Here is a 57,671-nt window from a genome sequence, read left to right on the forward strand (position 1 = left end):
TGCAGGAACGCAAGTTCTTCATGCACAAGGCCAAGGGCATGGTGCGCGACGTGTTCCGCACCCGCAACATGCGCGCGCTGCCCGGCAGCGTGGGCCTCGGCCAGGTGCGCTACCCGACCGCGGGCAATGCCTACAGCGAGGAAGAGGCGCAGCCCTTCTACGTCAACGCGCCCTTCGGCATCGTGCTGGTGCACAACGGCAACCTGACCAACGCCCACGCGCTGCGCGCCGAGCTGTTCTCGACCGACCACCGCCACACCAACACAGAGAGCGACTCCGAGGTGCTGCTCAACGTGCTCGCCAACGAGCTCGAGCACGCATCGCACGGCGTGCCGCTGAATCCGGCCGAGGTCTTCGCCGCGGTGCGCAGCATGCACAAGCGCCTGCGCGGCTCGTACGCCGTGGTGTCGCTGATCGCGGGTCACGGCCTGCTGGCCTTCCGCGATCCCTACGGCATCCGCCCGCTGTGCATCGGCCGCAGCGCCGACGGCACCGTGATGGTGGCCAGCGAATCGGTGGCGCTCGAGGGCTCGGGCCACACCTTCGAACGCAACGTGCTGCCGGGTGAGGCGGTGTTCGTCGACATGCAGGGCCAGCTCCATTCGATGCAGTGCGCCGATGCGCCCACGCTCAATCCCTGCATCTTCGAGTTCGTGTATCTGGCGCGTCCCGACTCGGTGCTCGACGGCATCTCGGTCTACCAGGCGCGCCTGAACCTCGGCGAGACGCTGGCCAAGCGCGTGGTCTCGACCGTGCCGCCGAACCAGATCGACGTGATCATCCCGATCCCCGAATCGAGCCGCCCGAGCGCGACGCAGCTCGCACACCTGCTGGGCGTTCCGTACCGCGAAGGCTTCGTCAAGAACCGCTACGTGGGCCGCACCTTCATCATGCCGGGCCAGGGCGTGCGCAAGAAGTCGGTGCGCCAGAAGCTCAACGTGATCGCGAGCGAGTTCAAGGGCCGCAACGTGCTGCTGGTCGACGACTCGATCGTGCGCGGCACCACCAGCCGCGAGATCGTGCAGATGGCGCGCGACGCGGGCGCGCGCAAGGTCTACCTCGCGAGCGCCGCGCCGCCGGTGCGCTATCCCAACGTCTATGGCATCGACATGCCGACCAAGGACGAGCTGGTGGCGCACGACCGCACCGTGGAAGAGATCCGCGAGCTGATCGGCTGCGACGCGCTGATCTATCAGGACGTCGACGCGATGAAGCGCGCCATCGGCTCGCTCAACGGCAAGCTCGACGGCTTCGATGCCTCGTGCTTCGACGGCGTCTACGTCACTGGCGACATCGACACCGAAGCCATCTCGCGCATGAACGGCAACCGCCCGCGCATCGAGGAGACCGAAGAGGATTCCTCGCGCCTCGCGCTGCCGAACCTGAGCTGATCTCCTTCCGACATTCCTCGTTGGCCTCGCGCCCGAAAGTTTCCGTGACCGATCGACCCCTGCCTCCCGGCCTGCACCGCGACACGCTGGCCCTGCGCACCGCGCTCGAACGCAGCGTGCATGGCGAGCACTCCGAAGCGCTCTACCTCACCAGCGGCTTCGTGCAGCCCGACGCCGAGACCTCGGCCCGCCGCTTCGCCGGCACCGAGGAAGGCTTCACCTACGCGCGCACCTCGAATCCGACCGTCAGCAGCTTCGAGCGCCGGCTCGCGGCGATGGAAGGCACCGAGGCCGCGATCGCCGCGTCCAGCGGCATGGGCGCGATCCTCATGATGTGCATGGGCCTGCTCAAGGCCGGCGACCACGTCGTGTGCTCGCGCTCGATGTTCGGCTCGACCATCAACCTGATCGGGCGCGAGTTCGGCAAGTTCGGCGTCGAGACCACCTTCGTCTCGCAGACCGACGTGGCCGAGTGGCGCGCCGCGGTGCGGCCTACCACCAAGCTGCTGTTCGCCGAGACGCCGACCAATCCGCTGACCGAGGTCTGCGACATCCGCGCGCTGGCCGACGTGGCGTACGAGGCGGGCGCGCTGCTGGCGGTCGACAACTGCTTCTGCTCGCCCGCGCTGCAGCGGCCCGCCGAGCTCGGCGCCGACCTGATCATCCATTCGGGCACCAAGCATCTCGACGGCCAGGGCCGCGTGATGGCCGGCGCGATCTGCGGTCCCTCGAAGCTGATCGTCGACGTGTTCGGCCCGGTGGTGCGCACCGCGGGCATGGTGCTGTCGCCGTTCAATGCCTGGGTCGTGCTCAAGGGGCTCGAGACGCTCAACGTGCGCATGCAGGCGCACTGCGCGAACGCGCTGGCCGTCGCGCAATGGCTCGAGGCCCAGCCGGGCATCGAGCGCGTGTACTACCCGGGGCTCGCCTCGCATCCGCAGCATGAGCTGGCGATGCGCCAGCAGGCGGGGCAGGGCGGGGGCGGTCGTGTCCTTCATCGTGAAGGGCGGCGATCCCGAGACCGCGCGCGCCAACGCCTTCCACGTCATCAACAGCACCGAGGTCGTGAGCATCGCGACCAACCTCGGCGACGTGAAGACCATCATCTCGCACCCGGCCACCACCTCGCACGGACGCCTGTCCGAGGACCAGCGCCAGGCGGCCGGCATCGGCCAGGGCCTGATCCGCCTCGCGGTCGGCCTTGAGCACGTCGACGACATCAAGGCCGACCTGTCGCGCGGCCTTTCCACCCTGAATTTCTGAATCCCGCTTCCATGACCGGCAAAGTCCGCACCCGCATCGCTCCGTCTCCCACCGGCTTCCTGCACCTGGGCACCGCGCGCACCGCGCTCTATTCGTGGGCCTATGCGCGCCACCATGGCGGCGAGTTCGTGCTGCGCATCGAGGACACCGACGTCGCGCGCTCCACGCAGGATTCGACCGACCAGATCCTCGCGTCGATGCACTGGCTCGGCCTCGACTACGACGAGGGCCCGATCTACCAGATGCAGCGCCTCGAGCGCTACCGCGCCGTGATCGCGCAGATGCTCGAAGCCGGCACGGCTTACCACTGCTACGCCACGCCCGCCGAGCTCGACGAGATGCGCGAGGCCCAGAAGGCGCGCGGCGAGAAGACGCTGTACGACCGCCGCTGGCGTCCCGAGCCCGGCAAGGTGCTGCCGCCCGTGCCCGAAGGCGTGCCGCCGGTGGTGCGCTTCTGCAATCCGCCCGAAGGCGACGTGACCTGGAACGACCTCGTCAAGGGCGAGATCACCATCAACAACCGCGAGATCGACGACCTGATCATCCTGCGGCCCGACGGTGTGCCCACCTACAACTTCGCCGTGGTGGTCGACGACTGGGACATGAACATCACGCACGTGTTCCGCGGCGACGAGCACATCAACAACACGCCGTGGCAGATCAACATCTTCCACGCGCTCGGCGCACCGCTGCCGCAGTTCGGCCACGTGCCCGTGATCCTCGGCGACGACGGCCAGAAGCTCTCGAAGCGCCGCGGCGCCGTGAGCGTGACCGCTTACGAGGACAACGGCTACCTGCCCGAGGCGATGCTCAACTACCTCGCGCGCCTCGGCTGGAGCCACGGCGACGACGAGCTGTTCACGCGCGAGCAGATGGTGAGCTGGTTCGACGGTTCGCACCTGTCGAAGAGCCCGGCGCAATGGGACGCGGCCAAGCTCGCATGGGTCAACGCGCAGTACATCAAAGCCAAGCCCGATGACGCGCTCGCGCCGCTGGTGGCCGCGCAGCTCAAGAAGCGCGGCATCGAGGCCGACGATCGGCTCGTCGCCATCTGCGCGCTGTTCAAGGACCGCTGCGAGACCACGGTCGCACTGGCCGACTGGGCAGCAGCTTTCTATGCCGACGTCCACGCGAGCGAAGCGGACCGCGCGCAACACATCACCGATGCGGTGAAGCCTGCGGTGGCCACGCTTGCGGATAAACTCTCCACCCTTCCGACGTGGGACAAGGCGACGATCGCCGCGGCCATCAAGGAAACCTTGGCTGCGCATTCGCTCAAGATGCCTGCTCTGGCGATGCCGGTGCGTGTTCTCGTGATGGGGACGCCACAGACACCATCGCTCGATGCGGTCCTCGCGATTTTTTCTAAAGAAAAAATCATCGAGCGTTTGAAAGTAGCCTAAAAATCGGTCTATAATTTGAGGCTCGACACCGACACAAGGTGATTCTGAAAAGAAGCACTGGAATGTCAAAGAGGGGGTATAGCTCAGCTGGGAGAGCGCTTGCATGGCATGCAAGAGGTCATCGGTTCGATCCCGTTTACCTCCACCATCAAAAGTGTCGAGAAGAGAAGAAGTGCTGATCGCAGCACGGTTCCTAAGGTTTTGACCCTATCGTCTAGAGGCCTAGGACACCACCCTTTCACGGTGGCTACCGGGGTTCGAATCCCCGTAGGGTCGCCAGTTTCATGCAAGTGAAGCAGGCACGAGTCGTCAACACTCGACTCCGCAAGGAGTGAACGTTGTCTACCAGGAGTGGTAGTTCAGTTGGTTAGAATACCGGCCTGTCACGCCGGGGGTCGCGGGTTCGAGTCCCGTCCACTCCGCCACATAAAGCAACGGGCTACGCGAGCGATCGCGTAGCCCGTTTGTCATTTCCGCCCTCGATTTCTTGCTTGCTCGGACTTCGTGCAACGCGGTCATCGCGCAAGACCCCCAAACGAACAAAGCCCGCACGAGGCGGGCTTTGGAAATATGGTCGTGAACTCTTACGCGGTCCACGCTACGGCAAAGATTCCCTTGCGGAAGTCATTGTTGTTTTTCTCGTCGTAGTGACTTCGACGCGCTGGTGTGAGATTCAGCTTGCCTGGCCAGGCAACGCCCGGATGGCCCGAGCGAGACCGGATTGTAGCAGGCGCCCGCATACGACCCCGCGCGAGGGATCACGCACGGCGTGCGAAGCGTCCCGGCGGCAGTCCCACATGCCGACTGAACGCTGTGCTGAAGGTGCTTGCCGAGCTGTAGCCCACGCGTTCGGCGACCTCGGCGATCGCGAGGTCGCGATGCTTGAGCAGGTTCTTCGCGAGCGCCATGCGCCAGGCCAGCAGATATCCCATCGGTGGCAGTCCGACGGCGCGCGTGAAGCGATCGAAGAAGGCCGAGCGCGACAGTGCGGCCTTCTGCGCGAGTTGCGTCACGGTCCATGGCCGCGCGGGATCGGCGTGCAACTGGCGCATCGCGAGCGCGAGTCGCGCATCGGCCAGTCCGCGCAACAGGCCGGGTGGCGCGTCCTCGCCGGAGGATGAACGCAGGGCCTCGACGAGCAGCACTTCCACCAGGCGCGTGAGCACGAGTTCGCGCCCGGAGCGCTCCTCGCTCGACTCCTCGCCGACCAGCCGCACCAGCACCGAGAGCCGGTCGACGCCGCGCACATGCACCAGCGTCGGCAGCAGCGAGACCAGCAAGGCCGCATCGGGCGAATCGAAGACGAAATAGCCGCCGAGCAGGCGCACGTCGGGCGGGCCGTCGCGCATGCCGTGGCGCACCTCGCCTTCGGGGGCGGGCGCGAGCTTGGGATCGATGTGAACGGGAGCGGCCGCCTCGAAGCTCGACAGCGTGAAGCCCGGCGTCGCCGGCATGAGCACGAAGTCGCCCGCTTCGAGGGCGATGGCTTCCTGGCCCTCGACCGCGAGGCGGCAACTGCCATCGATCACCGCGCAGAAGCTGAGCTGGCCGAAATCCGAATAGCGGACCGCCCAGCGGCCGGCGCCGCTGATGCCTTTGGAGAACACGGCGCGCGGATTGAGCAGCGCGATGACCTCCGAGAGTGGATCGCTCATGGCCGGACGTTTGCAAATGAATCGTGGACTTTTCATTGTAGATAGTCCGGTTATCCATGGATATCGTTCGCTTCCATGTCAACCACTCAGCAAACCTCCATGAAAACCGTCCTCGTCACCGGCTGCTCGTCCGGCTACGGCCTCGAGACCGCGCGCCATTTCCTCTCGCAAGGCTGGCGCGTGATCGCCACCATGCGCACGCCGCGCGAAGACCTGTTGCCGCGCGACGAGCGACTGTGCATCGTGGCCCTCGACGTCACCGATCCGCGAAGCGTCACCGCCGCGCTCGAGGCGAGCGGACCCATCGACGTGCTCGTCAACAACGCGGGCATCGGGCTGCTCGGTGCCTTCGAGGCGACGCCCATGGCCACCACGCGCGAAGTCTTCGAGACCAACACCTTCGGCGTGATGGCGATGACGCAGGCGGTGCTGCCGCAGTTCCGCGCGCGCCGTGCCGGCGTGGTGGTGAACGTGACCTCGAGCGCCACGCTGGCGCCGATGCCGCTGGTCGCGGTCTACACGGCCAGCAAGACGGCCATCGAAGGATTCACGGGCTCGCTGGCGCACGAGCTCGCGGCCTTCGACGTGCGCGTGAAGCTGGTCCAGCCCGGCTATGCACCGAGCACGAACTTCACGAGCAACGGCCAGTCGCGCATGGCAGGCCTGATCCCGCCGGCCTACGAGGCCTATGCGCAGCAGGTCTTCGCGTCCTTCGCAGGCATCTCGGAGGTGACCACGGCATCGGACGTGGCCGAGACCGTGTGGCGCGCCGTGCACGACGAGTCGGGACAACTGCGCTTCCCCGCGGGCGCCGACGCGGTCGCGCTGACCCGCGCGAACGTGGCTTCTGCATCGGCTTGAGTTGGCGTAGGCGGGCTTCCACAGCGCGCGATAGGGTGAAGTGCGCGCCGTAGCATGACCACGCCCGCATCGTCGCGGGCGCGGTTTGCGTCATGTTTTCAGCAAAGGAGTTCGCCATGCCCATCTCTTCGCTTCGTACGGTGGCCGTCGCCTGTGCAGTGGCCGCGAGCAGCCTCGCCTTCGTCGGTTGCACGACCACGCGTCCCGACAACCAGGCCAGCAGTGCGTCCTCGCGCGCGTCGATCGACGCGCAGGTCGATGCCTCGCTGTCCAAGCTCTACGACTCGGTGCGCGGCTCGCGCGAACTCGTCGCCAAGTCGAGCGGCGTGCTGGTGTTCCCGGCGGTGGTCGGCGCGAGCATGGGCGTGGGCGCCGAATACGGCCGCGGCGCTTTGCGCGTGAACGGCCGCACGCAGTCCTACTACAGCACCACCTCGGGATCGATCGGCTTCCAGGCGGGCGCGCAGTCGAAGGCGGTGATCTACCTGTTCACCACGCAGGCCGCGCTCGACAAGTTCCGCGGCAGCAAGGGATGGACGGCCGGTGCCGATGCCACCGTGGCTGTCGCAACGATCGGTGCCAACGGCAGCATCGACACCAACACGATCCGCCAGCCCGTGGTGGGCTTCGTGCTGACGAACGTGGGGCTCGAGGCCGGCGTTTCGGTGCAGGGCGCGAAGGTGACCGAGATCGCGCTCTGATGCGGTGCCGGCCGCCGCGTGCTCAGGCGGCGGCCAGCTGCAGCTGCAGCGTGGCGATCTGCTCGCGCAGCGCCTTGTTCTCGGTTTCGAGCGCCGCCACGCGCTGCTTCAGCGCCTGAACCTGCTCGGAATCGGGCGCATCGAAGGGTGGCGATTCATGCTCGGACGAGGCTTCGGCTTCGTCCTCGCGCGGCTTGCGCTTCGCTTCGCGCGCACGCTTGGCCGCGAGCTTGAGTTCGTCCTTGCCCGCGTTCGCCGCGGCCACTTGCTCCTCGGCGGGCAGGCTCGCGACGGCTGCGGCCGCGTTGATCGAGATGGTGCCGGACTTCACCGCGGCCACCACTTCGGGCGCGGCCTGCTTCTGGATCTTCTCGATCATCTGCACCTGGGTGCTGCTGATGCGCGCGGCCTTGGCGATGGCCTCGCGGCTGTTGAGCGGCGCGGGCGGCGGCACGCTTGCATCGTCGCTGCTCGCGGCTGAGCTCGTGGGCGCATCGGCATCCGCGGTGGCGGACGACGCGTTCGCCGTGCGCGCGCGGCGCTCCGTCACGATGTCCTTCTTGCGCAGTGCGAGCACGCCGCGCACGAAATCCGAGATGCTGCGCCGGCCCAGGTGCTGGTCGATCATCCACAGGTGCACGTCCTCGATCGACTGGAAGCGCGTGTTCTGCACGGTCTGGAACGGCAGGCCATGCTTCTGGCAGATCGCATAGCGGTTGTGGCCGTCGACGAGAACGTCGCCCCACAGCACCAGCGCGTCGCGGCAGCCTTCGGTGAGGATGCTGCGCTCGAGGGCTTCATGCTCCTCGGGCGTGAGGGGGTCGATATAGGCTTTGAGTTCTTCGTTGACGACGATGTTCATGGATGCGCGATCGGACTGAGGGGCGGAATTCTAGAGGGCGGATCGCGTGCTGCCGGGAGGTGTCGACAGTACTCTTGGTGCGATGAGAGAACGACGCGAACGAAATAAATCCGCGATGAATGCTCGTCAATACTGACGCATCGTTGTCAAACAATCTGAGCTATCATCGCCCGCCACCGCGCAAGCCAATGCGGGCCTGAGGTTTCCATCGCGAAACATCGTTCCGGTCCCGCTGCAACGTCGAGTTCCCCCAACTGGTTTTGTCCTGTGTCTCGCTTCGATGCGAGCGCAACGAGGTGCCTGAACATGGTTATAAATAGGAATGATTCTTATTCTGTTTTTGGCTTACCAAAGTAGTAACTGACTGCCGACCGGATTTGCATCGTTCCGTCTCGCCCCGCTCTCAAGAGGTGTTGCACATGCCATCGCATTTGTCCGAGCCTTCGCTCGGAGAAGTCTTCATCGCCCATCGAGCGCAGCTGTGGCGCGTCGCCCGGAAGATCGTCAATACCTCCGATCTCGCGGACGACGTGGTGCAGGACGCCTATCTGAAGATCGTCGATGGCGCCTCGGTGCGCCAGGCCGACAAGCCCATCGGCTACTGCTGCCAGGTGGTGCGCAACATGGCGCTCGACTACTGCCGGCGCCATCGCGTCGAGTCGAACTACCGCACCTTCGACGTGGACGTGGAAGTGCTCGAGATTCCCAACGTCGAGACGCCCGATCGCCGCATGCGCGAACGCCAGGTCATCCATGCGATCGATCGTGCGCTGGCCGAGTTGCCGCCGCGCACGCGCATGGTCTTCGAGCTCTATCGCCTCGAAGGCCTCACTCAGCGCGAAATCGCCGCGCGGCTCGATTGCGCGCTGGGCCTCGTCAACGGGCTGATCGCCGACGCGGCGGCCGCCATCAAGGGCTGCGCCCACCTGCTCGACGCCGACTGACCGCGCGTTGACCGCCCATGCCGGCGGGCATCGATACGGTTTGGTATGGTTCGTGCCTGCTGCGATGGCAGCACGGCGCCGCGAGGCGCCGGCAAGAACAACGCGAACCACCCTCTGGCATGACTCAAGACAAGAACGATCCCGTCTGGAATGCCGCATGGACGTGGGTGCAGCGGGAATACGACCGTGACACCTTCGACGCTGCGGCGCGGGACGAGATGACGACATGGCTGGCCGCCGATCCGGCCCACCGGCGCGCCTACGACAAGGCAGCCCGCCTCTGGCTGCTGGCCGGCATCGTGCCGCCGGCCAACGACGTCGGCAGCGACGAAATCCCTGACGACGACTCGGGCGACTCGGGCGCCGCACCCGGCAAGCACTGACGCACCTTCGCGTGGCGGCCGCGCCGCCACCGTGCACGCATCCGGGGCTCTCGGTCCCGTGCGAAATGAACAGATGACTCGCTGAAGCGTCCTGTTGAGCAGGAGCGCCTTCCACGCGACGCCCGCACGGGCCGGTCGCAGGCGCTCCTCATGTTCAACCGCACAAGGATGCCTCGATGTCTACCAGCTGTTTCGACCGCGAAGACGAAACCTTCATCGTCCTGGTCAACCACGAAGACCAATATTCCATCTGGCCGCACTGGAAGGCCGTGCCCGGCGGATGGACCGCCGTCGACGGCGTCAAAGGCGACAAGAAGATAGTGCTGGCCTACGTCGAGCAGACGTGGACCGACATGCGTCCGAAATCGCTGCGCGACTGGATGGCCGCGCAGCAGAAGCACCCCGCGACCGAAACCGCTGCCGGTTGATCGTGACGCCGCGGGAGCCCGTCACGTTGCTGTGCCTGCCATGCGCGGGTGCCAGCGCCACCATGTATCTGCGCTGGCGCCGCGCGATGCCGGCCTGGGTGCGTATCGCACCGGTCGAGCTGCCGGGCCGTGGCGCGCGCATGGGCGAGGCTTTCGTCGAAGACCATGAGGCGCTCGTCGCTCGCCTGTGCCACGAGCACGCCCTGGCGATGCAGGGCGGCACTTTCGCGCTCTTCGGCCACAGCATGGGCGCGCTGCTCGCGCATGGCATGGCGCGCAGGCTGCAGGCAGCGGGAGCAACGCTGCCCGCGGCGCTGCTGGTCTCCGGCTGCGCGGCGCCCGCGCGGCGCGATCCGCAGCGCTTTGCCGGCAGGGAAGACGACGCGTCGCTCACGGCCGATCTGCGCAAGCAGGGCGGCACGCCGGAAGAGGTGTTCGCCAACGCCGAGCTGATGCGCATCACGCTCGACGTGCTGGCCGCCGACTACCGCATCTGCCGCGGCTTCGACCGCGCCGCACCCGCCGGCGCGCCCGCGCTGCCGGTGCCGCTGCATGCCTTCGCGGGCCGCCACGACGACATCGAGCCCGCATCCATCGAGGCCTGGTCGGCCGAGGCCGGCGACGTCTTCACGCGGGACTGGTTCGATGGCGGCCACTTCTTCATCAAGCAGCAAGAGGCGGCATTTCTCGAGGCGCTCGTGCGCCGCCTCGGCCAGGCGGTCGGCTCCGGCAGGCATGCGGTCCGCGCGCTGGCCTGAGCCGGCGCCCGCGTGCCCGATGCCATCGGATCTCGATGCCCGTGGCGCGGCGTCCCGCGCCCTTCGAAAAGGCGTCCGTGCCGGGCGCCGCGCAGCAAAGGAATCGACGACATGAATGAAATGCTTACCAGGCTCGAGCGCAAGGCGCCGGCCGGCTCCGATCTTCCCGTTCTCATCGCACCCGCCGAGCCCGGCGAGAACCTGCTCGCCGCCGTCGAAGGCCTGCGCTCGCGGATCGAGCAGGCGCTGCCCGTGACCGGTGGCGTGCTGCTGCGCGGCTTTGCCGTGCCCACGGTCGAGACCTTCCAGCAGTTCGCCTCTTCGTTCGGCCATCCGCTGCTGAAGTACGAGTTCGCCTCCACGCCGCGCTCCGCGGTGTCGGCGTCCACCGGTGCGGGTGTCTACACCTCGACCGAGTACCCGTCGCACCAGAGCATTCCGCTGCACAACGAGCAGGCCTACACGCGCGAGTGGCCGATGAAGATCTGGTTCCACTGCGTCACCGCCTCGCCCGAAGGCGGCGAGACGCCGATCGCCGACAGCCGCGCGGTCTACCGGCGGATCCCCGCGCGCATCCGCGCGCTGTTCGAGCCGGGCATCCTCTACGTGCGCAACTTCGGCGAGATGGACGTGCCCTGGCAGAAGGTCTTCAACACCGAAAGCCGCGCCGAGGTCGAGGCCTTCTGCACCCGCTCGGACATCGCATGGGAGTGGAAGGACGACGACGGCCTGCGCACGCGCCAGCGGTGCCAGGCGATCGAAACCCATCCGGTCACCGGCGAGCTGGTCTGGTTCAACCAGGCGCACCTGTTCCACATCTCGGCGCGCGATCCCGAGGAACGAGAGGTGCTCGAGGAGCTCTACGGCATCGAGAACGTTCCGCGCAACACCTTCTTCGCCGACGGCTCGGTCATCGGCGACGAGATCTTCGCCGAAGTGCGCGCGGCGCTCGATGCCGAGACCGTGTCCTTCCGCTGGGAAGAGGGCGACGTGCTGATGCTCGACAACATGCTCGTGGCCCATGCGCGATCGCCATTCAAGGGGCCGCGCAAAGTGATCGTGGCCATGGCGGAGCCGCACGGCAACCTCGGACGTTTCTAGGCTGGACATCGGAGCGACAGGATGACGAACAAGGCAACGATGCCCGAACAAGACCGCCAGCGGCCGCGCAACTTCGTGGCGCACCTGCGTGAACTCGCGCAACGGCGACCCGATGCCACCTGGCTGACCGTCGCGGACGAACACGGAGAAAGGGACTTCAGCTACGCGCAGTTCGAGCGTCGCGTACGCGCGCTTGCCGCGCGGCTGCAGCGAGATCTGTCCAGGGGCGACCGCGCGCTGGTCATGCTCGACAACGGCGAGCACTACGCGATCGCCATGCTGGCCTGTTTCTACGCGGGCGTGATCGCGGTGCCGATCTTCCCGCCCGAGTCGGCCCGGCCCCAGCACCTCGCGCGGCTCGCGGGCGTGGCTGACGACTGCGGCGCGCGCTGCGTGCTGACCACTGCAGCGCTCGAAGCGGCCCTCGCCGCAAGCTCGCCGACGCAGTTCGCAGGTGCCGCGATCCTTGCCGTCGATGCGATCGACGCGGTGCTGGCCGAGTCCTGGCAGCCCTTCGATCCCGCCGCCGACGACATCGCCTTCCTGCAGTACACCTCGGGCTCGACCTCGGCACCCAAGGGCGTGATCGTCACGCATGGCAACCTCATGGCCAACGAGCATGCGATCCAGGTCGGCATGGGCATCGGGCCCGACGACAAGTTCGTCTCGTGGGCGCCGCTCTATCACGACATGGGCCTGATCGGCGGCCTGCTGCAGCCGCTCTACAGCAGCATCCCGCTGGTGCTGACCTCGCCACGCCATTTCCTCGAACGGCCGGTGCGCTGGCTCGAGCTGATCTCGCGCCACCGCGCCACGCTCAGCGGCGGCCCCGACTTCTCGTTCCGCCTGTGCATCGAGCGCGTGAAGGACGCGCAGTTCGCCACGCTCGACCTGTCGAGCTGGCGCGTGGCCTACACCGGCGCCGAGCCGGTGCGCGCCGACACCGAGACCGCCTTCATCGAGCGCTTCGCCGCCGCCGGCTTCGATGCCGGCGCGGCCTATCCCTGCTACGGGCTGGCCGAAGCCACGCTCTACGTCACGGGGGGGCGGCGCGGCGACGGCATGGTCGCGCGCAGCTTCTCGCCCGAAGGCCTGGCCGCTGGCCAGGGCACTCCGAGCCTGCCGGGCGAGGACGGCACAGTGCTGGTCGGCTGCGGCGGCGTGGCGGTCGAGCATCGCGTGGAGATCGTCGATCCCGCCACGCAGGCGGTGCTCGATGGCGGCGCCATCGGCGAGATCCGCATCGCCGGCGCGAGCATCGGCGCGGGCTACTGGGGCAACGAACGCGCCTCGAGCGAGACCTTCGTCGAGCGCGATGGCCTGCGCTGGCTGCGCACCGGTGACCTCGGCTTCTTCCATGACGGTCAGCTCTACGTCACGGGTCGCATCAAGGACCTGATCATCGTGCGCGGCCACAACATCTATCCGCAGGACATCGAGCGCGTGATCGAGGCCGAGGTCGAGGCGGTGCGCAAGGGCCGCGTCGCGGTCTTCGCGGCCCACGGCCCCGACGGCGAGGGCATCGGCGCGGCCGCCGAGATCTCGCGCAGCATGCAGAAGCTGGTGCCGCCGCAGGTGCTGGTCGAGGCGCTGAGCGCCGCGGTCAGCGAGGTGTTCGGCGAGCCGCTGTCGGCCGTGGTGCTGCTCAACCCGGGCGGCATGCCCAAGACCACCAGCGGCAAGCTGCAGCGCAGCGCCTGCCGCGCGGGCTGGCTCGATCGCAGCGCCGATGCCTATGCGATCCACGAGCGCGGCCACTTCGTGAAGGGCGGCCCCGCCTCCGACGTGACGGTCGAAGCCGCGCTCGACGACACCGAGCGCGCCCTCGACGCGATCTGGCGCGAGGTGCTGCGCCAGGCCGATGCGCCCGCGTTGCCGCGCGACGCGCACTTCTTCGCGCGCGGCGGCAGTTCGTTGACGGCCACGCAGGTCGCGGCGCGCATCGCTTCGCAATGGGAGATCGACTTCCCCGTACGGGCGCTGTTCGAGCAGCCGCGTCTGCATGAATGCGCGGCCGCCGTGCGCCGGCTGCGGGCCGAGGGCCGGCGCGAGCGTCCCATGCCCGTCGCCGTGATCAGCGCGGCGCAGCGCGCGCAAGGCCTGCCGCTCTCGCATGCGCAGGAGCGCCAATGGTTCCTGTGGCAGCTCGATCCCCGAAGCGCGGCCTATCACATGAGCGGTGCGATGCAGCTGCGCGGCGCCCTCGATGCCGATGCATTGCGCGCCGCGCTCGGCGACCTGGTCGAGCGCCACGAGTCGCTGCGCACCGTGTTCCGCGCGGGCGCTGACGGCGTGCCGATGCAATGGGTCCGGGAGGCCACTGAGGCGAGCGTCGAGATCGTCGACCTGCGCGCGCAGCCCGCCGACACGCGCGAGGCGCGGCTGGCCGAGGAGGCGCGCCGCATCAAGGCCACCCCCTTCGATCTCACGCAGGGCGGCCTGCTGCGCGTTGCGCTGCTGCGCACCGCCGACGAGGCCCAGCTGCTGGTGGTCGCCATGCACCACATCGTCTCCGACGGCGCCTCGATGCAGGTGCTGCTCGAGGAACTGGCCGCGGGCTACGCCGCGCGCCTGCAAGGCCACGCGGCCGGTATCGCCGCGCCCGCGCTGCAATACGCCGACTACGCCGCCTGGCAGCGCGACTGGCTCGCGGCCGGCGAGGCGGAGCGCCAGGCCGCCTGGTGGCGCGCGCAGCTGGGCCATGAGCACCCGGTGCTCGAGCTGCGTACCGACCGCCCGCGCCAGCCACGCGCGAGCTACCGCGCCGCGCGCCACGGCTTCGAGCTGCCCGCGGCGCTGCTCGCGAAGCTGCGCACGCTGGCCCAGGCCGAGGGCGCCACGCTGTTCATCGTGCTGCTGGCGGGGCTGCAGGCACTGCTGCACCGCTACACCGGCCAGCAGGACATCCGTGTCGGCGCCGCCATCGCCAACCGCGGCCGGCCCGAGTTCGAGCGGATCATCGGCCTGTTCGTCAACACGCTGGTGCTGCGCAACCGCATCGACGGCCGCACGCCGCTGGCCGGCGTGCTCGCGCAGGCGCGCGAAGCGGTGCTCGGCGCGCAGGCGCACCAGGACCTGCCGTTCGAGCAGCTCGTGCAACTGCTGGAGCCCGAGCGCAGCATGAGCCACAGCCCGCTGGTGCAGGTGATGTTCAACCACCTGCTCGAGGACCGCGGCGCGCTGCGCCAGCTCGGCGGCCTCGACGCCGAGGACCATGCGCTGCCCGACCTCGAGGCCCAGTTCGAACTCGTGCTCGAAGTGCGCGAACGCGTGGGCGGTCCGCTGCGGCTCGACCTGATCTACGCGGCGGAGCTGTTCGACGCCGACACCATCGAGCGCATGGCCGGCCACTACCTCGCGGTGCTCGAGGCCGTGGCGGGCGATGCACGCGCGCGCGGTCGGCGATGTCGCGCTGCTGGTGGCGAGCGAGCAGGCCGAGATCGCGCGCTGGAGCGTCGATGCCACGCGCGAGCCCGGTGCCGAGCCGGTGCACCACACCATCGCGCGCCATGCGCGGCAGCAGCCCGCGGCCATCGCCTTGCTGTTCGCCGACGAGGCCCTGAGTTTCGCCGAGCTCAACCGCCGCGCCAACCGCCTCGCGCACCGCCTGGTCGCGCTCGGCGTTCGGCCCGATGCGCGCGTGGGCATCGCGATGGAGCGCAGCGTCGAGCTGGTCGTCGGCCTGCTCGCCATCCTCAAGGCCGGCGGCGCCTACCTGCCGCTCGACCCCGAATACCCGGCGCAGCGCCTGGCCTACATGGTGGACGACAGCGGCATCGACCTCCTGCTCACCCACCGCGCCACGCGCGACTGCATCGCCGCGCGCGGCGGGCTCCGGGTGCTCGAGATCGACAGCCTCGACCTCGGCACCGAGCCCGAGTCCGATCCCGAGGTCGCGCTGCACGGCGAGAACCTAGCCTACGTGATCTACACCTCGGGCTCCACCGGCAAGCCCAAGGGCGCGGCCGTGCGGCACGACGCGCTGCACAGCTGCATGGCCTGGATGCAGCGGGTCTACGTGCTCTCGCGCGACGACACCGTGCTGCACAAGGCGCCGTTCGGCTTCGACGTGTCGGTGTGGGAGATGTTCTGGCCGATGACCGCCGGCGCGCGGCTGGTGGTCGCCAACCCCGGCGACCACCGCGATCCCGAACGGCTGGTGCAACTGATCGAGCGCCACCAGGTCACCACGCTGAACTTCGTGCCCTCGATGCTGCAGGCCTTCCTCGCGCATCCGGGCATCGAGACGCGCACGCGGCTGCGCTACATCATCTGCGGCGGCGAGGCGATGCCGGCCGAGACGCAGAAGGAGGCGCTGCAGCGCCTGGCCGGCGCCTCGCTGCAGAACCTCTACGGCCCGACCGAGACCACCATCCACGTCACGCAGTGGACCTGCCGCGACGACGGCGAAAGCCTGGTGCCGATCGGCCGTCCGATCAGCGACACCCAGGCCTGGGTGCTCGACGCCGAACTCAACCGCGTGCCGCGCGGCGTGGCCGGCGAGCTCTACCTCGGCGGCGTGAACCTCGCGCGCGGCTACCTGAACCGCGCCGGCCTCAGCGCCGAGCGCTTCGTGGCCGATCCCTTCGGCGCTGGCGGCCGGCTCTACCGCACGGGCGACCTGGTGCGCTGGAACGTCGAAGGCCAGATCGAGTACCTCGGCCGCATCGACCACCAGGTCAAGATCCGCGGCCTGCGCATCGAGCTCGGCGAGATCGAGGCCCAGCTCGCGGCCCAGCCCGAGGTGCGCGAATCGGTGGTGGTCGCGAAGGAAGGTCCGACCGGCGCGACGCTGGTCGGCTACGTCTCGCCGCGCGGCGACGCGCCCGTCGACACCGCCGTGCTGCGCGAGCGCCTCGGCCAGTCGCTGCCCGACTACATGGTGCCGCGCGCCATCGTCGTGCTCGATGCGCTGCCGCTCAATGCCAACGGCAAGGTCGACCGCAAGGCGCTGCCCGAGCCCGACGACCTGGCCGGCGCGCGCGCCTACGAGGTGCCGCAGGGCGAGGTGGCGCGCACGCTCGCGGCCATCTGGTCCGAGGTGCTGCAGGTGCCGCAGGTCGGCCAGCACGACAACTTCTTCGACCTCGGCGGCCATTCACTGCTGCTGATCCGCGCGCACCGCCTGCTGCAGGACCGGCTGCGCATCGAGCTGCCGCTGGTCCAGCTGTTCAAGCACCCCACGGTCGAGTCGCTGGCGCGCGCCATCGAGCAGGGCGGTGGCCGTGCCGAGGCCGCCGCCGCGTCGGCCGCCATCGACGAGCGCGCGCTGCGCCAGCGCGCCGCCATGCTTCAACGCCGCAAGGCCGCAGAGAGAGTCCACTGATGACCACGCCCGAGTCCTTCGACGCCGTTCCCGGCGAACCCACCGGCCTGGAGATCGCCATCGTCGGCATGGCCGGGCGCTTTCCCGGCGCCGACGATGTCGATGCCTTCTGGCGCAACATCCGCGACGGCGTGGAGTCGATCCAGCGCTTCTCCGACGAGGAACTGCGCGCGCAGGGCGTGCCGCAGTCGGTGCTCGAGGAGCCCGACTACGTCAAGGCCGGCGTGCGCTTCGAGGGCTTCGACCAGTTCGACGCCGCCTTCTTCGGCTACGCGCCGCGCGAGGCCGAGGCCCTCGATCCGCAGCAGCGCGTCTTTCTCGAATGCGCCTGGTCCTCGCTCGAGCACGCGGGCTGCGATCCCGCGCGCTGGCAGGGCAAGGTCGGCGTGTACGCGGGCGAGGGCGCCAACGTCTACCTGATCCGCAACCTGCTGCCCTCGTTCGGCCTCGGCGCGCACAGCGGCATCGCCGACCTGCTGGGCCTGATGAGCGGCAACTCGGGCGGTTCGCTGTGCACGCGCGTGGCCTACAAGCTCGATCTGCGCGGCCCGGCCGTGAGCGTGCAGACCGCCTGCTCGACCTCGCTGACGGCGGTGCACACCGCCTGCCAGGCGCTGCTGGCGCACGACTGCGACATGGCGCTCGCGGGCGGCGTGTGGCTCGACCTGCTGCAGGAAGGCGGCTACCGCTGGCAGGCCGGCGCCATCCTCTCGCCCGACGGCCACTGCCGCGCCTTCGACGCCGATGCCGCCGGCACGGTGATCGGCAGCGGCGCGGGCGTGGTCGTGCTCAAGCGGCTCGACGAGGCGCTGCGAGACGGCGACACCATCCATGCGGTCATCAAGGGCACCGCGGCCAACAACGACGGCTCGGCCAAGGTCGGCTTCACCGCGCCCAGCGTGGACGGCCAGGCCGAGGTGATCCGAGCGGCGCAATTGATCGCGGGCGTGTCGGCCGACACCATCGGCTATGTCGAGACCCACGGCACCGGCACCACGCTCGGCGACCCGATCGAGATCGCCGCGCTGACCCAGGCCTTCCGCGCCGACACCGAGCGGCGCGGCTTCTGCGCCGTGGGGTCGGTCAAGACCAACATCGGTCACCTCGACGCCGCCGCCGGCGTGGCCGGCCTCATCAAGGCCGCGCAGGCGCTGCGCCACCGCGTGCTGCCCGCGAGCCTGCATTTCCGCGCGCCCAATCCGCAGATCGACTTCGCGAACAGCCCGTTCTACGTCAACACGGTGTCGAAGCCCTGGCCCGAAGGCCCGGTGCCGCGCCGCGCGGGCGTGAGCTCGTTCGGCATCGGCGGCACCAACGTGCACGTGGTGCTCGAGGAGGCGCCCGTTGCGCCCACGACGCGGCTCGCTGACGCCGAGCCGTCGTGGCAGGTGCTGCCCGTGTCGGCCAGGGACGAAGCCGCGCTGGCGCAGGCACGCGCGCGGCTCGCCGCCGAGCTGGCCGCGCCGGCGCAGGCATCCGGCGCGCCCGCGCTCGAGGACGTGGCCGCCACGCTGCAGGGCGGACGCCGCGCCTTCGAATGGCGCAGCGCCGTGGTCGCGAACGGATCGGCGCTGGCCGCGCAGATGCTGTCCTCGCCGGCGCTCGCCGCCACCCGCGCGCCAGGTTCGGCGCCGGAGGTGGCCTTCCTCTTTCCGGGCGGCGGCACCCAGCATGCCTGGATGGGCCAGGCCCTCTACCGCGACAGCCAGGTCTTTCGCGAGACCCTCGACCGCTGCGCCGCGCTGCTGCGCGCGGACAGCGGCATCGATCTGCTCGAACTGCTGTTCCCCCAGGCCGGCGACGAGCAGGCGGCCAACGAGCGGCTGGCGCGCATCGAGTTCGCGCAGCCCGCGCTGTTTGCGGCCGAGTACGCGATGGCGCGATGGTGGATGCACGCCGGCGTGGTGCCGTCGATGATGCTGGGCCACAGCCTCGGCGAATACGTGGCGGCCTGCGTGGCCGGCGTGTTCTCGCTCGAGGACGCGCTGCGCATCGTGGCCGCGCGCGGCCGGCTGATGCAGACGCTGGTTCCGGGCGCGATGACCGCGGTGCCGCTGTCGGAAGCCGAGGTCGCGCCCTTCCTGTCGACCGATTGCGATCTGGCCGTGGTCAACGGCGAGCAGCTCTGCGTGCTGGCGGGCCCGGTCGATGCGATCGAGCGTGCCGAGGAGGCGCTGCGTGCCGGGCAGCATCTGCCGCGCCGGCTGCATGTGTCGATCGCCTCGCACTCGCGCCTGGTCGATCCGATCGTCGCCGAGCTCGAGCGGTTGGTCGCGTCGGTGCCGCGCCATGCGCCGCGCATTCCCTTCATGTCCAACCTCAGCGGCCAGCCGATCACCGCACAGGAGGCGACCAGCCCCGGCTACTGGGGCCGGCACCTGCGCGGCACGGTGCGTTTCGTCGACGGCCTGCGCGGCCTGCTCGCCACGCCGGGCCGGGTGCTGCTCGAGGTGGGCCCGGGTGAATCGCTGAGCGCGCTCGCGCGCCAGCATCCGGACGCGAAGTCGGCCCTCGGCATCTGGGCCAGCCAGGCCCATCCGCAGCAGCATGCGCGCAACGCCCAGCAGCGCGCGGTGGCGATCGCCAACCTGTGGACCGCGGGCGTGGACATCGGCTGGGACGCCCTGCGCGAGGGCGCGCCGCGCCGTCGCGTGCCGCTGCCCGGCTATGCCTTCCAGCGCCGGCGCTTCTGGATCGAGGCCGGCGAGAGCGCGCGGCCCATGGAGCCGCAGGCGCCGGGCCTGTTCTACCGCCCGGTCTGGAAGCGCGCGGAGGCCGTGGCCTCCGCCGCGACGCCGGCGCAGGTGTCGCCCCAGGGCTGCACGCTGGTTCTCGGCGATCTCGACAGCTTCACCGACCGCCTCGGCAGCCTGCTGCGCGCGCGCGGCGACCGCGTGGTGCTGGCGCTGCGCGGAACGAAGTTCGCGCGCACCGCCGAGCGCCAGTACACGCTGCGCCCGGCCGAGCGCGCCGACCACGAGGCGCTGCTGCGCGAAGTCGAATCCGAAGCCGGGCCCGTGACCGAGCTGCTGCACCTCTGGAGCCTCGATGGCGGCGCGACGCATGCCGTGTCCGACGGCGCGGTGTTCGAGGCCGGCTACTTCAGCCTGCTCGCGCTGGCCCAGGCGCTCGACGCGGTCGACGGCGCCAGCCGGCCGCCGCTGCGGCTCGCGGTGATCACCGACGGCGTCGAGGACGTGGCGGGCATCGAGGCCCTCGCGCCCGAGAAGGCCACGGTGCTCGGCATCGCCAAGGTGCTCGCGCAGGAGTATCCGGCGATCGCCTGCCGCGTGGTCGACGTGGTGCGGCCCGCGCCCGAGAGCCCGGCCGAGGCCGAGCTCGCGCGTCGCATCGTCGAGGAGAGCGCGGCGGCCGATGGCGAGTTCGTCGTCGCGTACCGCGGACCGCACCGCTGGACCAAGGCCTACGAGCCGCTGCCCGCGCAGTTGCCCGGCACGCAACGCCTGCGCCAGGGCGGCGTGTACCTCATCACCGGCGGGCTCGGCGGCGTCGGTCTCGCGCTGGCCCGCCACCTGAGCAGGCAGTGGCAGGCCAGGCTGGTGCTGCTGGGCCGCAGCCCGGTGCCGCCGCGCGCCGACTGGCGGCGCCTGGCGTCGGATGCCGCCCAGCCCACCGCGCTGCGGCGCCGGCTCGAGCAACTGCTCGCGCTCGAGGCCGAGGGCGCGCAACTGCTCGCGCTGCAGGCCGACGTCACCGATGCCGCGCAGTTGCGCACCGCGCTGGCCGCCGTTCACGCGCAGTTCGGCCCGGTGCACGGCGTGGTGCATGCCGTGGTGCAACCCGACCGCGGCATGATCGCCCAGCGCACGCAGGCCGCGGTGGCGGCGGCGTTCGCGCCCAAGATCGAAGGCACGCGCGTGCTGCTCGAGGCGCTGCGCGCCGAGCCGCTGGACTTCGTGCTGTTCTGCTCCTCGGTGGCCGCGCTGATCGGCGGCCTCGGCCGCAGCGACTATGCGGCCGCCAACGCCTACCTCGACGCCTTCGCGAACGCGCGCCGCCGCGAATCCGCGTTGCCGGTGTTCTCGGTGAACTGGGACGCCTGGCGCGACGTCGGCGTGGCCGTCGACATGGACATGCCCGAAGGCGTGGGTCTCGACGAGCGTGCCGGCGTGCTCGCCTTCGAGCGCATCGCCAATGGCCCCGACCTGCCGCAGACGGTGGTGTCGATCACGCCGCTCGCCCCGCGCCTGCGCCCGATCGAGGGCCTGCTCGATGCACTGGACGACGAGGCACCCGGCGCCGCCGCCGAGGGCCGTGCCAGCCACGCACGGCCCGTGCTGCCCACGGCCTATCTCGCGCCCGAAGGCGACCTCGAGCAGGGACTGGCCGAGCTGTGGAGCGAGGCGCTGGGCATCGCGCCGGTGGGCGCCAACGACAACCTGTTCGAGCTCGGCGGCGATTCGCTGCTCGCCATCCGCCTGCTGGCGCGGGTGCGCAAGGCCTATGGCGTCGAACTCCATCCCGCCGCTTTCTTCAAGGCACCCACGATCGCCGAACTGGCGGTGCTGGTCGAGACCCGCCTGATCGAGGAGATCGAGCGCGAAGCCGACGCGGCCGCCGAAACGACCACCACGAATCTTTCATCATGAGCGAAAGCAAGGATCTCTCCGCCCGCCGCGCGAAGCTGTCGCCGGCGCAACTGGACATGCTGCAGCGCCGCCTGAAGCGCGACGCGAGTGCCGCCGCCGTTGCCGCGCCCTCGCGCGACGCGATCGTGCGCGGCAGCGACGACGGCCCCGCGCCGTCCTCGTTCGCGCAGCAGGGGCAGTGGTTCCTGTGGCAGCTCGACCCGGGCAACACCGCCTACCACGTCGGCGGCGGCCTGGGCTTCGTGGGGCCGCTCGACGTGGATGCGCTGCGGCAGGCGATGCATGCTCTCGCGCTACGCCACGACACCTTGCGCACCGCGTTCCGCACCGGCGCCGACGGCCTGCCCGAGCAGGTCGTCGAGGCCGTGAGCGCGATCGAGATTCCCTTCGTCGACCTGTCGGGGCTTGATCCGGCGGCGCGCGAGGCACGCCATCGCGAGGCGGCGCTGGCCATCAGCCGCACGCCCTTCGACCTGGCGGCCGGGCCACTGCTGCGCGGCACGCTGCTGAAGATGGGGCACGACGACCACCATCTGCTGCTGATGATGCATCACATCGGCTCCGATGCCTGGTCGGTCGAGCTGATCCTCGACGAGCTGGCCCGGCTCTATGCCTTGCGCCGCGGCGGCTCGCAGGCATCGCTCGAGACCGAGCCCGAAATCCGCTACGTCGACTTCGCGCGCTGGCAGCGCGCATGGCTAGAGGGCGGCGAGGGCGAACGGCAGCTGGCCTACTGGCGCCAGCGCCTGGGCGCGAGCCAGCCCGTGCTCGAACTGGCCACCGACCGGCCGCGCGCGGCCAGCGCGAACTACCGGGCGGCGCAGCATGTGCTCGAGGTGCCACCGGCGCTCGCGCAGTCGCTCAAGCGCGTGGCCCGCGAGCACGGTGCCACGCCGTTCATGGTGCTGCTCGCCGCGTTCCACGCGCTGCTGTTCCGACACAGCGGTCAGCAGGAGATCCGCGTCGGCGTGCCGGTGGCCGGCCGCCACCGCCCGGAGACACAGGGCGTGGTCGGTGCCTTCATCAACACGGTGGTGATGGATGCGCGGCTGAGCGAGCGCACGCGCCTGGCCGAACTGCTGGTGCAGGTGCGCGACAGCTCGCTCGAGGCCCAGGCCCACCAGGACCTGCCGTTCGAGCGGCTGGTGCAGGCGCTGAGTCCCGATCGCGGCCAGGCTGGCGCGCAGTTGTTCCAGGTCATGTTCAACCACCTCGGCGAGGGCGACCGGCCGCCGCGCGGCTGGCCCGAGCTGCTGGTGCGGCGCATCGACCTCGGCGAGCGCGCCGCGCCCTTCGAGCTGAACCTCGAGACCTTCGAGCATGCCGACGGCGGCATCCATGCCGTCTTCCGCTACGCGGCCGACCTGTTCGAGCCCGCCACCATGGCACGGCTCGCTGGCCACTACCGGCGCGTGCTCGAGGCCATGGCCACCGATCCGGCGCAGGCACTCGGCGCGCTGCCGCTGCTGGCCGATGCCGAGCTCGCGCAGCTCGCCGCCTGGGGCGTGGATCCGAATGGCCATCCGGGGTACGAGCCGGTGCACGAGGCCTTCGCGCGGCACGCGCGGCGGACGCCGGACGCGACCGCATTGCTGTTCGCTGACGAGGCGCTCGGCTATGGCGAACTCGATGCGCGCGCCAACCGCCTCGCGCACCGGCTGATCGCGCTGGGCGTGGGGGTGGAGAGCCGCGTCGGCATCGCGGTCGAGCGCTCGGTCGAGATGATGGTGGGCATCCTCGCGATCCTGAAGGCCGGCGCGGCCTACGTGCCGCTGGACCCCGAGTATCCGGCGGACCGCCTGGCCTACATCGTGGCGGACAGCGGCATCGCGCTGCTGCTCACGCAGCGCCGGCTGCACCACCTGGTGCCGGTGGCCGACGCGCTGCCCGTGCTCGAACTCGACACGCTCGACACGAGCACCGAATCGGCGGTCGATCCCGGCGTGAAGCTGCACGGCGCCAACCTGGCCTATGTGATCTACACCTCGGGCTCCACCGGCAAGCCCAAGGGCGCGGCGATCCGCCACGACGCGCTGCACAACTGCATGGCATGGATGCAGCAGACCTACGGGCTCACCGACGACGACACGGTGCTGCACAAGGCTCCGTTCGGCTTCGACGTGTCGGTGTGGGAGATGTTCTGGCCGCTGACGCAGGGCGTGCGGCTGGTGGTGGCCAACCCCGGCGATCACCGCGACCCCGAGCGGCTGGTCGAACTGATCCGCCGCCACCAGGTCACGACGCTGAACTTCGTGCCCTCGATGCTGCAGGCCTTCCTGGCGCACGAGGGCATCGAGGCCACGACGCGGCTGCGCTACATCATCTGCGGCGGCGAGGCCATGCCGGCCGCCACGCAGGGCGAGGCGCTGCGGCGCCTGAGCGGCGCCACGCTGCAGAACCTCTACGGGCCGACCGAAACCACCATCCACGTCACCCACTGGACCTGCCGCGACGACGGCCGCAGCCAGGTGCCGATCGGCCGGCCGGTCAGCGCCACGGGCGCCCATGTGCTCGACGCGGGACTGAACCCCGTGCCACAGGGCGTGGCGGGCGAGCTGTACCTGAGCGGTGCGAGCCTCGCGCGCGGCTACCTGAACCGCGCGGGCTTGACCTCGGAGCGTTTCATCGCGGCGGAGGGCGGAGGCCGTCTGTACCGAACGGGAGACCTTGTGCGCTGGAGCGCGCAGGGCGAGCTGGAGTACCTGGGGCGGCTGGACCACCAGGTCAAGGTTCGGGGCTTTCGCATCGAGCTGGGCGAGGTGGAAGCACAGCTGCTGGGCCAGCCCGAGGTGCGCGAGGCGGTGGTGGTGGCGCACGATGGAGCGGCGGGCGCGAGCCTGGCGGGCTACGTGAGCCTGCACGCGGGCGCGTCGCTGGACACGGGCGAGCTGCGCGATCGTCTGGGCGCGGTGCTGCCGGACTACATGGTTCCGGCGGCGCTGATGGTGCTGCAGGGGCTGCCGCTGAACGCCAACGGCAAGGTGGACCGCAAGGCGCTGCCTGCGCCGCAGTACACGAACGCCTCGCGCTACGAGGCGCCGGTGGGCGCGGCGGAGCAGACGCTGGCCGGCATCTGGGCCGAGGTGCTGGGTGTGGAGCGGGTGGGGCGGCAAGACAACTTCTTCGAGCTGGGCGGGCACTCGCTGCTGGCGCTGCGGCTGCTGGAGCGGGTGCGCCGCGAGGACTGGACGATGCAGGTTCGCACCTTGTTCCAGCAGCCGCAGCTCGGCGCGTTCGCGCAGGCATTGCTGCAGGAACAGGGTCGGCGCGAGGTGGTGGTGCCGGCCAACGGCATCCCGGCGGGCAGCGAGGTGCTGGAGCCCGGGATGCTGAGCCTGATCGAGCTGGACGAGGCGCAGATCGCGCGGATCGTGGCGGCGGTGCCGGGCGGGGCGTCGAACATCCAGGACATCTATCCGCTGGCGCCGCTGCAGGAGGGGATGCTGTTCCATCACCTGCTGCAGGCGAGTGGGGACGCATACGTGACGCCGCTGGCGCTGAGCTTCGAGACGCGCGAGCAGCTGGAGCGCTTCGTGGACAGCCTGGACCAGGTGATCCAGCGCCACGACATCCTGCGCACGGCGGTGCTGTGGGAGGGGCTGAAGGAGCCGGTGCAGGTGGTGCAGCGCAGCGCCGCGCTGCGGCTGCAGTGGCCGCGCATCGACGATGCGCAGGCGGACGTCGCGCAGTGGCTGGAGGCTTGCGTGGACCCGTCGAGCTACCGCATCGACGTGCGCGAGGCGCCGATGATCCGTGCGCTGGCCGCGCACGACGCGCGCCACGCGGACGGCGAGCGCTGGCTGCTGCAGCTGCCCAGCCACCACCTGGTGCTGGACCACACGACGCTGGAGCTGCTGGTGCAGGAGATCGCGCTGGTGCAGCAGGGCCTGCATGCGCAGCTGCCCGAGCCGGTGCCGTTCAGGCGCTACGTGGCGCAGTCGAGGCTAGGGGTGAGCCAGGGCGAGCACGAGGCCTTCTTCCGGCGGATGCTGGCGGACGTGGACGAGCCGACGGCGCCGTTCAACGTGCTGGACGTGCAGGGGGACGGGCAGCGGGTGGACGAGGCGCGCGAGCGGCTGGAGCCGGAGCTCGCGCGTGGGGTGCGGCGCGAGGCGCAGCGCCACGGGGTGAGCGCGGCGACGCTGTTCCACCTGGCGTGGGCGCTGGTGCTGGCGCGCACGACGGGCAAGGACGACGTGGTGTTCGGCACGGTGCTGTTCGGGCGCATGCAGGGCGGGGAGGGGGCGCAGCGGGCGCTGGGGATGTTCATCAACACGCTGCCGCTGCGCGTGAGGCTGGGAGCGCGCGACGTGCTGTCGTGCGTGCGGCAGACGCACGAGAGCCTGACGCAGCTGCTGCACCACGAGCATGCGGGGCTGTCGCTGGCGCAGCGGTGCAGTGGGCTGCCTGGGGGCACGCCGTTGTTCTCGGCGCTGCTGAACTACCGCTACAGCCCGGAGGAGAACGAGGGTGAAGAAACCTTCGCGTGGGCCGGGATGCGTGTGCTGGGTGGCCGCGAGCGCAGCAACTACCCGTTCTGCCTGTCGGTGGACGACCTGGGCGAGGGCTTCGCGCTGGTGGCGCAGACGGTGCAGGGGGTGGATGCGCAGCGGGTGTGCGGGTTCATGCGGGCGGCGGTGGAAGGCGTCGTGCGGGCACTGGCCGAGCAGCGGCAGCAGCCGGTGTGCGAGCTGGAGCTGCTGCCCGAGGCCGAGCTCGCGCAGCTGGATGCGTGGGGCGTGAACGCGCGCGACGAGGGCCATGCGCGGCCGGTGCACGAGGTGTTCGAGGCGCATGCGGCGCGGCACCCGGAAGCAGTGGCGCTGGTGTTCGGCGAGCAGGAGATCGGCTATGGCGAGCTGAACGCACGGGCGAACCGGCTGGCGCATCGGTTGATGGCGCTGGGGGTGGGTCCGGAGGCGCGGGTGGGGATCGCGCTGGAGCGCGGAGTGGAGATGGTGGTGGCGATCCTGGGGGTGGTGAAGGCCGGGGGCGCGTACGTGCCGCTGGACCCGGAGTACCCGGTGGATCGGCTGGCATACATGGTGGGGGACAGCGGGATCGGGTTGCTGCTGACGCAGGGTGCGGTGGCGAGGCGCGTGCCGGTGGAGGGCAACGGCGAGCAGGGCAGGGTGCGCGTGCTGGTGCTGGACGAGGAAGGCACAGCGCAGTCGATCGCGAGCGAACCCACGCACGACCCGGGCGTGGTGCTGCACGGCGAGAACATCGCCTACGTCATCTACACCTCGGGATCCACCGGCAAGCCCAAGGGCGCCGCCAACCGCCACGGCTCGCTGTTCAACCGCCTCGCGTGGATGCAGCAGGCCTACCGGCTCGATGCCACCGACACCGTGTTGCAGAAGACGCCGTTCGGCTTCGACGTGTCGGTGTGGGAATTCTTCTGGCCGCTGATGACGGGCGCGCGCCTGGTCGTCGCCGCGCCCGGCGACCATCGCGAGCCGGCACGGCTGGTCGAGCTGATCCGCAGGCACGGCGTCAGCACGCTGCACTTCGTGCCGTCGATGCTGCAGGCCTTCCTGGCCGGCGCGGGCGTCGAGGGTTGCACCAGCCTGCGGCACATCGTCTGCAGCGGCGAAGCCCTGTCGGCCGAGGCGCAGAACCAGGTGTTCGCGCGGCTGCCGCAGGCCCGGCTCCACAATCTCTACGGCCCGACCGAGGCGGCCATCGACGTCACGCACTGGACCTGCCGCGACGACGGCCGCTCCCAGGTGCCGATCGGGCAGCCCATCAGCGGCACGCGCACCCACGTGCTGGACGCCGCGCTCAACCCCGCGCCGGCCGGCGTGGCCGGCGAGCTCTACCTGGGTGGACTGAACCTGGCGCGCGGCTACCTCAACCGGCCCGGCCTGAGCGCCGAGCGCTTCGTCGCGGCCGAGGGCGGCGAGCGGCTCTATCGCACCGGCGACCTGGTGCGCTGGAATGCCGAGGGCGAGCTCGAGTACCTGGGTCGCATCGACCACCAGGTGAAGATCCGCGGCTTGCGCATCGAGCTCGGCGAGATCGAGGCCCAGCTGCTCGCGCAGCCTGAAGTGCGCGAGGCGGTGGTGGTGGCCGACGAAGGCCCCGCGGGCATGCGCCTCGTCGGCTACGTGTCGGCGCACGCCGGCCATGAGATCGACAGCGCGGCGGTGCGCGAGCGGCTCGCGGCCACGCTGCCCGACTACATGGTGCCTGGCGTGCTGATCGTGTTGCAGACCCTGCCGCTCAATGCCAACGGCAAGGTCGACCGCAAGGCGCTGCCTTCGCCGCAGTCGGCGAACGCGCCGCGCTACGAGGCGCCGGTCGGCGAGACCGAGCAGGCGCTCGCCGGCATCTGGGCCGAGGTGCTGGGCCTGCCGCGCGTGGGCCGTCACGACAACTTCTTCGAGCTCGGCGGCCATTCGCTGCTCGCGGTCCAGGTGGCCGCGCGGGTGCAGGGCGCCCTGCACATGGACCTGGCGGTCAAGGACATCTTCCTGCACCCGGTGGTGATGGACATGGCCGCGCTGGTGGCGAGCCAGCGCGACGCCCGGCCTGCGGCACAGGCGCTCTCGGAGATCGATTCACTGCTTGACAGCATGGAGGCTGTTTGATGGACCCCCTCGCAACCCGGCGCATCGCGGAACGCTTCTCGCGCCTGACGGACGAGCAGCGCCGCACGGTCTACCAGAAGATCCGCGCCGAGGGCATGACGCTCGGCCAGTTCCCGATCCTGGCGCGTGACCCGTCGGTACTGGAGCGCAGCCACCTGTCGTACGCGCAGCTGCGGCAATGGTTCCTGTGGCAGCTGGACCCTGGCAGCACGGCGTACCACATCAGCGGGGCGCTGTCGCTGTCGGGCGACCTGGACGTTGGCGCGGTGCGCGCGAGCTTCGCGGCGCTGGTGCAGCGCCACGAGGCGCTGCGCACGGTGTTCCGTGCGAACGCGGATGGCGTGGCCGAGCAACTGATCCGAGACAGCGCGGCGTTCGCGATCGAGGAGATCGACCTGGCTACGGTGCCTGAGGCCGACCGCGATGCAAGCGTGCACGAGCAGGCGCTGCGCCTGAGCGAGACCGCGTTCGACCTGGGCGAGGGCCCGCTGCTGCGCGTGGGGCTGATCCGTCGCGCCGAGCGCGAGCACGTGCTGGTGGTGGTGATGCACCACATCGTGTCGGACGGCTGGTCGCTGCAGATCATCGTGGACGAGTTCGTGGCGCAGTACCGCGCACGCGTGCTGCACACGCCGATCGAGCCGAAGGCGCTGCCGATCCAGTACGCCGACTACGCCGTGTGGCAGAAGCAGTGGCTGGAAGCAGGCGAGAAGGAGCGGCAGCTGGCGTACTGGACGCAGCACCTGGGCCGCGAGCACCCGGTGCTGCAGCTGCCGACCGACCATCCGCGGCGCGCGGACGGCCGCTACCGAGGCGCGCGGCTGGACGTGGAGCTGCCCGCGGAGCTGGCGCGGGCGCTGCAGCGGCGCGCGCAGGGCGAGGGGGCGACCCTGTTCATGGTGCTGCTGGCGGGGCTGCAGGTGCTGCTGTCGCGCTACACCGGGCAGTCGGACATCCGCGTGGGCGTGCCGATCGCCAACCGCCACCGGGTGGAGACGGAGGGCGTGATCGGCTTCTTCGTGAACACGCAGGTGCTGCGCGCGACGGTGGATGCGCGCGCGAGCCTGGGTCAGGTGCTGGGGCAGGTGCGGGAAGCGGCGCTGGGCGCGCAGGCGCACCAGGACCTGCCGTTCGAGCAGTTGGTGGAGGCGCTGCAGCCCGAGCGCAGCCTGGGGGTGAACCCGCTGTTCCAGGTGATGTTCAACCACCAGCGTGGCGACCTGAAGGTGCTGCAGGGCTGGCCGGGGCTGGCGCTGCGGGAGTACGCGCTGGGAGTGCAGGAGGCGCAGTTCGAGCTGACGCTGGACACGGTGGAGGGAGCGGACGGCCGTGTGCAGGCGAGCTTCAGCTACGCGCTGGAGCTGTTCGATGCACAGACGGTGCAGCGGCTGGCGGCGCATTACCTGGCGGTGCTGGGAGCGCTGGCGCAGGAGCCTCGGCAGGCGGTGGGCGAGGTGGAGTTGATGGGTCGGCAGGAGCGCGAGCAGCTGGCGGCGTGGGGCACGAACGCGCGGCGGTATGCGAATGCGCAGCCGGTGCATGCGCTGTTCGAGCGGCATGCGGCGCAGCGCCCCGAAGCGGTGGCGCTGGTGCATGGGGAGCAGGCGCTGGGCTATGGAGAGCTGAATGCGCGGGCGAACCGGCTGGCGCACCGGCTGATCGCGTTGGGGGTGGGGCCGGAGGTGCGGGTGGGGATCGCGCTGGAGCGCGGGGTGGAGATGGTGGTGGGGATCCTGGGGATCCTGAAGGCGGGCGGTGCGTACGTGCCGCTGGACCCGCAGTACCCGGCGCAGCGGCTGGCGCACATGGTGAGCGACAGCGGTGTGGCGCTGGTGCTGACGCAGGAGTCGGTGAGCGAGCGCGTGCCGGTGGGGCAGGGCGTGAAGCTGCTGAGCCTGGAGGCACTGGCGCTGGACGGGGAGCCCGCGCACGACCCGGGCGTGCGGGTGCATCCGGAGAACCTGGCCTACCTGATCTACACCTCGGGGTCCACCGGCAGGCCCAAGGGCGTCGGCATCGCGCACCATGCGCTGTTCCAGCACACGCAGGAGTCGATCCGCTTCTTCGGCCTGACAGCGGCCGACCGCATGCTGCAGTTCTCGACGCTGAATTTCGACGGCTTCGTCGAGCAGACCTTTCCGCCGCTCGCCGCGGGCGCGGCGATGGTGCTGCGAGGACCGCAGCTGTGGGACAGCGAGACCTTCCACCGCGAGCTGATCGAACGGCAGGTCAGCGTGGTCGACCTCACGACCGCCTACTGGCTGCTGCTCGTGCAGGACTTCGCGCGCCACGGCCCGCGTTCCTATGGCGCGCTGCGGCAGGTGCATGCGGGCGGCGAGGCCATGCCGCCCGAAGGGCTCAATGCCTGGCGCAAGGCCGGCCTCGAAGGGGTCGCGCTGCTCAATACCTACGGCCCGACCGAAGCAACGGTCACGGCCACGGTGCTCGACTGCGCACCCTATGTGCGCGGCGAGCGCGAACTGCCGCTGCGCATGCCGATCGGCGTGCCGCTGGCCGGGCGTGCACTGCATGTGCTCGGCGCCGACCTCGAACCCGTGCCCCGGGGCGTAGCGGGCGAACTCTGCATCGGCGGAGCCCTGCTGGCGCGCGGCTACCTCGGCCGGCCCGAACTGAGCGCCGAGCGCTTCATTGCAACGGAAGGCGGAGGCCGTCTGTACCGCACGGGAGACTTGGTGCGCTGGAGCGCGCAGGGCGAGCTGGAGTACCTGGGGCGTCTGGACCACCAGGTCAAGGTTCGGGGCTTTCGCATCGAGCTGGGCGAGGTGGAGGCGCAGCTGCTGGGCCAGCCGGAGGTGCGCGAGGCGGTGGTGGTGGCGCACGATGGAGCGGCGGGCGCGAGCCTGGCGGGCTACGTGAGCCTGCACGCGGGCGGGTCGCTGGACACGGGCGAGCTGCGCGATCGTCTGGGCGCGGTGCTGCCGGACTACATGGTTCCGGCGGCGCTGATGGTGCTGCAGGGGCTGCCGCTGAACGCCAACGGCAAGGTGGACCGCAAGGCGCTGCCGGCGCCGCAGTACACGAACGCCTCGCGCTACGAGGCGCCGGTGGGCGCGGCGGAGCAGACGCTGGCCGGCATCTGGGCCGAGGTGCTGGGCGTGGAGCGGGTGGGGCGGCAAGACAACTTCTTCGAGCTGGGCGGGCACTCGCTGCTGGCGCTGAGGCTGCTGGAGCGGGTGCGCCGCGAGGGCTGGACGATGCAGGTTCGCACCTTGTTCCAGCAGCCGCAGCTCGGCGCGTTCGCGCAGGCATTGATGCAGGAACAGGGCCGACGCGAGGTGGTGGTGCCGGCCAACGGCATCCCGGCGGGCAGCGAGGTGCTGGAGCCCGGGATGCTGAGCCTGATCGAGCTGGACGAGGCGCAGATCGCGCGGATCGTGGCGGCGGTGCCGGGCGGGGCGTCGAACATCCAGGACATCTATCCGCTGGCGCCGCTGCAGGAGGGGATGCTGTTCCATCACCTGCTGCAGGCGAGTGGGGACGCATACGTGACGCCGCTGGCGCTGAGCTTCGAGACGCGCGAGCAGCTGGAGCGCTTCGTGGACAGCCTGGACCAGGTGATCCAGCGCCACGACATCCTGCGCACGGCGGTGCTGTGGGAGGGGCTGAAGGAGCCGGTGCAGGTGGTGCAGCGCAGCGCCGCGCTGCGGCTGCAGTGGCCGCGCATCGACGATGCGCAGGCGGACGTCGCGCAGTGGCTGGAGGCTTGCGTGGACCCGTCGAGCTACCGCATCGACGTGCGCGAGGCGCCGATGATCCGTGCGCTGGCCGCGCACGACGCGCGCCACGCGGACGGCGAGCGCTGGCTGCTGCAGCTGCCCAGCCACCACCTGGTGCTGGACCACACGACGCTGGAGCTGCTGGTGCAGGAGATCGCGCTGGTGCAGCAGGGCCTGCATGCGCAGCTGCCCGAGCCGGTGCCGTTCAGGCGCTACGTGGCGCAGTCGAGGCTGGGGGTGAGCCAGGGCGAGCACGAGGCCTTCTTCCGGCGGATGCTGGCGGACGTGGACGAGCCGACGGCGCCGTTCAACGTGCTGGACGTGCAGGGGGACGGGCAGCGTGTGGACGAGGCGCGCGAGCGGCTGGAGCCGGAGCTCGCGCGCGGGGTGCGGCGCGAGGCGCAGCGCCACGGGGTGAGCGCGGCGACGCTGTTCCACCTGGCGTGGGCGCTGGTGCTGGCGCGCACGACGGGCAAGGACGACGTGGTGTTCGGCACGGTGCTGTTCGGGCGCATGCAGGGCGGGGAGGGGGCGCAGCGGGCGCTGGGGATGTTCATCAACACGCTGCCGCTGCGCGTGAGGCTGGGCGCGCGCGACGTGCTGTCGTGCGTGCGGCAGACGCACGAGAGCCTGACGCAGCTGCTGCACCACGAGCATGCGGGGCTGTCGCTGGCGCAGCGGTGCAGTGGGCTGCCTGGGGGCACGCCGTTGTTCTCGGCGCTGCTGAACTACCGCTACAGCCCGGAGGAGAACGATGGTGAAGAAACCTTCGCGTGGGCCGGGATGCGCGTGCTGGGCGGTCGCGAGCGCAGCAACTACCCGTTCTGCCTGTCGGTGGACGACCTGGGCGAGGGCTTCGCGCTGGTGGCGCAGACGGTGCAGGGGGTGGATGCGCAGCGGGTGTGCGGGTTCATGCGGGCGGCGGTGGAAGGCGTCGTGCGGGCACTGGCCGAGCAGCGGCAGCAGCCGGTGTGCGAGCTGGAGCTGCTGCCCGAGGCCGAGCTCGCGCAGCTGGATGCGTGGGGCGTGAACGCGCGCGACGAGGGCCATGCGCGGCCGGTGCACGAGGTGTTCGAGGCGCATGCGGCGCGGCACCCGGAAGCAGTGGCGCTGGTGTTCGGCGAGCAGGAGATCGGCTATGGCGAGCTGAACGCACGGGCGAACCGGCTGGCGCATCGGTTGATGGCGCTGGGGGTGGGTCCGGAGGCGCGGGTGGGGATCGCGCTGGAGCGCGGAGTGGAGATGGTGGTGGCGATCCTGGGGGTGGTGAAGGCCGGGGGCGCGTACGTGCCGCTGGACCCGGAGTACCCGGTGGATCGGCTGGCATACATGGTGGGGGACAGCGGGATCGGGTTGCTGCTGACGCAGGGTGCGGTGGCGAGGCGCGTGCCGGTGGAGGGCAACGGCGAGCAGGGCAGGGTGCGCGTGCTGGTGCTGGACGAGGCACAGACGGCGCAGGCGATCGCGAACGAGCCGGCCCACGACCCGGGCGTGGTGCTGCACGGCGAGAACATCGCCTACGTCATCTACACCTCGGGATCCACCGGCAAGCCCAAGGGCGTGGCGGTTGCGCATGGCCCCTTCGCCGCACACTGCATCGATTCGGCCGAGGTCTACGAGATGGGGCCGCGGTCGCGCGAACTGCATTTCCTGTCCTTCTCGTTCGACGGTGCCCATGAGCGCCTGTTCACCGCGCTGTGCTGCGGGGCGTCGCTGCTGCTGCGCGACGCGGCGCTGTGGACCGCCGAGCAGACCCTCGATGCGATGCGGCGCCACGGCGTGACCAACGCGGGCTTCCCGCCGGTGTACCTGCGGCAGCTCGCCGACTGGGCGCGCGACACCGGGCAGTGCCCGCCGGTGCAGCTCTATTCCTTCGGCGGCGAGGCGATGTCGCGCGAAGGTTTCGACATGGTGCGCCAGCACCTGAAACCCCGGATCCTCATCAACGGCTACGGACCGACCGAATCGGTGGTGACGCCGATGCTGTGGAAGGTCGATGCCGCGGCGAGTTTCTCCGAAGGCTATGCGCCCATCGGGCAGCCGATGGCGGGGCGCAAGGCCTATGTGCTCGATGCCGGCCTGCAGCGGATGCCGCGCAACGTGGCCGGCGAGCTCTACCTGGGCGGCACCGGCCTGGCGCGCGGCTATCTCGATCGCGGCGGCCTGAGCGCCGAGCGTTTCGTCGCCGATCCCTTCGGCGGCGCGGGCGAGCGCCTCTACCGCACCGGCGACCTCGTGCGCTGGCGCGACGACGGCCAGCTCGAGTACCTGGGCCGCATCGACCACCAGGTGAAGATCCGCGGCTTCCGCATCGAGCTCGGCGAGGTCGAGGCCCAACTGCTCGCGCAGCCGGAGGTGCGCCAGGCGGTGGTGGTGGCCGACACCGGAGCGGCCGGCGCACGGCTCGCGGGCTATGTGTCGCTGCATGCGGACCGCGCGATCGAGCCGGCCGTGCTGCGGCAGCGGCTGGGCGCCGTGCTGCCCGACTACATGGTGCCGAGCGCCGTGATGGTGCTCGACGCCCTTCCGCTCAATGCCAACGGCAAGGTGGACCGCCATGCGCTGCCGCGCGCGGTGCATGCGAGCGAGCAGGCCTACGAAGCGCCGGTGGGCGCGGTGGAGGCGGTGCTCGCGCAGGTGCTGGCCGAGGTGCTGGGCCTGCCGCGCGTGGGACGGCACGACAACTTCTTCGAGCTCGGCGGCGATTCGATCGCCGCGCTCAAGGTGATTGCGCGCGCGCACCGCGACGGCCTGCGGCTCACGCCGCGGCAGATCTTCGAGCACCAGGCCGTGGCGCGTATCGCGCAGGCCGTCGGCACGGACGCCGCGCCGGCCGCCGAGCCGATTCCCGCGCTGCCCGCGGCGCAGCGCGCGGGCAGCCTGCCGCTGTCGTACGCGCAGCTGAGGCAATGGTTCCTGTGGCAGCTGGACCCTGGCAGCACGGCGTACCACATCAGCGGGGCGCTGTCGCTGTCGGGCGACCTGGACGTTGGCGCGGTGCGCGCGAGCTTCGCGGCGCTGGTGCAGCGCCACGAGGCGCTGCGCACGGTGTTCCGTGCGAACGCGGATGGCGTGGCCGAGCAACTGATCCGAGACAGCGCGGCGTTCGCGATCGAGGAGATCGACCTGGCTACGGTGCCTGAGGCCGACCGCGATGCAAGCGTGCACGAGCAGGCGCTGCGCCTGAGCGAGACCGCGTTCGACCTGGGCGAGGGCCCGCTGCTGCGCGTGGGGCTGATCCGTCGCGCCGAGCGCGAGCACGTGCTGGTGGTGGTGATGCACCACATCGTGTCGGACGGCTGGTCGCTGCAGATCATCGTGGACGAGTTCGTGGCGCAGTACCGCGCACGCGTGCTGCACACGCCGATCGAGCCGAAGGCGCTGCCGATCCAGTACGCCGACTACGCCGTGTGGCAGAAGCAGTGGCTGGAAGCAGGCGAGAAGGAGCGGCAGCTGGCGTACTGGACGCAGCACCTGGGCCGCGAGCACCCGGTGCTGCAGCTGCCGACCGACCATCCGCGGCGCGCGGACGGCCGCTACCGAGGCGCGCGGCTGGACGTGGAGCTGCCCGCGGAGCTGGCGCGGGCGCTGCAGCGGCGCGCGCAGGGCGAGGGGGCGACCCTGTTCATGGTGCTGCTGGCGGGGCTGCAGGTGCTGCTGTCGCGCTACACCGGGCAGTCGGACATCCGCGTGGGCGTGCCGATCGCCAACCGCCACCGGGTGGAGACGGAGGGCGTGATCGGCTTCTTCGTGAACACGCAGGTGCTGCGCGCGACGGTGGATGCGCGCGCGAGCCTGGGTCAGGTGCTGGGGCAGGTGCGGGAAGCGGCGCTGGGCGCGCAGGCGCACCAGGACCTGCCGTTCGAGCAGTTGGTGGAGGCGCTGCAGCCCGAGCGCAGCCTGGGGGTGAACCCGCTGTTCCAGGTGATGTTCAACCACCAGCGTGGCGACCTGAAGGTGCTGCAGGGCTGGCCGGGGCTGGCGCTGCGGGAGTACGCGCTGGGAGTGCAGGAGGCGCAGTTCGAGCTGACGCTGGACACGGTGGAGGGAGCGGACGGCCGTGTGCAGGCGAGCTTCAGCTACGCGCTGGAGCTGTTCGATGCACAGACGGTGCAGCGGCTGGCGGCGCATTACCTGGCGGTGCTGGGAGCGCTGGCGCAGGAGCCTCGGCAGGCGGTGGGCGAGGTGGAGTTGATGGGTCGGCAGGAGCGCGAGCAGCTGGCGGCGTGGGGCACGAACGCGCGGCGGTATGCGAATGCGCAGCCGGTGCATGCGCTGTTCGAGCGGCATGCGGCGCAGCGCCCCGAAGCAGTGGCGCTGGTGCATGGGGAGCAGGCGCTGGGCTATGGAGAGCTGAATGCGCGGGCGAACCGGCTGGCGCACCGGCTGATCGCGCTGGGGGTGGGGCCGGAGGTGCGGGTGGGGATCGCGCTGGAGCGCGGGGTGGAGATGGTGGTGGGGATCCTGGGGATCCTGAAGGCGGGTGGTGCGTACGTGCCGCTGGACCCGGAGTACCCGGCGCAGCGGCTGGCGCACATGGTGAGCGACAGCGGTGTGGCGCTGGTGTTGACGCAGGAGTCGGTGAGCGAGCGCGTGCCGGTGGGCGAAGGCGAGGGCAAGGGCGTGAAGCTGCTGAACCTGGAGACGCTGGCGCTGGACGGGGAGCCCGCGCACGACCCGGGCGTGCGGGTGCATCCGGAGAACCTGGCCTACCTGATCTACACCTCGGGGTCCACCGGCAGGCCCCAAGGGGGCACAGCTGTGCCATCGCAACGTCACGCGGCTGCTCGACGCGACCGAGCCGTGGTTCGGCTTCGGGCCGCAGGACACCTGGACGCTGTTCCATTCCTACGCCTTCGATTTCTCGGTGTGGGAGATCTTCGGCGCGCTGTGCACCGGCGGCCGGCTGGTCGTGGTGCCGTTCTGGGTCAGCCGTTCGCCGGAGGACTTCCTGCGGTTGCTGCGCGAGCAGCGCGTGACCGTGCTCAACCAGACGCCGTCCGCCTTCGGGCAGCTGGCGTGCCTGCCGCAGGCGCTCGAGGACGGGCTGGCGCTGCGCGTCGTCATCTTCGGTGGCGAGGCCCTGGAGCCGCAGCGGCTGCGCGGCTGGATCGAGCACCACGGCGACCGCGCGCCGCGGCTCGTCAACATGTACGGCATCACCGAGACCACGGTGCACGTGACCTTCCGCGAGATCACCGCGGCTGACATCGGCCAGCAGCGCAGCCCCGTGGGCGTCGCGATTCCCGACCTTGGCCTGCAGGTGCTCGACGCGCAACTGAATCGGGTGCCGTTCGGCGTGGCGGGCGAACTGCACGTGTCGGGCGCCGGTCTGGCGCGCGGCTACCTGAATCGCGCCGGCCTCAGCGCGGAGCGCTTCATCGCGACCGACGACGGCGGCCGCCTCTACCGCACCGGTGACCTGGTGCGGCTGACCGCGCAGGGCCAGCTCGAGTACCTGGGCCGCATCGACCACCAGGTCAAGGTGCGCGGCTTCCGCATCGAGCTCGGCGAGATCGAGGCGCAGTTGCTGGCGCTGCCCGAGGTGCGCGAGGCGATCGTGCTGGCGATCGAAGGCAGCGCCGGCACGAGGCTGGCGGCCTATGTCTCGCTGCACGTGGGACAGGACGCCGATGCCGCCGTGCTGAGGCAGCGCCTGGGGGCCGCCTTGCCCGACTACATGGTGCCCGCGTCGCTGACGGTGCTGGACGGGCTGCCGCTCAATGCCAACGGCAAGGTCGACCGCAAGGCGCTGCCCGCGCCGTCGTCCGCCACGAGCGAGCAGGCCTTCGAGGCGCCGCAGGGCGAGCTCGAGGCGTCGCTGGCCGGCATCTGGGCCGAGGTGCTTGGCGTGGCGCGCGTGGGCCGGCAGGACAACTTCTTCGAACTCGGCGGCCATTCCCTGCTCGCGGTGCAGGTGACGGCCGGCGTGCGGCGGCGCCTCGGCGTCGAGCTGCCGCTGCGCATGGTGTTCGAGCAGCGGTCCTTCGCCGAATTCGCCGCGAACGTGGCCGCGCAGCTGTCCGACCAGGGCACTGCCGGCGAGGGCCGCAGCGCCGATCGCATCGACGCGCTGCTGGCCGAACTGGAGGTATAGGAGACCATGAGCCTGGAACTGAGCGCGCTGTCGCGCCGCTTCGTCGCGCTGCCCGCCGACAAGCAACGGAGTTTTCTCGAGAAGCTGCGCGCCAGCGGCATCGATTTCGACACGCTGCCGGTGATCCCGCGCGACGTCGCCGCGTCGGTGGTGCCGCTGGGCTATGCGCAGCGCGCGCTGTGGCTGGCCTGGCAGCGCGCGCCGCAGTCGCCGGCCTACAACCTCTCGGGCCGTCTCGGCATCCCGGGCACCGTCACGGCCGACGAGGCGCATGCCTGCGTGGCCGCGCTGGTGCGCCGGCACACCGTGCTGTGCACCACCTATCCGGCCGGCGCCGACGGCCAGGCCGTGCAGCACATCGATCCCGAGCGGCGCTTCGGCTGGACCGTGCGCGAATGGCCGATGCCGCGGTGCGATGGCGAGACGCTGCTGCAGGCGGCCGAGAGCGCGTTCGCGAATGCGCCCTTCGACCTGGCCGACGGACCGGTGTTTCGCGGCGAGCTCCATGTCTTCGCCGATGGCGCGGCCGAGCTGCTGCTCGGCGTGCATCACATCGCGGCCGACGGCCAGTCGGTGGCGCTGCTGAGCACCGAACTGCTGGCGCTGCTCGCGCAGCCCGCGGAGGCACGCAAGGCACAGGCCGCGGCGCTCGAATACGCGGACTATGCGGTCTGGCAGCGGCAATGGCTCGAGGCCGGCGAGCTGCAGCGGCAGATCGACTACTGGCGCGAACGGTTGCGCGACGCGCCGGCCGCCACCGAGCTGCCGCTGGACCGGCCACGGCGCGCGGCGCGCGGCGCGCAGGGCGGGCTGGTGAGCTTCGCGCTCGCGCCCGAGGTCTCGCAGGGCCTGGAGGCGCTGGGGCGCCGGCACGCGGCATCGCCCTACATGGTGGCGATCGCGCTGCTCGCGCTGCTGCTCCATCGCCATGGCGATCAGCAGGACCTCTGCATCGGCTCGGCCACCACCACGCGCGACCGTCCCGAGCTGGCCGGCATGGTGGGCCACTTCACCAACGTGCTGGTGCTGCGGCTGCGGGTCGATCCCGCGGCCGATTTCGCGGCGCTGCTGCTGCAGGTGCGCGACCGCATGCTCGAGGCCAAGAGCCACCAGGACCTGCCGCTGGACATGCTGATCGATGCGCTGGCCGTGAAGCGCACGCCAGGGCTGCACCCGCTGTTCCAGATCAAGGCCACGCAGCAGGCGGCCGGCGAGACGCGCGCGGCGCCGGCGCAGGCCGAGGACGCTCCCGGCGGCGGGGCCGACGAGGTGCACTTCGACCTGAGCTTCGACCTGACCGGCACGGGCCGGCAGCTTCGTTTCGAACTCGCCTATGCGAAGGACATCTTCGACCGTGCGACCGTCGAGGGCCTGGCCTTCGCCCTTGACAGCCTGGCGACCCAGGTGGTCGCCGATCCGGGCCTCGCGCTGGCCGATACCGTGCTGCCCGCCGATTCGAGCCTGCGCGGCGAGCCCGTGACCTGGCCCTTCGAGAGCGTGCCGCGGATGTTCGAGGCGGCCGCGGCACGGCACCCCGACGCGTCCGCGCTGGTCTGCGGCGAGCGCGAGCATTCGCATGGCGAGCTCGATCGCGCGTCGGCCCATTGGGCGGCGCAGCTGGCGCGCCGTGGCATCGGTGCCGAGGACCGGATCGCGATCTGCATGGAGCGTTCGCCCGAATTCGTGCTCGCGCTGCTGGCCGTCATGCGTGCCGGTGCGGCCTTTGTGCCCGTCGACGCCACGCTGCCGCGCCAGCGCATCGAGGAACTGCTGGTGGACTGCGGCGCGAAGCTGGTGCTGGTCGCCGCACCCTTGCCGTGGCCGACGGCCATCGAGCAGGTCGCGGTGGATTTCGAGGCCGCGCAAGGCGGCGATGCCGCATCCACGCAACCCTCGTGCGTGATCCATCCGGACCAGGCTGCCTACGTCATGTACACCTCGGGCTCGACCGGGCGGCCCAAGGGCGTGGTGGTGTCGCATCGCGCGCTCGCCAACTATGCGCAGGGCGTGCTGTCGCGCTTCGAGCTGTCCGCCGGCGAACGTTTCGCCATGGTCTCCACCGTGGCGGCCGACCTGGGCCACACCTCGCTGTTCGGTGCGCTGTGCGCCGGGGGAAGCCTGCACCTGCTGACCGCGGACCAGGCCTTCGATCCCGATGCCTTCGCCGCCAGCATGGCCAGGCACCGTACCGGCATGCTGAAGATCGTGCCCAGCCATCTCAAGGGCCTGCTCAACGCGCAGCGGCCCGAGGACGTGCTGCCGCTGCGCACGCTGGTGCTCGGCGGCGAGGTCACCGATGCGGCCACGCTGCGGACGATCCGCGCGCTGCGGCCAGGGTTGCGCATCTTCAATCACTACGGCCCGACCGAAACCACGGTGGGCATGCTCACGCAACCGGCGCCGGGCGAACTCGAGGCGGCCGGCAACCTGCCGCTCGGCCGTCCGATCCCCGGCATGGATGCGTGGGTGCTCGATGCGCGCCTGCAACCCGTGCCGCCCGGCATGCCCGGCGAGCTGTACGTGGGCGGTGATGGCGTGGCGCGCGGTTACCTGGGCCGTGCCGGCCTGTGCGCCGAGCGCTTCGTCGCCTCGCCGTTCGGCGACGGCGAGCGCCTCTACCGCACCGGCGATCGCGTGCGCCGCCGCAGCGACGGCACGCTCGAGTTCCTCGGCCGCAGCGATGACCAGGTCAAGATCCGCGGCTACCGCGTCGAGCCCGGCGAACTCGCGTCGCAGCTGCGCCAGCTGGCCGGCGTGGCCGATGCCGCCGTGATTGCCGACACCGGCGTGCACGAGGGCGCCGTGCTGCGGGCCTACGTGGTGCCGAAGGCGGGCGCGCCGCTCGATGCCGCCGCCCTGCGCGGCCAACTGCAGGCATTGCTTCCCCAGTGGCTGGTGCCCGAATCGATCACCTTGCTCGATGCATTGCCGCTGACCGCCAACGGCAAGGTCGACCGGCGCGCGCTGCCGCGTGTCGAGTCAGCGGAATCGGCACCGAACGAATCCTTCGAGGCACCGCGCGGCCCGATCGAAGAGGCGCTGGCCGCGATCTGGCGGCAGCTGCTCGGCGTGGAGCGCATCGGCCGTGGCGACAACTTCTTCGCGCTCGGCGGCGATTCGATCCTGAGCCTGAAGCTGGTGGCGCGCGTGCGCAAGAAGGTGCCCGGTGGCGCCAGGCTGAGCCTGCCCGACGTGATGCAGGCCGGCAGCCTGGAAAGCCTGGCCGGACGCCTGCGCCAGGCGTTCGAGCAGTCGCACGATGCGGTCTGCCTGGGCGCCGATGGCGCCGGCGTGCCGCTGTTCTGCCTGCCCGGGTTGATCGTGAACACGCGCGAGTTCCTGCCGCTGGCCGATGCGCTGCGCGGCGACCGGCCGGTCTACGGCTTCGTGAGCCACGTCTACACGCGCGAGCGCTGGCGCGGCTTCTCGGTGGAGGCGCTGGCCAGGGGCTATGCGGACTTCATCGCGGCAGCGGCCACCGGCGGCCGCTGTGCCTTGCTGGGCTGGTCCTCGGGCGGGGACCTGGCCTTCGAGGTCGCGCGGCAGCTGCAGGGGCGCGTCGAGGTGGTCTACACCGCGCTCGTCGACACCTTCCACACCGAAGCGCTGGCGCCCGTGCGCGAACTCGACGCAGAGCAGCGCGCCGAGGCCGACCGCGTGCTCGATGGCTGGCTCGCGCGTTCGGAGATGGCCGATCGCTGGCGCGAGATGCTCGCACGGATGAACGAAGGCGAGCGCGCCTGGGTGGCACAGCAGCTGCTCGACCCGGCCCAGAGCTTCCCGACCGACGGTGCTGGCGACGAGGCCGAGGAGTACCTGCTGTGGGCCGCGATCGACAAGCGGATGCAGGGCTCGCGCCATGTCTGCCAGCCCGCGGCGCTGAAGGTGCACGTGTTCCAGGCCGACAGCTCGCGCGCGCTGCCCGGCGTGCTGCGCAACTGGGCCGACCATGCGAGCGTGGTCTCGACCGAGCTGCTCGCCCAGGCCGATCACCTGGACATCATTCGCCACCCGCAGCTGTGCGCGAAGGTGAAGGCCGCCTTGCGGGAGGCCGACGCGGGTTGAGCCGCACCGCGCCGTACCGCCGCAGCGGTCGCGGGCGCACACGAAAAAAAGGCCGGATACCCGTGGGCATCCGGCCTTTCTCGTTGGGGCCGCTCGCTTACCAGCGGTAGGTGGCGGTGCCGATCACCGAGCGCTGGTCGCCGTAGTAGCAGGTGGCCGAGTCGCAGTTGGCGAAGTAGGTCTTGTTCGTCAGGTTGCGCAGGTTCAGCGCAAGGCTCCAGCGGTCGAAGTCGTAGCCGATCATCGCGTCGTAGATCGCGACCGAGGGCACCTTGACCGGCGTGGTGCCGTAGTCGCCCCAGTTCGAGCCGATGAAGCGCACGCCGGCGCCGACCTTGATGCCGTTGCTGAAGCGGTAGTCCGCCCACACCGACAGCCGGTTGCGCGGCGTGGCGGTGATCGGGAAGCCGATCTCGCTCGGGGTGCTGCTGCGCGTCACTTCGTTCTTGGGCGTGTAGGTGTAGGCGGCCGTGAGGTTCAGGCGCGGCAGCACTTCGGCCGTCGCCTCGAGTTCCAGGCCGCGCACGACCACCTCGCCGGTCTGCTTCGGGATCGAGTCCTCGTCATAGGTGATGTAGTTCTTGCGCCGCAGGTCGAAGATCGCGGCGCTGTAGCTTTCCTTGCGACCCGGCGGCTGGTAGCGCACGCCCACCTCGTACTGGCGCCCAGTCTCGGGCTTGAACATCTGGTTGGTGTCCGGATTGATCGTGGTCGAGGGCACGAACGATTCGGTGTAGCTGAAGTAGGGCGCGATGCCGTTCGGCGCCAGGTACACGAGGCCCGCACGGCCGGTGAACTTGCCGTCGGACGAACGCGTGTTGGTCTCTTCCGCCGGATTGACCACGGTGGCCTTGGCGCGGTCGTAGCGGCCGCTCAGCGTCAGGGCCCAACTGTCCTTCCACTTGATCTGGTCCTGCAGGTACACGCCGGTCTGCACCAGCCTGGACGTGCCGTTGAACCACGGATCGGGAACCTCGGCCAGCGCGGCCTGGACCGGGGCGTAGATGTTGATCGGACCCGCGCGGCCGCCGGTGTAGCTGAACTGTCCGATCGTGCTGCGCTGGTAGTCGACGCCGAACAGCAGCTTGTGCTGCCAGTCGCCGAAGCGCAGGTCGGCCTGGACCTGGTTGTCCATGCTCAGCGAGTTGATGCTCTCGATGCTGCCCGAGGAGGTGCGGCGCAGCAGCGTGAAGTTGGCCGGGTCGTTCGCGTCGTCCTCGTTGAGCGTCACGAAGCCGCGGCGGCCGACCGCGCCGTAGTCGAGCTTCAGGTGGCCGGAGCGCACGTTCTGGCGCACGGTGAAGGTGTCGTTGAAGCGGTGCTCGAACTGGTAGCCGATCATCGACTGATCGTGGTCGTAGTGGTTGAACCCGGGGTCGCCCGCGAACAGCGACGAGGGAATGCGCGTGCCGATGGCGGTGGGCACCAGCGTGCCCTCGGTCGGCAGGGCGCGCGTGTAGACGCCGGCGCGCACGCGGCTGAGCTGGGCCAGCACGGTGAACGAGGTGTCCCTGGAGCGCCAGGTCAGCGACGGCGCGATGTAGGTCACGTCGTCGCGCATCTTGTCGACCGGCAGCTGGCCGTCGCGGATCAGGCCGGTGAAGCGGCCGAGCACGGAGCCGTCTTCATTGAGGGCGCCCGAGAGATCGATTGCCACCTGCTTGCGGTTGTCGTTGCCGAGCTGCATCTGGAGTTCGCGGATCGGCTCGGCCGTGGGCCGCTTGCTGACCACGTTGACCACGCCGCCCGGGCCGCTCTGGCCGAAGGTCGCCGACGAGGGACCGCGCAGCACCTCGATGCGTTCGGCACCGTAGTTCTCGGTGCGCCACACGCCCCAGTTGCCGTTGTTGCGCAGCGGCAGGCCGTCGAGATAGAAGCCCGGGGAATAGGCATCGAAGCCGCGCAGGTTGATCCAGTCGTAGCGCGAGTCGGCGCCGTAGGTGGTGGTCGACACGCCCGGCGTGTAGCCCAGCGCATCCTTGAGGGTGGTGGCGCCGATGGCATTGATGCGGTCGGCGGTGATGACCGAGATCGACTGCGGCGTCTCGATGATCGGCGTGTCGGTCTTGGTGGCGGTGGCGCTGCGCTTGGCGATGTAGCCGGGAACGCGGCTGGTGGCCGATTGTTCCGAGTCCGCGTTCACGGTGACGGCGGGCAGTGCCGCGCTCGGAGCCGCGGGCGCATCGCCCGTGATCTGCGCGGCAGTGGGGAGTCCCCAGAGCGTGACTGCGGTTCCGAAGGCGGCCGCGAGCGAATGGTTCAGCAAGCGTCGACGAGGCTGGAAGAGAAGGCGCATAAAGGACTCGTAGTGATGAAAGCGGCCGGATTTTAATGAGAATGGTTCTTATTGTCGTGTACTTCGTGCAACACTTTCATGCATTCCCAGACGAATGCGGAGGGCACGAACCGTTCCGCAATCGAGTTGCTACTGCAAGGATGCCCCGAGGCATCAGTCGGACGCCGATAACGGCCGACCCGAAATCGGCGCGTTCTCGTCGCGCGGCAGCCAGAGCGCATCGCAGAAGTAGCGCTCGCGCAGCATCGCCACGAGCATCGCGCGCTTGTGCGGCAGGTCGAATTCCTTGACCTTGGCGTAGCCCGACTTGTCGAGATTGCGGATCTGCTGCACGTGGTCGATGCGCGGCTCGCCCATGGCGCGCCGGGTGCGCGGATCGCACAGGAAGATGTAGTGCGAGATCGAGGTCAGCCAGGCCGTCGCGAAGGCGCGGCCGCGGAACGCCGGCTCGCCCACGAGCACGTGCCAGCCGCGGTCGTAGTCGTCGGCGTCGTAGAACGGCGCGATCCGGCTTTCCTTGGCCCAGTACATCTCGAAGTAGGCGAAGGGCTCGCCGTCGAAGCTCGCGATCATCGAGTACATGTGTGGATCGCGGTCGATCGCGTCGAGGTAGGCGCGGTGCTTCGCGAGGTCGCCTTCCTCTTCCCAGATCTTCGCCACGTCGGGGTCGTTCATCCAGCGGTTGAACATCGGCAGGTCGCGCTCGGCATCGAAGCTGCGGAACGAGAAGGTCTTGCCCAGCCACGGAACGAAGCGCTGGTAGAGCGTGCCGCGCGGCTTGGGCGGGCGCACCGGATGGCGCTTGCCGCCGCTGAGCGCGTACTGCAGCGCGATCGGCGCGGGCACCGAGGGCAGCCACAGCCGCGGCTGCTGCCACAGCGTCTCGCGCCAGGCGCGCGTCTGGCCGTCCGCGCGGGTCTGCAGCACGCCGGCCAGCGCCAGTTCGGCGAGGCGCTCGGGGCCCGCCTGGGCCTCCGCCAGCGTCAGCCAGCGGCGGGCCGGATGCTGCGCGAAGGCAGTCTCGAGCGCCGCGAGCAGATGGCTGGTCGCGCCCGGACCCGATACCGCGCCCTCAACCTGGGCCAGCGCGAGGCCCGCCGGCCCGTCCTCAAGCTTCCATTGCGAGAGCGCGCCGCTGGCGGGCGTGTGAACCATCAGGGTGGCGCCCTCCAGGTGCACCTCGTGCGGCACGCCGTCCGCATGCGAGATCAACGGATGGTTCGGTGCCGGTTGGGTCGTAGCGGTCGTCATAGGTCTCCTTGGGTGGATGCGCCGGGCGGGCGCCGGATGTGCGGGGCCAGCAGCACCAGGCCCTGGTGCAGCGCGGGAAAGAGGCTCAGGTTGAAGTTGTTCCAGCGCAGCTCGAGGATCGAATCCGAGGGATCGATGTCGGTGCCCAGCACGTCGAAGATCACCTCGCCAGAGTCGATGCCGTTGTCCACGTAGTGCAGCGAGGCACCGGTCTTGCGCACCAGCGGCGCGGGCGCCGTCTCCATGGTCTTCCAGTCGATCACCTTGCGGCCCTGCACGCCGTGCAGGGCATCGAGGGTCGCGCAGGCGCCGCGGCGCTCGTAGGGCGATTCGATGCGCGTGATGCCCGGATGGATGTTGACGATCCTGCGGTGGAACAGGGCCCCCGGGCGCACCAGTTCGTCGAGGATGACGAGCAGGCCGTCGAGCACGACCACGTCGGCCTGCAGCGTGAGCAGCTTGTCGAGCAGCGCGCGCTCGAAGGCGCTCTTGCCGGCCGGGCGCTCGGCAGCGTCGAGCGGCAGCCGCCGGTAGGCCGAGGGCACCGGATGCAGCATCTCGCGCACCAGCCGTCCCTGGGCCCGCAGGTCCGGCGGAAAGATCCACTTCCTGTCGGGATGCCAGGCGAAGCCGTAGTCGGCGAGTGCCACCTGGTCGCGCGGCGAATGCTCGTCGTCGTCATAGACCACGCCCTCTAGCGAATAGGCGTCCCCGAGCGGGGTGCTGTCGAGCGCCTGCGCCAGGTACTCGAGCGGCGACTTCATGTAGCGCGGCGTTCCCTTGTGGTCGATGTGCTGGCCGGCCTTGTCGGCGGCGGCATTGCGCAGGGACAGGATGTAGACGAGTTTTGCCTTGGACATGGTGAGGAATGGATGGATGAAGGCGGGAGCCCGGCGCGCCGGCGCCGGGACGCCATGAGGGAGACGAAACGCGCGGCCATCTGTTCACGCGCCTTCGATGTCCTCCTCCTGCGCCTCCTCGGAGTCTTCGTCTGCCGCCCCCTGCCGGTGCTGTGGCGACAGCGGGCAGGCACCGCAATAGCCCTCGCCGGGCAGCAGGTGGTATAGGCAGCAGTGCCGGTGCAGCTTCAGCGCGACCGGCCGGCCCTCGTGCAGGCGCTGGACCACGCGCTGGCGGCGCTGCATCGGGTTGGCGACCGTGGCCGCGCCGCCGTCGGCGCCCGGCCAGGCGGGCTCGTGCAGCAGGCGGTCGCGGTCGCGTGCGATCGGGGCCGAGCCGCCCGTCAGCGCGAGGGCCTGGTCGAACACCGGCTCCAGATAGCGCGCCGTGTTGCTCCACAGCAGCCGGGTCGGCACCCGCGTCAGCGCGCGGAGGGTCTCGAACAGCGGCTGCAGGTGCTGCCGCAGCAGCGGGCCATAGCGCTGCGCCGTGCCGGTGCCGTGCCGCGCCTCGCCCAGCGAGAGGATGTGGAAGTCCAGCGGGTTGCCGTCGTCGTCCATGCGCAGCCAGACCTGCGCGGCCGCCATCGGAAAGGCGTGCTGCAGCACGCTGGCGGCCGCCACCACCGGCGGCAGCAGCGTCGACAGGTAGTCGAGCGTCCAGGCGGAGGCCACCGCGCGCAGGTCGCCGGAAGACACGCGTCGCCACCTTGCCTGGCGCGCGATGATGTCGGCCAGCACGGCCTCGGACCGCAGCAGGTCCGACACGCGCAGCGCGCCGACCGGCGGCGTTGCCGCGCACTGGAGCTTCTCGCCGATCTCTGCCAGCTCCCCTTGGAACAGGGGCTTCAGCAGCGGGATCATCGATCGGCCCGCGAGGAGGCGAGGGTGCGGCGCGCGGAGTGCATCCCGAAGAGACGTGCCGGTGCGCCGCTTGTTCATCGCGGGGCCGGCCGATGAACATCCGCGCAGCCCGCGCGTCTGTGCAGAGGACGGCGTCGTGCCGTCCCGAAGTCGCGCCCGCTGCCGGGCGCGGCTCCTGTCGTTTCGGATTGGGACCGCTGGCGCGCCGCGCCGCGCGGCCGCGAACGCCTCCAGGGCGGAAAGAGTCTTTGCATGACATCCAACAGTGGCAATTCCGCAGAGGTGGCACGCCTGCTGAAGCCGTTCTTCCCATGGATTGCCTTGTCCGCGGTCACCGGCATCTGCGCGGGCGCCGCCACGGTGGCCCTGCTGCGCACCATCAACCAGGTGCTCAACCAGGAAGGCGGCATGGCCGGCGGGCTGCTGCTGACCTTCATCGCGCTGTGCTTCATCGCGCTGTTCGGCCGCATGGCATCGGACGTCTCGACCAACTTCGTCGGCCAGCGGCTGGTCGCGCAGGTGCGCCGCAGCCTCGCGCAGAAGATCCTCTCGGCACCCATCGACGCGCTCGAGCGCTACCGCACCCATCGCCTCATGCCGGTGCTGTCGCAGGACGTCGACATGATCAGCGACGCCGCCTTCGTGCTGTCCTCGACGCTGATCGCGGTGGCGGTCACGCTGGGCTGCCTCGGTTACCTGGCCTGGCTGTCGCTGCCGCTGTTCGGCCTGCTGCTGGTGGCGCTGGTGATCGGGGCGGCGGTGCAGACCATGGCGCACAACCGGGCCGAGACCGGCTTCTGGAAGGCGCGCGAGCACGAGGACCAGCTGCACAAGGCCTACCGCGCGATCAGCGAGGGCGCCAAGGAACTGCGCATGCACCGCGAGCGCCGCACGCGCATGTTCGGCGGCCAGATCGAGCAGATCGTCGAGCGCATCCGCGCGGTCAACAGCCGCGCGATCAACACCTTCGTGCTCGCCACCGCGTTCGGCTCCGCGCTGTTCTTCCTGCTCATCGCCCTGATCCTCGGCTGGGCCGCGTTCCGCGCCACCGAGCCCGCGGTGCTCAGCGGCTTCGTGCTGGTGCTGCTGTTCCTCAAGGGGCCGATCGAGCAGATCGCCGGCACGCTGCCCAACGTGGGTCGCGCCAAGGTCGCGTTCCAGCGCATCGCCGATCTCTCGGCGCGCTTCGCCACGCCCGAGCCGCACCTGCACCTCGAACGCCCCGCGAGCATCGCCGCGCTGTCGCAGGGCATCGGCATGCAGGGCGTGCGCTATGCCTTCGATGCACCCGACGGCGGCGCCCCGTTCGTGCTCGGGCCGATCGACCTGCAGCTGCGCCGCGGCGAGATGGTGTTCGTGGTGGGCGACAACGGCTCGGGGAAGACCACGCTCATCAAGCTGCTGCTGGGCCTCTATGCGCCGCAGGAGGGCGAGGTGCTGCGCGACGGCGTGGCCGTGACGCCGGAAGCGCGCGACGACTACCGCCAGCTGTTCACCACCGTGTTCTCCGATTTCTACCTGTTCGAGGACCTGGTCGCCAATGAACGCGGCGAGGCTGGCGCGCAGTCGCTGCCGCAGGCCGCGCTGCCCTACCTGCAGCGCCTGGAGATCGCTCACAAGGTCAGCGTGAAGGACGGCTCGTTCAGCACGGTCGACCTCTCGACCGGCCAGCGCAAGCGCCTGGCTCTCGTGCATGCCTACCTCGAGGGGCGCCCGGTGCTGGTGTTCGACGAATGGGCCGCGGACCAGGACCCGACCTTCCGCCACCTTTTCTACACCGAACTGTTGCCCGAGCTGCGCGCCAAGGGCCATCTGCTGGTAGTCATCTCGCACGACGACCGCTACTTCCACCTGGCCGACCGCGTGATCACGATGAAGGCCGGGCGGATCGCGGAAGACCGCGCGCGTGCGCCGGAAAGCCTCGCGGCCTGAGCCCTTCGTTCACCGACCGCCTCCGGACACCGATCGCAGGCGCCTGACCATTTCACAAGGAGTTGAATCCCCATGCAGCACATCCATGACCTGATCGGCGTCGGATTCGGACCGTCGAACATCGCGCTGGCCATCGCGCTCGAAGAGAAGCGTCATGGGACCAAGCCGCTGGACGCCCTGTTCATCGAGCGCCAGCCCAGCTTCGCCTGGCATCCGCACATGCTGCTCGACCAGGCCAACATGCAGATCTCGTTCCTCAAGGACCTGGCGACCTTGCGCAACCCGACCAGCCGCTTCACCTTCATCAACTACCTGCACGAGAGCGGACGCCTGCCGGAGTTCATCAACCTCAAGAGCTTCTTCCCGAGCCGGCACGAGTTCAACGACTACCTCGGCTGGGCCGCGCAGCAGTTCGACGATGCCTGCGCCTACGGCGAGGAGGTGTTCGAGGTGCTGCCGGAGACGCAGGTCGGCGAAGTCTCGCTGCTGCGCGTGCGTTCGCGCAGCGTCGAGGGCGGCCGCGTGCAGGAAAGGTTGGCGCGCAACCTCGTGGTCGGCATCGGCGGCGTGCCCAACATTCCCGAGAGCTTCCGCGCGCTGCGCGGCGACGGCCGGGTGCTGCATTCGAGCAGCTACTTGCGCGACATCGCGCGCGTGTTGCGCGACGGCCAGCCGAAGCGCGTGGCCGTCATCGGAGCGGGGCAGAGCGCGGCCGAGATCTTCATGGACCTGCAGGGGCGGCCCAACGCGCCGCAGGTCGACTTCATCATGCGGGCGCGGTCGATCCGTCCGTCCGACGACAGTCCGTTCGTCAACGAGGTCTTCAACGTCGACTTCACCGACTACGTCTACAGCCGGCCGAGCCATGAGCGCGCAGCGCTGCTCGAGGAGGTGGCGCAGACCAACTACGCGGTGGCCGACCTCGACCTGATCCAGCAGATCTACAAGGTGTTCTACGACCAGAAGGTGACGCGCGGCAATCGCCTGCGCATGCTGCGCCAGCACGATGTGCGTTCGGTGCGCGCGGCGTCCGATGGCATCCACCTGCAGCTGCTCGACCAGGACACGGGCCGCGAGATCGCGCAGTCCTACGACGCCGTGGTGCTCGCCACCGGCTACGCGCGCGACCAGCACCGCGACCTGCTGCAGCCGATCGCGCCCTACCTCGGCGACTTCTCCGTCGACCGCTACTACCGGCTGCAGGCCACGCCCGACTTCCATCCCGGCATCTTCCTGCAGGGCGCCTGCGAGGACAGCCACGGCATCAGCGACACGCTGCTGTCCGTGACCTCGGTGCGCACCGGCGAGATCGGCAATGCGCTGCTGGCCGCGCTGCCGCGCATGCGCAGCAGCACCACGCGCGGCGAATCGCAGGTCGCGCAGATCTAGCGCCGTCCGGCCGCCACCGCGCGGCCGCGCACCGGCGACGCGCGGGTTTGCCGGCGATGCCGCGCGGACGATTCCCGACGGCATGGCAGTGACCTCACGGGCGGTCATGTCATTTCCGCTTCCACCGATACTCTCGCGCCTTCGAAAAACCGACCGACTGCTTTGCCTTCCTGACATGCGCCGAATCGTTCCTCTCCTGCTGCTCGCCCTGTTGTCGGTTTCCGTGGGAGCCGGCTATCTCTGGAATCGTCAGCCGGCGAGCGCGCTCGAATCGGTCGCGGTGGTCCGCACCCACATCGAGTCGAGCGTCACGGCGCTCGGGACCCTGCAGCCGCGGCGCTATGTCGATGTCGGCGCCCAGGTGTCGGGCCAGATCCTGCGGCTGCACGTGCAGCCGGGCGACGTGGTCGAGAAGGGCCGGCTGCTCGTCGAGATCGACCCCAGCGTGCAGCGCGCGACCGTCGACGCGGGCCGCGCGTCGCTGGCCGGGTTGCGCGCGCAACTGGCCGAGCAGCGCGCCAAGCACCGGCTGGCCGAACAGCAGCAGGCGCGCCAGCGGCGCATGGCGGCCGACGGCGCCACGCGCGAGGAGGACGTGCAGGCCGCCGAGGCCGAGCTCGCCTCCGCCGCCGCGCGCATCGACAACCTGTCGGCGCAGATCGTCCAGACCCAGGCCACGCTGCAGGCCGACGAGGCGCGCCTGGGCTACACGCGCATCTTCGCGCCCATGGAGGGCACCGTGGTGTCGGTCGAGGCGCGCGAAGGCCAGACGCTCAATGCCACCTACCAGACGCCGAACGTGCTGCGCATCGCCGACCTGTCCTCGATGACCGTCTGGTCCGAGGTGTCGGAGGCCGACGTGCGGCGCGTGAAGCCCGGCATGCCGGTCTACTTCACCACGCTGGGCGCCGACCAGCGCCGCTGGCAGGGCAAGGTGCGCCAGCTGCTGCCCGCGCCGCCCACGCCCGCGCCCAAGGCGGGCGGTTCCGAAAGCAGTAGCACGCCGCAGGCCGCGGCCAGCAAGGTCGTGGTTTACACCGCGCTGTTCGACGTCGACAACGCCGATGGCGAGCTGATGCCGCAGATGACGGCGCAGGTCGCCTTCGTCGAGGCTGCCGCCAAGGATGCGCTGTCGGTGCCCGTGACCGCCCTGGTCCCGGCGCAAGTCGGCGGCACCGACCGCTTCGCCGTGCGCGTGCTGCGTCCCGACGGCACGGTCGAAGCCCGCGTGGTCCGCGTCGGCGTGCGCAACCGCGTGTCGGCCCAGGTGCTCGAAGGCCTCGAGGCCGGCGAGCGCATCGTCACCGGTCCGGCGCCGCGCCAGGCCGCGACGCCATGAGCGGCGAGGCCGTGCCGCTGATCGAACTGCGGGACATCACCAAGTCCTATGGCCGCGCGGTGGCGGACGATTCCGGGGCGAACGACACCGCCGACGCGCAGGCCATGCCGCACGCGCTGGTGCTGCGCGGCATCTCGCTGAAGCTGCACGCGGGCGAGTTCGTCGCCATCGTCGGCGCCTCGGGTTCGGGCAAGTCCACGCTGATGCACATCCTCGGCTGCCTCGACCGGCCGAGCGGCGGACACTACCTGTTCGAAGGCCAGGACGTCGCGGACTTCGACGCCGACGCACTGGCCTGGCTGCGCCGCGAGGCCTTCGGCTTCGTGTTCCAGGGCTATCACCTGGTGCCGACCGAGTCGGCGCGCGAGAACGTCGAGATCCCCGCGCTCTATGCGGGCATGCCGGAGGCCGAGCGCCGCGCGCGCGCCGCCGCGCTGCTCGAGCGCCTGGGCATGGGCACGCGCCTCGACCATCGGCCAAGCCAGCTCTCGGGCGGCCAGCAGCAGCGCGTGGCCATCGCGCGCGCGCTGATGAACGGCGGGCGCATCATCCTGGCCGACGAGCCCACCGGCGCGCTCGACAGCCACAGCGGTGCCGAAGTCATGCGGCTCTTGAACGAACTCGCCGACGCGGGCCACACGGTGATCCTGATCACCCACGATCGCGGCGTGGCCGCGCAGGCGCGCCGCGTGATCGAGATCCGCGACGGGCAGATCGTGGCGGACTCCGGCGTGCGGGCGACGCCGCCGGCGCAGAGCCCGCCGCGCCCATCGCTGATCGCGACCCGGGGCAACGCGCGCTACGCCCAGGCATCGCTGGCGGCCGATCTGCAGGAGGCCGCCCGGGCCGCCTGGCGCGTGATGTGGAGCAACCGCTTCCGCACCGCGCTCACGCTGCTGGGCATCGTGATCGGCGTGGCCTCGGTCATCGCGATGCTCGCGGTCGGCGGCGGTTCGCAGCGCCAGGTGATGGCGCAGTTCGAGACCTTCGGCGTGCGCACCATGTTCGTCGCCGCGCGCGAGGGCAGCGTGCGCGCGCCCGGCGCGCCGCTGACGCTCGACGACGTGGAGATCATCCGCCGGCTGCCGAACGTGGAGGCCGTCGCGCCCTACATCGAGGACCGCGTGGTGGTCCGCCGCGGCAATGCCGACCATGCCTCCGAGGGCGGCGGCACCACCGTCGGCTTCGGGCCGGTGCTGGGCTGGAAGGTCAGCCAGGGCCAGATGTTCGACGAGGCCGACGAGCGCGGCGTGGCCAAGGTGGTCGTGATCGGCGAGACCGTGCGCAAGGCGCTGTTCGCCGACGGCAGCAATCCGGTCGGGCAGGACGTGCTGGTGGACAAGGTGCCGTTCCAGGTGGTGGGCGTGCTCGCCGCCAAGGGCACCACCGACGGCGAGGACCAGGACGATCGCGTCATCGTGCCGTTCTCGGCCGCGGCCGCCCGGCTGTTCGGCCACATGAACCCGACCTGGATCGGCGTGCAGGTGCGCGACATGGAACTGGCGCTGCACACGGCCGACACCATCGAGACGCAGCTGGCCGAGCGCCGCCGCGTGCGCGACGTGCGCGTGTGGAACCGGGTCGAGGCGATCCGCGTGCAGTCGGCGACCGCGCGCGCCATGACCGTGATGCTGGGCCTGATCGCCGCGATCTCGCTCGTGGTCGGCGGCATCGGCGTGATGAACGTGATGCTGATGACGGTGCGCGAGCGCACGCGCGAAGTCGGCATCCGCATGGCGACCGGCGCGCGCCAGACCGACATCCTGCGCCAGTTCATGACCGAGGCCGTGCTCGTCACCTCGGTGGGCGGCAGCGTGGGCGTGGCGCTGGGCCTGCTGATCGTGGTGGGCCTGATGCTCGCCAGCGTGCCCGTGGTGTTCTCGCTCGTCGCCACCGTCGGCGCCTTCGGCTGCGCCGTGCTGACCGGCCTGGTCTTCGGCTTCATGCCGGCGCGCAACGCGGCCCGGCTCGACCCCGTCGCGGCCCTTGCATCCCAGTAGGCTGGCCACGACCGTGCGCCGTTCCCGTCCCATGCTTTTCACTGCCATGCCGCCGCTTTCCTCGCTTCCCCGTGCGCCATGGCCGGCGCTCGTGCTCGGTGTCCTGCTGCTGGCGGGCTGCGCCGTGTCTTCGCCCGATGCCGACCGCGCCGTGACGGCGCCCGCCGCCTGGCGCTCGGCGCCGCCGCCGTCCGCCGTCGCGCAGGCCGGCCTGCCCGATGTGCAATGGTGGCGCGGCTTCGGCAGTGCCGAGCTCGACGCCATGATCGAGCGCGCGCAGGCCGGCAGCCACGATCTCGCGATGTCGGCCGCGCGCGTGCAGGCGGCCCGCGCGCAGGCATCGATCGCGGGCGCGGCGCGCCTGCCGGTGTTGAGCGGCGCCGTCGATGCCAGCCGCGATGCGCGCGTGGGCAGCCGTGGCGCGGCCGACAGCGATGCGCAGTTCGTGGGCTTCGCGGCGCGCTACGAACTGGATCTCTGGGGCCGCCTGGCGGCCTCGCAGCGCGAGGCCCTGCAGGGTGTGCGCGCCAGCGAGTTCGACCTCGATGCCGCGCGCCTCGGCCTCAACGCCCAGGTGGCTTCGGCGTGGCTGCAATGGACCGCGCTGCGCGAGCGCGAAGCCATCGCGCGCGACAACCTCGACAACGCGCGGCGCGTGCTGCGGCTGGTGGAGTCGCGCCAGCGCGCCGGCGCCGCGACACCGCTCGAGCTCGCGCAACAGCGGGGCCTGGTGGCCGCGCGGCAGCGCGAACTCGCGGCCCTGACGCAGCAGGCCGGCGACGCCGCCACCGCGCTCGCGCTGCTGTTCGGCCTGCCGTCGTCGACGCAGGGCTGGCCGCTGGCGGGCGATGCGCGCCTGGAGACCGTGCGCGTGCCCGCGGTCGATGCCGGCATGCCGTCCGAACTGCTGGTGCGCCGGCCCGACATCGCGCTCGCGGAGGCGCGGCTGGCGGCCGCCGATGCGAACGTGCAGGCCGCGCGCGCCGCGCTGCTGCCGAGCGTATCGCTGAGCGCCACGCTCGGATGGCGCGGCGGCAGCGCGGCCGGCAACCTGTTCGACAACCCGGCCTATGGCCTCGTGGCCGGCCTCGCGGCGCCGATCTTCGATGGCGGACGGCTGCGTGGCGAGCAGGCGCTGGCCGAGGCGCGCCGCGAGGAACTGCTGCAGGCCTACCGCCGCAGCATCGCCGCCGCCTTCGCCGATGCCGAGACCGCCCTCAACGGGCTGGCCGGCCTCGATGCCCAGGCCGAGATCCAGGCCGAGGAACTGCTGCAGGCCCGCCGCGCCGCCGAACTGTCGGAGTCGCGCTACCGGGCCGGCGCCGAAACGCTGCTCGCGCTGCTCGATGCGCAGCGCACGCTCTACGGCGCGCGCGACCAGCAGGTGCAGCTGCTGCAGTCGCGGCTGCAGGCGCGGGTCGCGCTCTATCGCGCGCTGGGTGGCGGATGGCGCGAAGCGGCCGCAGGCGGCGGGTAGCCACGGCGTCGCGCGCGCATGGCCGATGCCCTCCGGAATTCCGTTGGGTGAGCGCCTGCTTTCTCGAAACTGCCCGAGATGAACATATGCCAGCGTCGTGCGTCAGTAGCAAGACGCAGACAACGCTTCGGCACATTCGCAAGGCAGTCGACGATGAAAAACTCTTCTCTCACGTGCTCCGAAGCTGCCGTTGCGACCGCATGGACGCTCTTCAGCCGCCTGCACGACGAGCCCTCGCGCGCCCATGCCCACCGGCTGGTGGCGTGGCTCGGCGAAGACCCGCTGCACGTGCGCGCGCTCGACGATGCGCTCACCTTGTGGGCACTGGCCGGCGCGGCGCTGTCGCGGCCTTCGGGCGACGACGACAGGAATGGCCCGCGCACCGGGCTGCAGTGAACAACACGGCGCCGCCTTCGTCTTCCGAAGGAGCAACGGCCCTCGGCTACCGATCGGGCTGTGTTGCCGCAACCAGGCGGAGTCGCGTGATCTTTTCTTCCATGAGAGGTGCCCCGGCGGCATCGGGCCGGCAAGCGATGGGCCGCGCCGCGCGTGTGCTGGGCATCGCCGCCGTGCTGGCGCTGATGGCGGGCTCGCTCGCCAACGCACGCGAGGCCGTTCCCGAGCGCACGTCCACCGCGATCGACATCCGCCGCACCGCCGACGGCATTCCGCACGTCCGTGCCGGCTCCTGGCGCGGCCTGGGCATCGGCCAGGGCTATGCGCAGGCACAGGACGCGCTGTGCACGCTGGCCGATGCCTTCGTCACCTACCGGGGCCAGCGTTCGTTCTACTTCGGTCCCGACCGTAAGCCCGCGACCCGCTCGACCTTCGGCACGCCCGCCAACCTCGATCTCGACTTCTTCTTCATGGCCTTCGCCGACGCGCCTGCCATCGCGGCGCTCGAGCGGGAGCAACCCGCCGCGCTCAACGAACTGATCGCCGGCTATGCCGAGGGCTACAACCGCTACCTGTCGACGCTGCGCGAGCCGCGGCGCGGCGCCGCCGCGAGGCCGGCCTGCGCCGACGCGCCCTGGGTCCAGGACATCGGCGCCGACGACATCTACCGCCGCATGATCGCCGCCGCCCTCGCGGGCGGCTACACGCAGTTCCTCACCGAGATCGTCAAGGCCCGGCCCGCGGCCGCGGTGCCGCCGGCATCGCCCGACCAGCTCTCGCTGTCCTCGCGCCTGGCCATGCCGGTGGGCGATGCGCGCGGCATCGGCAGCAACGTGCTGGCCTTCGGCGGTGCGGCCACTGGGGGGCAGGGCGGTGTGCTGTTCGGCAATCCGCACTGGTATTGGGGCGGGCCCGACCGCTTCTATCAATCGCATCTCACGCTGCCGGGCCGCCTCGACGTGGCGGGTGTTTCCTTCCTCGGCATTCCCGTGGTGATGATCGGCTTCAACAACGACGTGGCCTGGAGCCACACGGTGTCGGCCGCGCGACGTTTCGGCCTGTTCGACCTCGTGCTCGATCCGGCCGATCCCACGCGCTACCTGGTCGACGGCGTCTCGCAGCCGATGCGCGCGCGTTCGCTCGCCGTCGAGGTGCGCCGCGCCGACGGCTCGATCGCCACCGAGCGCCGCACGCTCTACAGCACCCGCTTCGGTCCGGTGGTCGATCTCGGCGCGCGCCATCCCGCGCTCGGCTGGAGCGCGAAGAAGGCGGTCGCGTTGCGCGATGTCAATGCCGACAACCACCGCATCTTCCGCAACTTCTTCCGCTGGAACCAGGCCCGCTCGCTCGATGATTTCATTGCGATCCAGCGCGAGGAGACCGCGATGCCTTGGGTCAACACCGCCGCCATCGGCCGTGGCGACCCGCGCGCCTGGTATGCCGACATCGGTGCGGTGCCCGACGTGCCCGACACGCTGCGCGCCGCCTGCGCCACGCCGCTGTCGAAAGCCTTCGCGGCCCTCGATCCGACCACGCCGGTGCTCGACGGCAGCCGCTCGGCCTGCGACTGGCGCAGCGAGAGCGCGGCGGCGCAGCCCGGCGCGATGCCCGCCGCGCGCATGCCGGGGCTGCTGCGCGAGGACTACGTGG

General features: G+C 70.6%; 25 protein-coding genes, 3 tRNA genes and 3 pseudogenes (2 of these 31 only partly in view). 25 read left to right on the forward strand and 6 right to left on the reverse strand.

The features are described from left to right. The 6 genes and pseudogenes from purF to ACHMXE_RS20080 all read left to right on the forward strand — a co-directional run. Positions 1-1,391 carry the 3' portion of an amidophosphoribosyltransferase gene (gene purF / locus ACHMXE_RS20055; protein ID WP_203202201.1) on the forward strand. It extends 109 nt beyond the left edge of the window, so the window shows 1,391 of its 1,500 coding nt (coding positions 110-1,500); the start codon falls outside the window, past its left edge; the stop codon is at positions 1,389-1,391. 44 nt (positions 1,392-1,435) lie between these two features. Further along, positions 1,436-2,654 (forward strand): annotated as a pseudogene (locus ACHMXE_RS20060) (O-succinylhomoserine sulfhydrylase). Positions 2,655-2,665: 11 nt separating this feature from the next. After that, positions 2,666-4,057, forward strand: coding sequence for a glutamate--tRNA ligase (gene gltX, locus ACHMXE_RS20065; protein ID WP_296796881.1), 1,392 nt, complete (start codon positions 2,666-2,668; stop codon positions 4,055-4,057). Between the two features lie 72 nt (positions 4,058-4,129). Beyond that, a tRNA-Ala gene (locus ACHMXE_RS20070) sits at positions 4,130-4,205 on the forward strand. A 55-nt stretch (positions 4,206-4,260) separates the two neighbouring features. Beyond that, positions 4,261-4,336, forward strand: a tRNA-Glu gene (locus ACHMXE_RS20075). Positions 4,337-4,405: 69 nt separating this feature from the next. After that, positions 4,406-4,482: transfer RNA gene (locus ACHMXE_RS20080), tRNA-Asp, on the forward strand. 333 nt (positions 4,483-4,815) lie between these two features. Here the strand turns inward: ACHMXE_RS20080 and ACHMXE_RS20085 are convergent. Beyond that, on the reverse strand, positions 4,816-5,712 hold the full coding sequence (locus ACHMXE_RS20085; protein WP_395350968.1) for an AraC family transcriptional regulator: 897 nt from the start codon (positions 5,710-5,712) through the stop codon (positions 4,816-4,818). Between the two features lie 99 nt (positions 5,713-5,811). On the opposite strand from ACHMXE_RS20085, the gene ACHMXE_RS20090 reads away from it, so the two are divergent. Next, a complete protein-coding gene (locus ACHMXE_RS20090; RefSeq protein ID WP_395350969.1) occupies positions 5,812-6,573 on the forward strand; it encodes an SDR family oxidoreductase in 762 nt (253 codons plus the stop codon). 116 nt (positions 6,574-6,689) lie between these two features. Beyond that, the gene (locus ACHMXE_RS20095) at positions 6,690-7,274 is read left to right on the forward strand and encodes a YSC84-related protein (protein ID WP_203202197.1); all 585 of its coding nucleotides are present in this window, start codon (positions 6,690-6,692) and stop codon (positions 7,272-7,274) included. A 22-nt stretch (positions 7,275-7,296) separates the two neighbouring features. Here ACHMXE_RS20095 and ACHMXE_RS20100 read toward each other — a convergent pair whose 3' ends face one another. Further along, entirely contained in the window at positions 7,297-8,136 is an 840-nt protein-coding gene (locus ACHMXE_RS20100) for a plasmid replication/partition related protein (protein ID WP_395350970.1), read from the reverse strand. A 419-nt stretch (positions 8,137-8,555) separates the two neighbouring features. On the opposite strand from ACHMXE_RS20100, the gene ACHMXE_RS20105 reads away from it, so the two are divergent. The 10 genes and pseudogenes from ACHMXE_RS20105 (at position 8,556) to ACHMXE_RS20150 (ending at position 42,178) form a co-directional block, all read left to right on the forward strand. Beyond that, entirely contained in the window at positions 8,556-9,080 is a 525-nt protein-coding gene (locus ACHMXE_RS20105) for a sigma-70 family RNA polymerase sigma factor (RefSeq protein WP_209546508.1), read from the forward strand. A gap of 119 nt (positions 9,081-9,199) precedes the next feature. Continuing rightward, complete coding sequence (locus ACHMXE_RS20110; RefSeq protein WP_395350971.1) at positions 9,200-9,463, forward strand: FecR/PupR family sigma factor regulator; 264 nt, start codon at positions 9,200-9,202, stop codon at positions 9,461-9,463. Positions 9,464-9,639: 176 nt separating this feature from the next. Next, complete coding sequence (locus ACHMXE_RS20115) at positions 9,640-9,891, forward strand: MbtH family protein (RefSeq protein ID WP_395350972.1); 252 nt, start codon at positions 9,640-9,642, stop codon at positions 9,889-9,891. A 26-nt stretch (positions 9,892-9,917) separates the two neighbouring features. Further along, a complete protein-coding gene (locus ACHMXE_RS20120; protein WP_395350973.1) occupies positions 9,918-10,649 on the forward strand; it encodes a thioesterase II family protein in 732 nt (243 codons plus the stop codon). A 111-nt stretch (positions 10,650-10,760) separates the two neighbouring features. Then, positions 10,761-11,750 (forward strand): TauD/TfdA family dioxygenase, encoded by a 990-nt coding sequence (locus tag ACHMXE_RS20125; protein ID WP_209546501.1) that lies wholly within the window; start codon positions 10,761-10,763, stop codon positions 11,748-11,750. A 21-nt stretch (positions 11,751-11,771) separates the two neighbouring features. Then, positions 11,772-17,076, forward strand: a pseudogene (locus ACHMXE_RS20130) (amino acid adenylation domain-containing protein). Continuing rightward, positions 17,076-21,686 carry an SDR family NAD(P)-dependent oxidoreductase gene (locus tag ACHMXE_RS20135; protein ID WP_395350974.1) on the forward strand — a complete coding sequence of 1,537 codons (4,611 nt, stop codon included), beginning with the start codon at positions 17,076-17,078 and terminating at the stop codon, positions 21,684-21,686. The pseudogene ACHMXE_RS20130 and the gene ACHMXE_RS20135 overlap by 1 nt, the downstream one beginning before the upstream one ends. After that, positions 21,683-28,279, forward strand: coding sequence for an amino acid adenylation domain-containing protein (locus ACHMXE_RS20140; protein WP_395350975.1), 6,597 nt, complete (start codon positions 21,683-21,685; stop codon positions 28,277-28,279). The genes ACHMXE_RS20135 and ACHMXE_RS20140 overlap by 4 nt, the downstream gene beginning before the upstream one ends. Continuing rightward, positions 28,279-38,113 (forward strand): annotated as a pseudogene (locus ACHMXE_RS20145) (amino acid adenylation domain-containing protein). Before ACHMXE_RS20140 ends, ACHMXE_RS20145 begins: the two are co-directional and overlap by 1 nt. A gap of 6 nt (positions 38,114-38,119) precedes the next feature. Then, complete coding sequence (locus ACHMXE_RS20150; protein WP_395350976.1) at positions 38,120-42,178, forward strand: amino acid adenylation domain-containing protein; 4,059 nt, start codon at positions 38,120-38,122, stop codon at positions 42,176-42,178. A 97-nt stretch (positions 42,179-42,275) separates the two neighbouring features. On the opposite strand, the gene ACHMXE_RS20155 is transcribed toward ACHMXE_RS20150, so the two are convergent. The 4 genes from ACHMXE_RS20155 to fhuF all read right to left on the reverse strand — a co-directional run bounded on the left by ACHMXE_RS20155 (position 42,276) and on the right by fhuF (position 47,488). Then, positions 42,276-44,474: a TonB-dependent siderophore receptor gene (locus ACHMXE_RS20155; protein ID WP_395350977.1), complete on the reverse strand. Its 2,199-nt coding sequence runs from the start codon at positions 44,472-44,474 to the stop codon at positions 42,276-42,278. 153 nt (positions 44,475-44,627) lie between these two features. Beyond that, positions 44,628-45,725, reverse strand: coding sequence for a GNAT family N-acetyltransferase (locus ACHMXE_RS20160; RefSeq protein ID WP_395350978.1), 1,098 nt, complete (start codon positions 45,723-45,725; stop codon positions 44,628-44,630). Next, on the reverse strand, positions 45,722-46,585 hold the full coding sequence (locus ACHMXE_RS20165) for a formyltransferase family protein (protein ID WP_209545300.1): 864 nt from the start codon (positions 46,583-46,585) through the stop codon (positions 45,722-45,724). The genes ACHMXE_RS20160 and ACHMXE_RS20165 overlap by 4 nt, the downstream gene beginning before the upstream one ends. An 84-nt stretch (positions 46,586-46,669) precedes the next feature. Then, the gene (gene fhuF, locus ACHMXE_RS20170; RefSeq protein ID WP_395350979.1) at positions 46,670-47,488 is read right to left on the reverse strand and encodes a siderophore-iron reductase FhuF; all 819 of its coding nucleotides are present in this window, start codon (positions 47,486-47,488) and stop codon (positions 46,670-46,672) included. Between the two features lie 252 nt (positions 47,489-47,740). Here fhuF and ACHMXE_RS20175 point away from each other — a divergent pair, with 252 nt between their 5' ends. The 7 genes from ACHMXE_RS20175 to ACHMXE_RS20205 form a co-directional block, all read left to right on the forward strand. Next, positions 47,741-49,420: a cyclic peptide export ABC transporter gene (locus tag ACHMXE_RS20175; RefSeq protein ID WP_209545304.1), complete on the forward strand. Its 1,680-nt coding sequence runs from the start codon at positions 47,741-47,743 to the stop codon at positions 49,418-49,420. A gap of 72 nt (positions 49,421-49,492) precedes the next feature. Further along, a complete protein-coding gene (locus tag ACHMXE_RS20180) occupies positions 49,493-50,809 on the forward strand; it encodes a lysine N(6)-hydroxylase/L-ornithine N(5)-oxygenase family protein (protein WP_395350980.1) in 1,317 nt (438 codons plus the stop codon). A gap of 175 nt (positions 50,810-50,984) precedes the next feature. Next, entirely contained in the window at positions 50,985-52,148 is a 1,164-nt protein-coding gene (locus ACHMXE_RS20185) for an efflux RND transporter periplasmic adaptor subunit (protein WP_395350981.1), read from the forward strand. Next, on the forward strand, positions 52,145-54,148 hold the full coding sequence (locus ACHMXE_RS20190; RefSeq protein WP_395350982.1) for a MacB family efflux pump subunit: 2,004 nt from the start codon (positions 52,145-52,147) through the stop codon (positions 54,146-54,148). Before ACHMXE_RS20185 ends, ACHMXE_RS20190 begins: the two co-directional genes overlap by 4 nt. Positions 54,149-54,194: 46 nt before the next feature. Further along, positions 54,195-55,625: an efflux transporter outer membrane subunit gene (locus ACHMXE_RS20195; RefSeq protein WP_395350983.1), complete on the forward strand. Its 1,431-nt coding sequence runs from the start codon at positions 54,195-54,197 to the stop codon at positions 55,623-55,625. A 153-nt stretch (positions 55,626-55,778) separates the two neighbouring features. Further along, positions 55,779-56,021: a hypothetical protein gene (locus tag ACHMXE_RS20200; RefSeq protein WP_395350984.1), complete on the forward strand. Its 243-nt coding sequence runs from the start codon at positions 55,779-55,781 to the stop codon at positions 56,019-56,021. Between the two features lie 101 nt (positions 56,022-56,122). Then, positions 56,123-57,671, forward strand: the 5' portion of a protein-coding gene (locus ACHMXE_RS20205) for a penicillin acylase family protein (RefSeq protein WP_395350985.1). Its footprint extends 929 nt past the window's final position; only the first 1,549 of its 2,478 coding nucleotides appear in the window; its start codon is at positions 56,123-56,125; its stop codon lies off the right edge, out of view.

The organism is Variovorax sp. UC122_21, assembly GCF_044056785.1.
Classification (GTDB): Bacteria; Pseudomonadota; Gammaproteobacteria; order Burkholderiales; family Burkholderiaceae_C; genus Variovorax.

What these genes read in the sequence shown, in the direction of transcription:
- ACHMXE_RS20150 (WP_395350976.1), top strand. Translation starts at nt 38,120, where the DNA reads ATGAGCCTGGAACTGAGCGCGCTGTCGCGCCGCTTCGTCGCGCTGCCC.
- ACHMXE_RS20175 (WP_209545304.1), top strand. Translation starts at nt 47,741, where the DNA reads ATGACATCCAACAGTGGCAATTCCGCAGAGGTGGCACGCCTGCTGAAG.
- ACHMXE_RS20090 (WP_395350969.1), top strand. Translation starts at nt 5,812, where the DNA reads ATGAAAACCGTCCTCGTCACCGGCTGCTCGTCCGGCTACGGCCTCGAG.
- ACHMXE_RS20200 (WP_395350984.1), top strand. Translation starts at nt 55,779, where the DNA reads ATGAAAAACTCTTCTCTCACGTGCTCCGAAGCTGCCGTTGCGACCGCA.
- ACHMXE_RS20095 (WP_203202197.1), top strand. Translation starts at nt 6,690, where the DNA reads ATGCCCATCTCTTCGCTTCGTACGGTGGCCGTCGCCTGTGCAGTGGCC.
- ACHMXE_RS20100 (WP_395350970.1), bottom strand. Translation starts at nt 8,136, where the DNA reads ATGAACATCGTCGTCAACGAAGAACTCAAAGCCTATATCGACCCCCTC.
- ACHMXE_RS20185 (WP_395350981.1), top strand. Translation starts at nt 50,985, where the DNA reads ATGCGCCGAATCGTTCCTCTCCTGCTGCTCGCCCTGTTGTCGGTTTCC.
- ACHMXE_RS20110 (WP_395350971.1), top strand. Translation starts at nt 9,200, where the DNA reads ATGACTCAAGACAAGAACGATCCCGTCTGGAATGCCGCATGGACGTGG.
- ACHMXE_RS20160 (WP_395350978.1), bottom strand. Translation starts at nt 45,725, where the DNA reads ATGACGACCGCTACGACCCAACCGGCACCGAACCATCCGTTGATCTCG.
- ACHMXE_RS20105 (WP_209546508.1), top strand. Translation starts at nt 8,556, where the DNA reads ATGCCATCGCATTTGTCCGAGCCTTCGCTCGGAGAAGTCTTCATCGCC.
- ACHMXE_RS20190 (WP_395350982.1), top strand. Translation starts at nt 52,145, where the DNA reads ATGAGCGGCGAGGCCGTGCCGCTGATCGAACTGCGGGACATCACCAAG.
- ACHMXE_RS20085 (WP_395350968.1), bottom strand. Translation starts at nt 5,712, where the DNA reads ATGAGCGATCCACTCTCGGAGGTCATCGCGCTGCTCAATCCGCGCGCC.
- fhuF (WP_395350979.1), bottom strand. Translation starts at nt 47,488, where the DNA reads ATGATCCCGCTGCTGAAGCCCCTGTTCCAAGGGGAGCTGGCAGAGATC.
- gltX (WP_296796881.1), top strand. Translation starts at nt 2,666, where the DNA reads ATGACCGGCAAAGTCCGCACCCGCATCGCTCCGTCTCCCACCGGCTTC.
- ACHMXE_RS20155 (WP_395350977.1), bottom strand. Translation starts at nt 44,474, where the DNA reads ATGCGCCTTCTCTTCCAGCCTCGTCGACGCTTGCTGAACCATTCGCTC.
- ACHMXE_RS20195 (WP_395350983.1), top strand. Translation starts at nt 54,195, where the DNA reads ATGCCGCCGCTTTCCTCGCTTCCCCGTGCGCCATGGCCGGCGCTCGTG.
- ACHMXE_RS20115 (WP_395350972.1), top strand. Translation starts at nt 9,640, where the DNA reads ATGTCTACCAGCTGTTTCGACCGCGAAGACGAAACCTTCATCGTCCTG.
- ACHMXE_RS20140 (WP_395350975.1), top strand. Translation starts at nt 21,683, where the DNA reads ATGAGCGAAAGCAAGGATCTCTCCGCCCGCCGCGCGAAGCTGTCGCCG.
- ACHMXE_RS20180 (WP_395350980.1), top strand. Translation starts at nt 49,493, where the DNA reads ATGCAGCACATCCATGACCTGATCGGCGTCGGATTCGGACCGTCGAAC.
- ACHMXE_RS20165 (WP_209545300.1), bottom strand. Translation starts at nt 46,585, where the DNA reads ATGTCCAAGGCAAAACTCGTCTACATCCTGTCCCTGCGCAATGCCGCC.
- ACHMXE_RS20135 (WP_395350974.1), top strand. Translation starts at nt 17,076, where the DNA reads ATGACCACGCCCGAGTCCTTCGACGCCGTTCCCGGCGAACCCACCGGC.
- ACHMXE_RS20125 (WP_209546501.1), top strand. Translation starts at nt 10,761, where the DNA reads ATGAATGAAATGCTTACCAGGCTCGAGCGCAAGGCGCCGGCCGGCTCC.